55 protein-coding genes, 1 pseudogene and 2 other annotated features are annotated in these 54,976 nt (G+C 37.2%); of the genes and pseudogenes, 47 read left to right on the forward strand and 9 right to left on the reverse strand.

Annotated features, from left to right (window positions below; all coding sequences use genetic code 11):
- Together exsA and COL05_RS21520 are read left to right on the forward strand one after the other, a co-directional pair.
- Positions 1-561 (forward strand): annotated as a pseudogene (gene exsA, locus COL05_RS21515) (spore coat assembly protein ExsA); the annotation flags it as partial.
- Between the two features lie 180 nt (positions 562-741).
- Complete coding sequence (locus tag COL05_RS21520) at positions 742-1,389, forward strand: YhcN/YlaJ family sporulation lipoprotein (RefSeq protein WP_098670082.1); 648 nt, start codon at positions 742-744, stop codon at positions 1,387-1,389.
- A gap of 33 nt (positions 1,390-1,422) precedes the next feature.
- Here COL05_RS21520 and COL05_RS21525 read toward each other — a convergent pair whose 3' ends face one another.
- The gene (locus COL05_RS21525) at positions 1,423-1,857 is read right to left on the reverse strand and encodes a branched-chain amino acid ABC transporter substrate-binding protein (protein WP_142337611.1); all 435 of its coding nucleotides are present in this window, start codon (positions 1,855-1,857) and stop codon (positions 1,423-1,425) included.
- Positions 1,858-2,303: 446 nt separating this feature from the next.
- On the opposite strand from COL05_RS21525, the gene COL05_RS21530 reads away from it, so the two are divergent.
- The 3 genes from COL05_RS21530 to COL05_RS21540 all read left to right on the forward strand — a co-directional run bounded on the left by COL05_RS21530 (position 2,304) and on the right by COL05_RS21540 (position 4,272).
- Complete coding sequence (locus tag COL05_RS21530) at positions 2,304-2,624, forward strand: ArsR/SmtB family transcription factor (protein ID WP_098670084.1); 321 nt, start codon at positions 2,304-2,306, stop codon at positions 2,622-2,624.
- Positions 2,625-2,691: 67 nt separating this feature from the next.
- On the forward strand, positions 2,692-3,621 hold the full coding sequence (locus tag COL05_RS21535; RefSeq protein WP_061658964.1) for a DMT family transporter: 930 nt from the start codon (positions 2,692-2,694) through the stop codon (positions 3,619-3,621).
- A 120-nt stretch (positions 3,622-3,741) separates the two neighbouring features.
- The gene (locus COL05_RS21540) at positions 3,742-4,272 is read left to right on the forward strand and encodes a BofC C-terminal domain-containing protein (RefSeq protein ID WP_098670085.1); all 531 of its coding nucleotides are present in this window, start codon (positions 3,742-3,744) and stop codon (positions 4,270-4,272) included.
- A 10-nt stretch (positions 4,273-4,282) separates the two neighbouring features.
- Here the strand turns inward: COL05_RS21540 and COL05_RS21545 are convergent, their stop codons facing one another.
- Positions 4,283-5,227, reverse strand: a complete 945-nt coding sequence (locus tag COL05_RS21545) for an iron-hydroxamate ABC transporter substrate-binding protein (protein ID WP_098670086.1) — start codon at positions 5,225-5,227, stop codon at positions 4,283-4,285.
- A gap of 188 nt (positions 5,228-5,415) precedes the next feature.
- Here COL05_RS21545 and ruvA point away from each other — a divergent pair, with 188 nt between their 5' ends.
- From ruvA to yajC, 6 genes are read left to right on the forward strand one after another with little or no spacing between them, the layout of a single operon-like run.
- A complete protein-coding gene (gene ruvA / locus COL05_RS21550; protein ID WP_000464508.1) occupies positions 5,416-6,033 on the forward strand; it encodes a Holliday junction DNA helicase RuvA in 618 nt (205 codons plus the stop codon).
- A 5-nt stretch (positions 6,034-6,038) separates the two neighbouring features.
- The gene (ruvB, locus tag COL05_RS21555; protein WP_098670087.1) at positions 6,039-7,040 is read left to right on the forward strand and encodes a Holliday junction branch migration DNA helicase RuvB; all 1,002 of its coding nucleotides are present in this window, start codon (positions 6,039-6,041) and stop codon (positions 7,038-7,040) included.
- Entirely contained in the window at positions 7,037-7,237 is a 201-nt protein-coding gene (locus tag COL05_RS21560; protein ID WP_000138162.1) for a DUF2905 domain-containing protein, read from the forward strand. Before ruvB ends, COL05_RS21560 begins: the two co-directional genes overlap by 4 nt.
- A 19-nt stretch (positions 7,238-7,256) precedes the next feature.
- Positions 7,257-8,309 (forward strand): tRNA preQ1(34) S-adenosylmethionine ribosyltransferase-isomerase QueA, encoded by a 1,053-nt coding sequence (gene queA, locus COL05_RS21565; protein WP_098670088.1) that lies wholly within the window; start codon positions 7,257-7,259, stop codon positions 8,307-8,309.
- A 12-nt stretch (positions 8,310-8,321) separates the two neighbouring features.
- Entirely contained in the window at positions 8,322-9,461 is a 1,140-nt protein-coding gene (tgt, locus tag COL05_RS21570) for a tRNA guanosine(34) transglycosylase Tgt (protein ID WP_000125362.1), read from the forward strand.
- Positions 9,462-9,489: 28 nt separating this feature from the next.
- Entirely contained in the window at positions 9,490-9,750 is a 261-nt protein-coding gene (gene yajC / locus COL05_RS21575) for a preprotein translocase subunit YajC (protein ID WP_048531388.1), read from the forward strand.
- A 36-nt stretch (positions 9,751-9,786) separates the two neighbouring features.
- On the opposite strand, the gene COL05_RS21580 is transcribed toward yajC, so the two are convergent.
- Complete coding sequence (locus COL05_RS21580) at positions 9,787-10,170, reverse strand: TIGR04086 family membrane protein (protein WP_098670089.1); 384 nt, start codon at positions 10,168-10,170, stop codon at positions 9,787-9,789.
- Between the two features lie 103 nt (positions 10,171-10,273).
- Between COL05_RS21580 and COL05_RS21585 the strand changes: the two genes are divergently transcribed.
- Positions 10,274-10,921, forward strand: coding sequence for a DUF421 domain-containing protein (locus COL05_RS21585; RefSeq protein WP_098670090.1), 648 nt, complete (start codon positions 10,274-10,276; stop codon positions 10,919-10,921).
- Between the two features lie 29 nt (positions 10,922-10,950).
- On the opposite strand, the gene spoVB is transcribed toward COL05_RS21585, so the two are convergent.
- Positions 10,951-12,510 (reverse strand): stage V sporulation protein B, encoded by a 1,560-nt coding sequence (spoVB, locus tag COL05_RS21590; protein WP_098670091.1) that lies wholly within the window; start codon positions 12,508-12,510, stop codon positions 10,951-10,953.
- 171 nt (positions 12,511-12,681) lie between these two features.
- Between spoVB and COL05_RS21595 the strand changes: the two genes are divergently transcribed.
- The 11 genes from COL05_RS21595 (at position 12,682) to COL05_RS21645 (ending at position 27,551) form a co-directional block, all read left to right on the forward strand.
- Positions 12,682-12,966 carry a post-transcriptional regulator gene (locus COL05_RS21595; protein ID WP_000886978.1) on the forward strand — a complete coding sequence of 95 codons (285 nt, stop codon included), beginning with the start codon at positions 12,682-12,684 and terminating at the stop codon, positions 12,964-12,966.
- Positions 12,967-13,235: 269 nt separating this feature from the next.
- Positions 13,236-15,500, forward strand: coding sequence for a protein translocase subunit SecDF (gene secDF / locus COL05_RS21600; protein WP_098670092.1), 2,265 nt, complete (start codon positions 13,236-13,238; stop codon positions 15,498-15,500).
- A gap of 244 nt (positions 15,501-15,744) precedes the next feature.
- Positions 15,745-16,638, forward strand: coding sequence for a cation diffusion facilitator family transporter (locus COL05_RS21605; RefSeq protein WP_098670115.1), 894 nt, complete (start codon positions 15,745-15,747; stop codon positions 16,636-16,638).
- Between the two features lie 101 nt (positions 16,639-16,739).
- A complete protein-coding gene (recJ, locus tag COL05_RS21610; protein WP_098670093.1) occupies positions 16,740-19,079 on the forward strand; it encodes a single-stranded-DNA-specific exonuclease RecJ in 2,340 nt (779 codons plus the stop codon).
- Between the two features lie 47 nt (positions 19,080-19,126).
- Positions 19,127-19,639 (forward strand): adenine phosphoribosyltransferase, encoded by a 513-nt coding sequence (locus COL05_RS21615; protein WP_078383408.1) that lies wholly within the window; start codon positions 19,127-19,129, stop codon positions 19,637-19,639.
- Between the two features lie 210 nt (positions 19,640-19,849).
- The gene (gene relA / locus COL05_RS21620) at positions 19,850-22,033 is read left to right on the forward strand and encodes a GTP diphosphokinase (RefSeq protein WP_098670094.1); all 2,184 of its coding nucleotides are present in this window, start codon (positions 19,850-19,852) and stop codon (positions 22,031-22,033) included.
- 17 nt (positions 22,034-22,050) lie between these two features.
- Complete coding sequence (locus COL05_RS21625) at positions 22,051-22,491, forward strand: D-tyrosyl-tRNA(Tyr) deacylase (protein WP_098670095.1); 441 nt, start codon at positions 22,051-22,053, stop codon at positions 22,489-22,491.
- A gap of 201 nt (positions 22,492-22,692) precedes the next feature.
- The gene (locus COL05_RS31485) at positions 22,693-22,869 is read left to right on the forward strand and encodes a hypothetical protein (RefSeq protein ID WP_001242605.1); all 177 of its coding nucleotides are present in this window, start codon (positions 22,693-22,695) and stop codon (positions 22,867-22,869) included.
- A gap of 54 nt (positions 22,870-22,923) precedes the next feature.
- Positions 22,924-23,154 (forward strand) — a binding site (T-box leader).
- A 69-nt stretch (positions 23,155-23,223) separates the two neighbouring features.
- Entirely contained in the window at positions 23,224-24,495 is a 1,272-nt protein-coding gene (hisS, locus tag COL05_RS21635; RefSeq protein WP_033656406.1) for a histidine--tRNA ligase, read from the forward strand.
- A 12-nt stretch (positions 24,496-24,507) separates the two neighbouring features.
- The gene (gene aspS, locus COL05_RS21640; RefSeq protein WP_098670096.1) at positions 24,508-26,283 is read left to right on the forward strand and encodes an aspartate--tRNA ligase; all 1,776 of its coding nucleotides are present in this window, start codon (positions 24,508-24,510) and stop codon (positions 26,281-26,283) included.
- A 500-nt stretch (positions 26,284-26,783) separates the two neighbouring features.
- Positions 26,784-27,551, forward strand: a complete 768-nt coding sequence (locus COL05_RS21645; RefSeq protein WP_000903179.1) for a tRNA threonylcarbamoyladenosine dehydratase — start codon at positions 26,784-26,786, stop codon at positions 27,549-27,551.
- 444 nt (positions 27,552-27,995) lie between these two features.
- Here the strand turns inward: COL05_RS21645 and COL05_RS21655 are convergent, their stop codons facing one another.
- Positions 27,996-28,637 (reverse strand): RsfA family transcriptional regulator, encoded by a 642-nt coding sequence (locus COL05_RS21655; RefSeq protein WP_001973636.1) that lies wholly within the window; start codon positions 28,635-28,637, stop codon positions 27,996-27,998.
- Positions 28,638-28,674: 37 nt separating this feature from the next.
- Entirely contained in the window at positions 28,675-29,961 is a 1,287-nt protein-coding gene (locus COL05_RS21660; RefSeq protein WP_098670097.1) for a replication-associated recombination protein A, read from the reverse strand.
- A 292-nt stretch (positions 29,962-30,253) separates the two neighbouring features.
- Here COL05_RS21660 and cymR point away from each other — a divergent pair, with 292 nt between their 5' ends.
- The 7 genes from cymR to COL05_RS21695 all read left to right on the forward strand — a co-directional run bounded on the left by cymR (position 30,254) and on the right by COL05_RS21695 (position 36,649).
- Entirely contained in the window at positions 30,254-30,670 is a 417-nt protein-coding gene (gene cymR, locus COL05_RS21665) for a cysteine metabolism transcriptional regulator CymR (RefSeq protein ID WP_086790460.1), read from the forward strand.
- A 35-nt stretch (positions 30,671-30,705) separates the two neighbouring features.
- Complete coding sequence (locus COL05_RS21670; protein ID WP_098670098.1) at positions 30,706-31,851, forward strand: cysteine desulfurase family protein; 1,146 nt, start codon at positions 30,706-30,708, stop codon at positions 31,849-31,851.
- 16 nt (positions 31,852-31,867) lie between these two features.
- Complete coding sequence (gene mnmA, locus COL05_RS21675; RefSeq protein ID WP_098670099.1) at positions 31,868-32,983, forward strand: tRNA 2-thiouridine(34) synthase MnmA; 1,116 nt, start codon at positions 31,868-31,870, stop codon at positions 32,981-32,983.
- A gap of 110 nt (positions 32,984-33,093) precedes the next feature.
- The gene (locus tag COL05_RS21680; RefSeq protein ID WP_098670100.1) at positions 33,094-33,753 is read left to right on the forward strand and encodes a tetratricopeptide repeat protein; all 660 of its coding nucleotides are present in this window, start codon (positions 33,094-33,096) and stop codon (positions 33,751-33,753) included.
- Positions 33,754-33,849: 96 nt separating this feature from the next.
- On the forward strand, positions 33,850-36,186 hold the full coding sequence (gene recD2, locus COL05_RS21685) for an SF1B family DNA helicase RecD2 (protein WP_098670101.1): 2,337 nt from the start codon (positions 33,850-33,852) through the stop codon (positions 36,184-36,186).
- 127 nt (positions 36,187-36,313) lie between these two features.
- Entirely contained in the window at positions 36,314-36,502 is a 189-nt protein-coding gene (locus tag COL05_RS21690) for a hypothetical protein (protein ID WP_000469281.1), read from the forward strand.
- A gap of 18 nt (positions 36,503-36,520) precedes the next feature.
- The gene (locus tag COL05_RS21695) at positions 36,521-36,649 is read left to right on the forward strand and encodes a YrzQ family protein (RefSeq protein WP_098670102.1); all 129 of its coding nucleotides are present in this window, start codon (positions 36,521-36,523) and stop codon (positions 36,647-36,649) included.
- A 35-nt stretch (positions 36,650-36,684) separates the two neighbouring features.
- Here the strand turns inward: COL05_RS21695 and COL05_RS21700 are convergent, their stop codons facing one another.
- Positions 36,685-36,897 carry a hypothetical protein gene (locus COL05_RS21700; protein ID WP_000242552.1) on the reverse strand — a complete coding sequence of 71 codons (213 nt, stop codon included), beginning with the start codon at positions 36,895-36,897 and terminating at the stop codon, positions 36,685-36,687.
- 176 nt (positions 36,898-37,073) lie between these two features.
- Here COL05_RS21700 and COL05_RS21705 point away from each other — a divergent pair, with 176 nt between their 5' ends.
- Positions 37,074-38,141 carry an AI-2E family transporter gene (locus tag COL05_RS21705; protein WP_098670103.1) on the forward strand — a complete coding sequence of 356 codons (1,068 nt, stop codon included), beginning with the start codon at positions 37,074-37,076 and terminating at the stop codon, positions 38,139-38,141.
- A 38-nt stretch (positions 38,142-38,179) separates the two neighbouring features.
- On the opposite strand, the gene COL05_RS21710 is transcribed toward COL05_RS21705, so the two are convergent.
- Entirely contained in the window at positions 38,180-38,524 is a 345-nt protein-coding gene (locus tag COL05_RS21710; protein ID WP_098670104.1) for a PH domain-containing protein, read from the reverse strand.
- Positions 38,525-38,745: 221 nt separating this feature from the next.
- Positions 38,746-38,962, forward strand: a binding site (T-box leader).
- 40 nt (positions 38,963-39,002) lie between these two features.
- Here COL05_RS21710 and alaS point away from each other — a divergent pair.
- From alaS to COL05_RS21770, 12 genes are all read left to right on the forward strand, one after another.
- On the forward strand, positions 39,003-41,645 hold the full coding sequence (gene alaS / locus COL05_RS21715) for an alanine--tRNA ligase (RefSeq protein ID WP_098670105.1): 2,643 nt from the start codon (positions 39,003-39,005) through the stop codon (positions 41,643-41,645).
- Between the two features lie 76 nt (positions 41,646-41,721).
- Complete coding sequence (locus tag COL05_RS21720) at positions 41,722-41,988, forward strand: IreB family regulatory phosphoprotein (RefSeq protein WP_000348590.1); 267 nt, start codon at positions 41,722-41,724, stop codon at positions 41,986-41,988.
- A gap of 3 nt (positions 41,989-41,991) precedes the next feature.
- Positions 41,992-42,405: a Holliday junction resolvase RuvX gene (ruvX, locus tag COL05_RS21725; RefSeq protein WP_001221197.1), complete on the forward strand. Its 414-nt coding sequence runs from the start codon at positions 41,992-41,994 to the stop codon at positions 42,403-42,405.
- Between the two features lie 12 nt (positions 42,406-42,417).
- On the forward strand, positions 42,418-42,696 hold the full coding sequence (locus tag COL05_RS21730; protein WP_000392247.1) for a DUF1292 domain-containing protein: 279 nt from the start codon (positions 42,418-42,420) through the stop codon (positions 42,694-42,696).
- 216 nt (positions 42,697-42,912) lie between these two features.
- Positions 42,913-43,983 (forward strand): endolytic transglycosylase MltG, encoded by a 1,071-nt coding sequence (mltG, locus tag COL05_RS21735; protein WP_098670106.1) that lies wholly within the window; start codon positions 42,913-42,915, stop codon positions 43,981-43,983.
- A 202-nt stretch (positions 43,984-44,185) separates the two neighbouring features.
- Positions 44,186-44,827: an O-methyltransferase gene (locus COL05_RS21740; protein ID WP_000389094.1), complete on the forward strand. Its 642-nt coding sequence runs from the start codon at positions 44,186-44,188 to the stop codon at positions 44,825-44,827.
- A 7-nt stretch (positions 44,828-44,834) separates the two neighbouring features.
- On the forward strand, positions 44,835-45,764 hold the full coding sequence (locus COL05_RS21745; protein WP_098670107.1) for a peptidase U32 family protein: 930 nt from the start codon (positions 44,835-44,837) through the stop codon (positions 45,762-45,764).
- 18 nt (positions 45,765-45,782) lie between these two features.
- Positions 45,783-47,063 (forward strand): peptidase U32 family protein, encoded by a 1,281-nt coding sequence (locus tag COL05_RS21750; protein ID WP_000217970.1) that lies wholly within the window; start codon positions 45,783-45,785, stop codon positions 47,061-47,063.
- Positions 47,064-47,080: 17 nt separating this feature from the next.
- Positions 47,081-47,719: a uridine kinase gene (gene udk, locus COL05_RS21755; protein ID WP_000537078.1), complete on the forward strand. Its 639-nt coding sequence runs from the start codon at positions 47,081-47,083 to the stop codon at positions 47,717-47,719.
- Positions 47,720-47,997: 278 nt separating this feature from the next.
- A complete protein-coding gene (gene greA, locus COL05_RS21760; protein WP_000179963.1) occupies positions 47,998-48,474 on the forward strand; it encodes a transcription elongation factor GreA in 477 nt (158 codons plus the stop codon).
- A gap of 92 nt (positions 48,475-48,566) precedes the next feature.
- The gene (locus COL05_RS21765; RefSeq protein ID WP_098670108.1) at positions 48,567-50,321 is read left to right on the forward strand and encodes a peptidoglycan D,D-transpeptidase FtsI family protein; all 1,755 of its coding nucleotides are present in this window, start codon (positions 48,567-48,569) and stop codon (positions 50,319-50,321) included.
- A gap of 116 nt (positions 50,322-50,437) precedes the next feature.
- On the forward strand, positions 50,438-51,088 hold the full coding sequence (locus COL05_RS21770; protein WP_098670109.1) for a YrrS family protein: 651 nt from the start codon (positions 50,438-50,440) through the stop codon (positions 51,086-51,088).
- 32 nt (positions 51,089-51,120) lie between these two features.
- Here the strand turns inward: COL05_RS21770 and COL05_RS21775 are convergent, their stop codons facing one another.
- The gene (locus COL05_RS21775) at positions 51,121-51,336 is read right to left on the reverse strand and encodes a YrzA family protein (RefSeq protein WP_000010984.1); all 216 of its coding nucleotides are present in this window, start codon (positions 51,334-51,336) and stop codon (positions 51,121-51,123) included.
- A gap of 136 nt (positions 51,337-51,472) precedes the next feature.
- On the opposite strand from COL05_RS21775, the gene COL05_RS21780 reads away from it, so the two are divergent.
- From COL05_RS21780 to COL05_RS21795, 4 genes are all read left to right on the forward strand, one after another.
- On the forward strand, positions 51,473-52,111 hold the full coding sequence (locus COL05_RS21780; RefSeq protein ID WP_098670110.1) for a class I SAM-dependent DNA methyltransferase: 639 nt from the start codon (positions 51,473-51,475) through the stop codon (positions 52,109-52,111).
- 14 nt (positions 52,112-52,125) lie between these two features.
- Positions 52,126-52,821: a 5'-methylthioadenosine/S-adenosylhomocysteine nucleosidase gene (mtnN, locus tag COL05_RS21785; RefSeq protein WP_098670111.1), complete on the forward strand. Its 696-nt coding sequence runs from the start codon at positions 52,126-52,128 to the stop codon at positions 52,819-52,821.
- 82 nt (positions 52,822-52,903) lie between these two features.
- A complete protein-coding gene (locus COL05_RS21790; protein ID WP_098670112.1) occupies positions 52,904-53,827 on the forward strand; it encodes an O-acetylserine dependent cystathionine beta-synthase in 924 nt (307 codons plus the stop codon).
- Positions 53,828-53,830: 3 nt separating this feature from the next.
- Entirely contained in the window at positions 53,831-54,964 is a 1,134-nt protein-coding gene (locus tag COL05_RS21795; protein WP_098670113.1) for a bifunctional cystathionine gamma-lyase/homocysteine desulfhydrase, read from the forward strand.
- Positions 54,965-54,976 lie beyond the last annotated feature (12 nt).

Consider the following 54,976-nt stretch of genomic DNA (forward strand, 5'->3'; position numbering starts at 1 on the left):
AATATCATGCCAATCATGGATAACAATCAAATGCCAAACATGATGCCGATCATGGATAACAATCAAATACCAAACATGATGCCAATCATGGATAACAATCAAATGCCAAACATGATGCCAATCATGGATAACAATCAGATGCCAAACATGATGCCGAGCATGGATAATAATCAACCACCGAATATGATGCCATATCAAATGCCATACCAACAACCTATGATGCCACCGAATCCGTATTATCAACAACCAAACCCATATCAAATGCCGTATCAGCAAGGTGCACCATTTGGACCGCAGTACACGTCTATGCCAAATCCAAATATGATGCCAATGGATAATAATATGCCGCCGCTCGTGCAAGGAGAGGAAGATTGTGGGTGTGGAGGAGAGAGTAGGTTATATAGTCCACAACCTGGAGGGCCACAATACGCAAATCCTTTATATTATCAACCAACTCAATCGGCATATGCACCACAACCAGGAACGATGTATTACCAACCAGATCCACCAAATGTATTTGGGGAGCCAGTTTCAGAAGAAGAGGATGAAGAAGAAGTTTAAAAAAAGGTGGGGTTATTCCCATCTTTTTTGTATGTAGAGTCGTTCTGAAACAGGAAGATTTACACCTAATGTTAGAAAATTCCCAGTGAAATATTAACAGTGTAAAAACCTTCTCTGTTACTCATCATAAGAGGGAGCTTTTCAGAAGAGAAGCTCATTCTAACAGAGGGGGTTTTTGTATTGAATACGAAAGTAAAAGTGATTGCTGCTTCTTTGTTAGTTACCAGTGCACTAGCTGCATGTGGTACACCAAAAGATAACAATGCAATGGATGGACGTAACTACAATTACGAGCGTACATCTTATAATGATACACACCAATATCGTGATAATGTAACGCGTAACGATCGTTATACAGATTATGTAACATATAGAAATGGTCGTAACGGTACAGGATATAACAATTATTACCGCGATGTAAATTACAATGGTCAAATTGCTAATCCGCATCCAACACGTAATATTACAATGAACAATTCATACATTAACAATGATGGTAAAACAGCAGAAAGAATTACAAATCGTGTGAAACGTATGAATAACGTAGACCGTGTGTCTACAGTTGTATACGGAAATGATGTAGCGATTGCAGTAAAACCACGTAATCCAGTATCGAATGAAACAGCGCTTGCAAATGAAGTTCGTCAAGCTGTTGCAAATGAAGTTGGAAACAGAAACGTATATGTTTCTGTAAGAAATGACATGTTTACACGTGTCGATGCAATGAGTACACGACTGCGTAACGGTACAGTTACAAACGATTTCAACCGTGACATAACAAATATGTTCCGAGACATCCGTTACGGTTTAACTGGTACTATGCGATAGCGAAACAAAAGAGGAAGGGGGAGCCCTTCCTCTTTATTCATCTTCGTCTTGTAAACGACGTTTTTTAATGAAATAACTAACGGAATAAGAACCTAAAAAACATATGAAGAGAATACCACCTGTTAAAATAGCTTCAAATAGGGGGCTTTCTGGACTGAAAATAATATAAATAATAGCCATAACGATTCCTATAATAAGAGAACGTAAAACAATTTTGTAATAAGGAGTTAATTTTATTTCCTTTTCGCTTTCTTCTACATCAATTGAAACACTTAACTGTAAATAACTAAGTACGATACTCGTAAGAATAAATAATAGCCATAATGGAGATTTCGTAATTTGGTCCATTCCTTCAGTGAATCCGATATAGCCTAAAATTCCAATTATACCAAGTGATTGAAAAAGAAAGGCAATACGTATGTTTTTTAACGTTTGTAGAATGAGGCGTTCATCCTTTATTTTTTTCACAATATCCATCTCCTGTTTATTATAATTTCGCTGTTATATTGATTGTAACATATATGTTGCATTTATCAATTTATAATTTACATATAATTCATTTGGATGAAAGAGGAAATGAAATATTTTTATAAACATGTTGCACTTATACTTTATTAATGTTATATTAGCAAAGCGATGAGCTAATTTACGTAAGACGAGAGATATGCTTAAGTGCTAAACACGCGAATGTGGTCGCCTGGTCTCTCGCCGTAAACGCATCAAGACGCCTGCTTTGCAGGCGTCTTTCATTTTATATGAATCTAAAGGGAAGAATGGAGAAATCCAATCTTCCCTTTTTTTATCGGAATAAAAATCTGAAAATAAAGTTATTTACAATTGTGAATGAAAGAGTTACTATTTAATGGTAATATATTACATGTTTTTTATATATAAAAGGTTGGGATGAATAGGATATGGAGAAGTTTGAATGTAGAAATACAGAAGTTGTATTAGAAAAATTTCAGGTCGTAACACCTATATTTCAGGCATTAGGAGATGAGAATCGTCAGCAAATTATTATGCTGTTATTAGAAAACAAACAGATGAATGTAACGCAAATAACAGATAAAATGGGGATTTCTAGACCAGCTGTTTCGCATCATTTGAAAATTTTAAGGCAAGCAGAACTAATTGTAGCGGATCGACATGGGAAAGAAATTTTTTATTCTATAATAGCCGGAGAATTTTTAAAACAGGTGAAGGATTTACTTCAAGCAATAGAATCGAATTATTAATTTTTTTTAACTAACAAGTAAACAAGTTTAAACTTTTAAACCTGTTTACTTGAAAGGGGTAATAAAAATGAAAAAAATAAATCGTATGTATGTCATTATGTTACTTGTTCCTTTATTTTGGGGTGGGTCTTTTGCGACAGCAGAGCATGTTATTACTGAAATTCCACCGATTACTGCGGCAACAATTCGTTTTGGTTTAGCGGGTTGTATTTTAATAGGCATAGTGTTTATGAAATCTGAGTGGAATACAAGTTTGTTATTAAAGAATTGGAAGGGACTGTTATTCGTATCGTTAACAGGTATTTTTGGCTACAATGTTTTTTTCTTTATGGGACTTAACTATACTTCTACTCTGAATGGCTCGCTTATTATTGCTACAATGCCCGTTTTTGTAACATTGGGAGCAATATTGTTTTTTAAAGAGTCTTGGAGTATAAAAGTCGGAATAAGTTTAGCTTTGTCTCTTGTCGGTGTAATAGTTGTTATTACGGGTGGTTCAATGAATATACTTATGTCTTTGTCGTTTAATAAGGGAGATCTTTTATTTATAGCTGCTTTAACCTGTGGGGTGTTATATAGTTTAACAGGAAAAAAAGTTATGAGTGGTGTCTCTCCTTTGTTAACTACAATGAGTATGACGGTATTGGGTACTGTGTTTTTAGTAGGCCTTTCTTTATATGAAGATGGATGGAGAAAGGTTGCGACACTCTCTTTACAGGGATGGATAGAAATGCTGTATATGGTCGTATGCGGGACGTTAGTTGGATATATCGTGTTTAATAAAGGGGTAGAAGAACTAGGTGCAAGCAAAGCGAGTATGTATTTAAATTTAACTCCTATTGTGGCTACGGGTATATCAGTTGTATTGTATGGAGCAGCTGTTACGTGGCAACAAATAGTTGGGATGATAATCGTATTAATTGGGGTTTATATAGCGACGGTACAATCAAATAAAGATATAAAAAAGTTTTCGCGTAATCAATGCGTTTCGAAATAGGTAGAAATCATTGCACTCTATAAGTCTTAATGAGAGTAATCTATGAATTAGGGATAAAACCCCCATTTCCGGAAAAACTACTAATGAAAGTTTGATCTTGCCTAAAAGAGGTGAACGGAAATGAGATGGATACTGATTGCGATGCAAGCTTTCGTTATGATGTTTTGTTTCTTTTATGAAACGAATGTGAAGGCGGAAGGGCCAGTACCAAAAATAACAGAAAAAGAGCCGGAAGTTACAATTTTATTAGAGCGTATGTATGTTGATGGAGAAGTAAGTGAGGAAATCTTTACAGAAAAAGTAGCGGATTTAGAAAAGTTTTTACAGCAGTATAAAGAATGGCAGCTCGTTGATCGTGATGATGTACAAATTGTACTACAAAAGAAAGTTGATGATATTTCTCCGTTATTAAAGACGAGTGGTTATTTTGGCGTGTCAGAGGAAGGGATATTACAAATTTTTAAAGGTGTACCGAAAAGTGATAATGCGATTCATTCCTTCTTCCAAATTGATATGAAAAAGCTTGAGAGTTATGAGCGTGCGAAATTGAAGCGTGGCATTCGAATTAAATCAAAAGAAGGTTTTGTGAAGACGATTGAAAAAATGAAGCAGTACGCAGTACAAAGTAAGAAAAAAAGCAGCTCATGGTGAGCTGCTTTTTTTACTTGTTTTTATCTAAAATTTGTTTTGCGATTTCATCGATTAGCGTATCTTTTCCGATTGGATTGAAAGCTTTCGTATTGAAAATTTCGTTGGATACTTCATATACATGATTGTTTTTTACTGCTTTATTGTCTTTCCAAACAGAACTGTTTTTGTAGTCTTCGTAAACTTTATCAGCTTCGCCGCCGAAGTTTACAACGAACATTTGATCAGGTTGGAATGCAACAAGACCTTCTAGCGATACTTGTGCCATCGTTTGTTTTAAATCTGTACCTTTTGTTGCTGGAAGTTTTAAGTCGTTAAAGATGATGTCACCGTATCCGAAGCTACCGTATACGCGGAAGTTTTGTGGTGTAACTGCGACGAACATAAAGTTCTCATCTTTTGTTTTCTCTTTAATTTTTTTAGATAAAGAGTCTGCTTTTTTATCGTAGTCTGCAATCCATTTGTCTGCTTTCTTTTCTTCGTCGAATAGTTTACCTACTTCTTTAAACTTACCGCGCCAGTCTTCTAAGTTTGTTTCTAAAACAACTGTCGGTGCAACCTTTTCTAATTGGTCATAAATCTTCAATTGACGATTGTTTAAAATAATTAAGTCTGGTTTTAAAGCAGTAACAGCTTCTAAATCAACTTTAGGTGCCCAATACCAACCTACTGCTTTTACACCATCTAATTTCTCTGTTAAATGATTTTGGATTTTATCTTTATATGTATTTGCTGTACCAACAGGTTTGTGTCCAAGAAGTAATAATTCTTCTGTTGATCCAGATAAGTCAACAATTCTCTTTGGATTTACTGGAATTGTCGCTTTCCCTTTAGCGTGTTTTACAACTTTTGTTTTCGGTTGTTCTTTTGTTTTTGCTTCTTCTTTTTGAGAAGAACAGCCGACGATAGAAAGAACAACTAGCATAATCGTAAATAAAATAAATAGCTTTTGTTTCATCCTGATGTAACCCCTTTAATTAGTATTGATAATCATTATCGACTTCTGTATATTAAGGTGCTTTATGCTTTCTGTCAATGGAAAATAACAGAAGTTTCAAACAGAGAACATTTGTTGGGGTAGTCTCGCTTTTCTATCATTAAATATGTTAAAATGGAATACATGATTTAAGAGGGAGAGATCGTATTTTGTTTGAATATGTTACAGGTTACGTGGAGTATGTAGGGCCGGAATATGTCGTAATTGATCATAATGGAATTGGTTATCAAATTTTCACACCGAATCCGTATGTATTTCAAAGAAGTAAGCAAGAAATCCGTGTCTATACATATCATTATGTGAGAGAAGATATTATGGCACTTTACGGGTTTAAAACACGTGAAGAGCGTTTATTATTTACAAAGTTGTTAGGTGTGTCTGGTATTGGACCAAAAGGTGCTCTTGCGATATTAGCTTCTGGTCAAACCGGACAGGTCGTTCAAGCAATTGAACATGAAGACGAGAAGTTTTTAGTGAAGTTCCCGGGAGTCGGAAAGAAAACAGCGCGCCAAATGATTTTAGATTTAAAAGGAAAACTAGCAGACGTTGTACCAGATGCATTTGTTGATTTATTCTCAGACGAAGAACGTTTTGATGAGAAGAAAGGTTCGTCAGCTGAGCTTGATGAGGCGCTGGAAGCTCTGCGCGCACTTGGATACGCAGAACGAGAAGTTTCTCGCGTTGTACCAGAGCTATTAAAAGAATCATTAACGACGGATCAGTATATTAAAAAGGCACTTAGTCTTTTACTAAATGGTAAGAGGTGAGTATAATGGACGAACGTCTCCTTTCAGGGGAATCTGCATATGAAGATGCGGATTTAGAATATTCATTACGGCCACAGACGCTCCGTCAGTATATTGGCCAAGATAAAGCGAAACATAATTTAGAAGTGTTTATTGAAGCGGCGAAAATGCGCGAAGAAACGTTAGATCACGTGCTACTATATGGACCACCAGGACTTGGTAAAACGACGCTTGCTAATATTATTGCCAATGAAATGGGCGTAAATGTTAGAACAACTTCAGGTCCAGCAATTGAAAGGCCGGGAGATTTAGCAGCCGTATTAACAGCGCTTCAGCCAGGGGATGTATTATTTATTGATGAAATTCATCGTTTGCATAGATCAATTGAAGAAGTACTATATCCTGCGATGGAAGATTTTTGCCTTGATATTGTAATTGGAAAAGGACCGTCAGCAAGGTCTGTACGTTTAGATTTACCGCCATTTACATTAGTTGGAGCAACAACGCGTGCGGGGGCATTATCAGCGCCGCTTCGTGACCGTTTCGGTGTACTTTCAAGATTAGAATATTACACAGTAGATCAGCTTTCTGAGATTGTTGAACGTACAGCAGAAGTGTTTGAAGTTGAAATTGATTCGTTAGCTGCACTAGAAATTGCAAGACGTGCTCGTGGTACACCTCGTATTGCGAATCGTTTATTACGACGTGTACGAGATTTTGCACAAGTTCGTGGTAACGGAACAGTTACGATGGAAATTACTCAAATGGCGTTAGAACTACTGCAAGTAGATAAATTAGGTCTAGATCATATCGATCATAAATTATTGCTTGGTATTATTGAGAAATTCCGCGGTGGCCCAGTTGGGCTAGAAACGGTTTCCGCAACGATTGGGGAAGAAGCCCATACCATTGAAGATGTGTATGAGCCGTATTTATTACAAATAGGCTTTTTACAACGAACGCCAAGAGGCCGAATTGTAACGCCGCTTGCATATGAGCATTTCGGAATGGAGATGCCAAAAGTATGACGGAGATGCCAAAATTGCTTATTACAGCGGGTATCTTACTTATTGTTGTTGGATTAGCTTGGAAGTTCATTGGAAGACTTCCAGGCGATATTTTTGTGAAAAAAGGAAACGTTACCTTTTATTTTCCTATCATTACATGTATTGTGTTAAGTATTGTATTATCTTTTATTATGTATATAATAAATCGATTTAAATAAGAAATAGGTGGATATAGTTATGGATATTAATCTGTTTGATTTTCATTTACCAGAAGAACTTATTGCACAAGTCCCATTAGAAGAGCGTGAAACATCAAGATTAATGGTGTTAGACCGCGAAACAGGGGATATTGAGCATAAACATTTTACGGACATTCTTTCTTACTTACATGAGGGGGATTGCTTAGTTTTAAATGAAACGAAAGTAATGCCAGCTCGTTTGCACGGTGTGAAAGAAGATACAGGCGCGCATATTGAGGTGCTTCTACTAAAACAAGAAGAAGGCGATAAGTGGGAAACGCTTGTTAAGCCAGCGAAACGTGTAAAAGAAGGAACAGTTATCTCTTTTGGCGAAGGGAAATTAAAAGCAACTTGTACAGGAACTGCAGATCAAGGTGGACGTCAGCTTGAATTTTCATATGACGGCATCTTCTATGAAATTTTAGATGAACTTGGAGAAATGCCACTTCCTCCATATATTAAAGAGACGCTAGAAGATCGCGATCGCTATCAAACAGTATATGCGAAAGAAATTGGTTCAGCAGCAGCGCCGACGGCAGGACTTCACTTTACAGAAGAATTACTAGAGAAGTTAAAACAAAAAGGCGTCGAGTTAGCTTTCATTACACTTCACGTAGGGCTTGGAACATTTAGACCAGTTTCTGCCGATACGATTGAAGAACACCATATGCACGCAGAATATTACCATATGTCTGAAGAGACAGCAGCATTATTAAATCGTGTGAAAGAGAGTGGTGGACGTATTATTACGGTAGGTACGACTTCAACTCGTACGTTAGAAACAATTGCGACAGATCATGATGGCAAGCTTTGTGCTGCTTCTGGCTGGACAGATATTTTTATGTACCCAGGTTATGAATTTAAAGCAATTGATGGTTTAATTACAAACTTCCATTTACCGAAATCAACATTAATTATGCTTGTAAGTGCATTTGCAAACAGAGATAATGTACTGCATGCTTATAATGAAGCAGTAAAAGAAAAATATCGTTTCTTTAGCTTCGGTGATGCAATGTTCGTTGCATCTCACGCTAAAATGAGAAACAAATAAAAGGAGTAAATTATGACAGCAATTCGTTATGAATTTATTAAAACTTGTAAACAAACGGGTGCGCGTTTAGGACGTGTACATACGCCGCACGGTTCATTTGATACACCGACATTTATGCCAGTTGGTACACTTGCAACAGTTAAGACAATGTCACCAGAAGAATTAAAAGCAATGGATTCTGGCATTATTTTAAGTAATACGTATCATTTATGGCTACGCCCAGGTCACGAAATTATTCGTGAAGCAGGCGGTTTGCATAAATTTATGAACTGGGATCGTGCAATCTTAACGGACTCTGGTGGTTTCCAAGTATTCAGTTTAAGTGACTTCCGTCGTATTGAAGAGGAAGGCGTTCACTTCCGTAATCACTTAAATGGAGATAAACTATTCCTATCACCAGAAAAAGCGATGGAAATTCAAAATGCATTAGGATCAGATATTATGATGGCATTTGATGAATGTCCTCCATTCCCAGCAACTTTTGAATATATGAAGAAGTCTGTAGAGCGTACAAGCCGCTGGGCAGAGCGTTGTTTAAAAGCGCATGAACGTCCACAAGATCAAGGTTTATTCGGTATTGTACAAGGCGGAGAGTTCGAAGAGCTTCGTCGCCAAAGTGCAAAAGACCTTGTTTCAATGGACTTCCCTGGTTACGCTGTAGGTGGTTTATCTGTAGGTGAGCCGAAAGATATTATGAACCGTGTACTTGAATTTACAACACCACTTCTTCCAGATAATAAGCCACGTTACTTAATGGGAGTAGGTTCTCCTGACTCATTAATCGACGGTGCAATTCGCGGTATTGATATGTTTGACTGCGTACTTCCAACTCGTATCGCTCGAAATGGTACATGTATGACAAGTGAAGGCCGTTTAGTTGTAAAAAATGCGAAATTCGCAAGAGACTTCGGTCCGCTTGATCCAAATTGTGATTGCTATACATGTAAAAATTACTCTCGTGCGTACATTCGTCACTTAATGAAATGTGATGAAACGTTTGGAATTCGTTTAACGTCTTATCACAACCTTCATTTTCTGTTAAACTTAATGGAGCAGGTGAGACAAGCTATTCGTGAAGACCGTCTTGGCGATTTCCGCGAAGAGTTCTTTGAACAGTATGGCTTTAATAAACCGAATGCTAAAAACTTCTAATACATAATTTAAAAGGAGGAACAAAAAGATGAATCCAGGTATGATGAATATCGTTATGATTGTTGCGATGTTTGCGATTTTCTATTTCTTATTAATTCGCCCGCAACAAAAACGTCAAAAAGCAGTTGCTCAAATGCAAAGTGAGTTAGCAAAAGGTGATGCTATCGTAACAATCGGTGGTTTACACGGTACAATCGAATCAGTAGATGATACGAAAATCGTTATTAAATCTGGTGGTTCACACTTAACTTTTGATCGCAATGCGATTCGTGAAGTTGTGAAAAACTAATGAGGAAGGCCCTGCATGTAATGTGCAGGGCCTTTTTTAGGTGTTTTGTTTGGACATATTTACACCGAAAATACCACCGAGTGTACTCGCACCCATTAAGGCTAATTGGTAAAGTAACTGTGAGTTCGATAAAGTTTGAGAGAAGCCTAAATAGTTAACTAAAAAAACAAGTATAGTGAATGTAAGTCCTGTTGAGAAGCCTACTAGCCAACCTTTTCCTTGTGCTTTTTTGCCGGCAGTAAATCCGGATATAAGCATAGATAAAAGAGCTATTATAAAAATAGTAACAGCTAATGTGCCCTCATTCATATCTGTAAATTTTAATAAAAGAGCCATAATCATGCTAGTAACTGTTGCAAGAATTAATAGGGTAACGATACCGAAGCCGATTGCAGTTGATAATTTTTTTGTTCCATCCATTTATACATTCCCCCTTTTTAATACAAGCATATTTTCCTTTTGCCTAAGTTAGACTAGTTTCTTTTTTAAAGGGGAGCCTATATGTAAAAAAGGAGATGTAGAAATGGAATGGATATCGGTAATTGGCCGGACGATGCTTTTGTATATTATCATTTTAATTATCTTTCGCCTTATGGGTAAACGTGAGATAGGAGAATTAAGTGTATTAGATTTAGTCGTATTTATTATGCTCGGTGAAATGGCTGTAGTAGCAATTGAAAATACCGACAAATCACTTTGGCATCAATTAGTTCCGATGACCTTTCTTATGTGTATACAAATCATTTTGTCAGTCATTTCATTAAAGTTTCAGCGGTTTCGACATTTGATAGAAGGAGAACCAGCGATTATTATTAATGCTGGAAAAATTGATGAAAAAAAGATGAGAAACCAGCGATATAATATAGATGATTTAATGATGCAATTAAGGGAGCAGGGAGTCGGAGATATTAGGGATGTAGAATATGCTATTTTAGAACCATCTGGGAAGTTATCTGTTTTTCAAAAACAAAAAGGCGGGCAGGATGCATTGCAGTTTACTCTTCCGCTTATTATTGATGGAGAAATTCAATCTAGTCATTTACAAATGATTGAACATACAGATGAATGGCTTATTGGGAAATTAAAAAACTTAGGTTATAACGATACAACAAAAATTTTATATTGCAGCTTTCAAAATGGAGAATTTTTTGTTGATTCGAAAGAAAGCTAGAGGCTTACTATACGACATAGTAAGCCCGTTCACTTCAAAAATGAAAGCTTTCGAATGATAGGAAGGCGGCTTAACTCTTCTTTTCGAATGAGTTTGAAAATGAAGAGGAGCACAGTATAAACGAGTGTTGTTAAAGTGATTTCCCATAATGTTTGTATGCCAAGTGAATGAGAGAAAATCATATACTTATGAAGGTAAAAACCGAAAGAGCCTGCAATACCGATGGCAAGTCCGCCGAAAATGTAGTCTTTTGCATAAATGGTGAATGTAATTTTCTTTAAAACAGTAGCGTAATGGAGAAAAGTTACTGTTACTATATTTGCAGCGATAGCAAGGGCAACTCCCATCATTTGAAACTCTGGCCTTGAAGCTAGTACAAAAATAACGATTAATTTCACGATTGCGCCAATAAATGTATTCATCATGGCGGCTCGTGCTAAGTTTAAAGCTTGTAAAACAGAGGTAAGTGGACTTTGGAAATAATGAAATAAAAAGCAAGGTGCAAGGAGCTGGATGAATGCTGTTGCACTATCTGATCCATACATAAGAGTTAAAACAGGAGAAGCGAATACGTATAATATAACAACTGACCAGCCGCCAGTAATTAATGAGATACGCAGAGCTTGTTGCAAGCGGTGTTCCACTAATTTATGTTGTCTTTTGGCCATTGCTTCACTAATGGATGGAACGAGTGCTGTAGAAAGAGCATATGTAATAAAGGCTGGCAGTGAAAGAAGTGGGAAGGCATACCCGTTTAATATACCGTATTGCTGGGTTGCGACGGAAGCAGCAACGCCGGCAATCGCTAAGCTTTGCATAACGACGATAGGTTCAAAAAAATAGGAAACGGAACCAATTAAGCGACTTCCTGTAGTTGGAAGTGCAATATCCATAAGAGAATAAAATGTTCCCTTGCTTTCCTTTACAGTAGTGAAAAATCCAGAGCGTATAGATAAATGTTTTTCACGCTGGAATAAAGTGAGTAAAAATAATAACGATGCAACTTCACCGAGAACGGCTGATAACATAGCGCCGGCTGCAGCATATTCTACGCCGTAAGGTAAAAATAATTGAATACATATAGCGATAATTGTAATGCGGACAACTTGTTCTATAACTTGGGCGTAAGCGCTAGGCTTCATATTTTGTTTCCCTTGGAAATAACCGCGTAAAACAGAAGAAACAGCAATAACAGGAACGACAGGTAAAATGGCCATTAATGGATAGTATGTTCGTTCATCAGTTAATAATGTTTTTGCTAAAATAGGTGTGAGGAGCATAATTCCAATTGTTAAAATGATACTAATAACGGATGTAACAGCTAATGATACTGTTAATATTTTTTTAACTTTTTGTTTATCGTTCACAGCTTCCGCTTCTGCTACAAATTTTGCGATTGCGACAGGAAGACCAATTTGTGTTAATGTAATTGCTAGAATAAATGTAGGGACAGCCATCATATAAAGGCCAACGCCTTCTTCCCCTAAAATACGTGCCATTACAATACGGTTAATAAATCCTAGGATCTTGGTAATAAAGCCGGCTATCATTAAAATAAATGCGCCTTTTAAAAAGCTTTGTCTCGTCATGGTCTTCTCCTACCTTCTCAAAATCAATGGAATGATTTACAATAATTTATATGCACGTACGAGACAAGAATGACAAGCATTTAAGAGAGTGCTCTTGAAAGTAGTTATTGCTGTCCATTAGAGCGGGAATAAAAGCGACTTTTCGTGCGAAATAAGAAGGAGATGTTATATATGTTAGATAGAGAGGCTTTGGTAGAATCATACCGCGGACAGTTACAAGTCGTTTTAGAAAGTAAAGTAGAAGAGTTTCAAATGTTCGGCTACGACAGAGTGACAGATGATGACATTTGGAAGTTTCTTAAAGTGAAAAAGTGGAAGAAGATAGACAGCGATGTTAGATTGTATGAATTAGTTAATGACGTATTAACCGTAAGTGCTAATGAATATATGACATATTTAACTGTTGAAGCATATCAAGCGCCACTTTGGTCATTTGATGAATATGAAAATAAATAACCGACTGCAATTGGTTTGTTCTTCCTTTTGCAGTATAATGATAGGTATTGATAATCAGGAAATAATTATGTCTAAGATCATATATAAAGGAGGTAGTGAAGAGAGAAAACAAATAATGAAAGTGCAGGTATTGTGAAAACTTACCGGCATGGCTAGTGATGAGCTAGCAAAATTATAGAAAGGAAGTCTACTAACTAGACGTATGCACACGTGTAAAAGTGAATCGTAAGAGATTTATTTAAAGTGTTAGTAGCGGAAAGAGGGTACATATGGCAAAGCGTGGTACGAGAATTGCCGCCTTTTTCCTCATCGTTTTATTAATCGGTGGAGTAATTGGTGCGGCAGGAAAAGACATAGCAAAAGGAATTAGTCTAGGACTAGACCTTCGCGGTGGTTTTGAAATTCTGTATGAAGTAAAACCAGCCAAAAAAGGTGACAAAATCGATCGAGACGTACTTGTAAGTACAGTAGGTGCTCTTGAGAATCGTGTCAATGTTCTCGGTGTAAGTGAGCCGAACATTCAAATCGAAGGGCAGGACCGAATTCGTGTACAGCTTGCTGGTGTACAAGATCAGCAAAAAGCACGTGAAATGTTATCAACACAAGCGAAATTAACATTCCGTGATGTAGATGATAATCTTCTTATGGACGGAACGGATTTAAAAGGCGGCGGAGCGAAGCAAACATTTGATGAGCAAGGCCGTGCGAGCGTAGGTCTTACACTAAAGAGCGCTGAAAAATTCCGTGAAGTAACTGAAAAAATTTCAAAAATGCCACCACCAACAAATTTAATGGTAATTTGGCTTGATTTTGAAGAAGGAAAAGATTCGTACAAAGCAGAATCTGCAAAACCGAATCCGAGGTTCTTATCAGCAGCAACAGTAAACCAAGTATTTAACCAAGCTGAAGTATCTATCGTAGGTGGAAACTTCACAGTTGAAAGTGCGAAACAACTTTCATCTTTATTAAATGCAGGTGCACTTCCTGTTGATTTAAAAGAAATGTATTCAACATCTGTTGGAGCGAAGTTTGGTCAACAAGCGTTAGAGCAAACGATTTTCGCTAGTGCGATTGGTATCGCTCTTATTTTCTTATTTATGCTTGTATTCTACCGTTTACCAGGACTTGTAGCGGTTATTATGTTAGGTCTATACATTTTCGTTACGTTACTTGTCTTTAACTGGATGCATGCAGTTCTTACGCTGCCAGGTATTGCGGCGTTAGTGCTCGGAGTAGGTATCGCAGTTGATGCGAATATTATTACGTACGAGAGACTGAAAGAAGAGCTAAAAATTGGTAAGTCAATGATGTCAGCATTCCGTGCTGGTAACCATCGTTCATTAGCAACGATTTTAGATGCGAACATTACAACACTTGCAGCAGCTGGTGTGTTATTCGTTTACGGTAATAGTTCTGTAAAAGGGTTCGCAACAAGTTTAATCGTAAGTATTTTAGTCGGTTTCATTACGAACGTATTCGGTACTCGTTTCTTACTAAGTTTACTAGTAAAGAGCCGTTACTTCGATAAAAAACCAGGATACTTTGGTGTGAAACAAAAGGAAATTATTCCGTTAACAAAAGGTGTAGTACATCCACCGACAAGATTTGATCGTATTAACTTCGTAAATATCGGTCATAAATTCCTTATCTTCTCGATTGTAGTTGTAATTGCAGGTGCAATTATCTTGCCAATTTTCAAATTGAATCTTGGTATTGACTTTGCGAGTGGTACACGTATCGACTTACAATCAAAACAAGCAGTTACTGTATCTGATGTTTATAAAGATTTTAAAGAATTGAAAATTGATGTGAAGGAAGAAAATATTGTACCGACTGGAGAGGACAATAAAGGATTCGCAGTTCGTACATTAGGCGTTCTATCAAAAGATGAAATTGCGAAAACAAAAACATTCTTCCACGATAAATATGGTACAGATCCAAACGTAAGTACAGTTTCACCGACAATTGGGAAAGAAATTGCACGAAATGCATTTATCGCAGTATTAATCGCTTCTGCGGTTATCATTTTATACGTAAGTATTCGATTCCGATTTACGTACGCATTATCTGCAGTACTTGCATTATTACATGACGCATTCGTTATGGTTGTTATATTTAGTATTTTCCAATTAGAGGTAGACTTAACGTTTATCGCTGCGGTATTAACAATCATCGGTTATTCTATTAATGACTCGATCGTTACATTTGATAGAAACCGTGAATTATACAAACAGAAAAAACGAGTACGTGATATAAAAGACTTAGAAGAAATCGTAAATGCAAGTATTCGTCAAACGCTTGGTCGTTCGATTAATACTGTATTAACTGTGTTATTCCCAGTAATTGCACTGCTTATCTTCGGTAGTGAGTCACTACGTAACTTCTCGTTTGCGTTACTTGTTGGATTAGTTGTAGGTACGTATTCTTCTGTTTTCGTTGCTTCTCAAATTTGGTTAATGCTTGAAAACCGTCGTTTGAAAAAGGGCAAAAACAAGAAAAAGGTTGAGAAAGTAGAATCTGAACCGCAAGTATAAAAAAGATGATGTCTCTTTATGAGGCATCTCTTTTTTCGTTTGTGGATACAATAAGATAGCAACTTTCAAATGGTAAAGTGGAAGAAAGTGGGGATGTTATCGCTGTTTTTGTTACAATAAAGTGAAACTTTAATCAGTGGGGGTTTTTTTCATCCCCCACTGATTATTNNATTTTGAGGTGGGGGTCTTACTGCCCATTAAAGTGGGATAAAAAGATAGGTTAAGAAAAGAAGGGATTTTAATGATGGAAAAAGATGAACGTTTTAAACAGGCCGAGTTTGGTGCTATCGTCGGGATCGTTGGTAATATTATATTGGCGATTGTAAAGGCGGTAATTGGTTATATTGGGAACAGTAAAGCGTTATTAGCGGATGCTGTACATTCTGCGTCAGATGTAATTGGTTCACTAGCTGTACTGTTTGGATTGCGAGCAGCAAAGCAGCCGCCCGATGAAGATCATCCGTATGGTCATGGTAAAGCGGAATCGATTTCAGCGATTATTGTTGCAGTATTATTATTTATTGTGGGAATCGAGATAGCGATTTCGTCTATAAAAGCTTTTTCGCAGGAACTAGAACCACCGAAAGGAATTACGATTTTTGCTGTTGTTCTTTCGATTATCGTGAAGGAAGGGATGTTTCAATATAAATTCCGATTAGGGAAGAGGGTAAATAGTGATGCAATTATTGCAAATGCATATGAGCACCGTTCGGATGTATTTTCTTCAATTGCAGCTTTAATTGGTATTTGTGCAGCGATTCTCGGTGGTAAGTTCGGGTTAGATTGGCTTGTATATGCCGATCCAATTGCAGGATTATTCGTTTCACTTCTTGTTGCAAAAATGGCGTGGAGTATTGGGGCAGAAGCAATTCATGCAACGCTGGATCATGTTCTTCATGAAGAAGACGTTATTCCGCTTAGGGAAGCAGTGCTTCAAATAGATGGTGTCAAAAAGATTGGTTCTTTATATGCAAGGGAGCATGGACATTATGTTATTGTTGATATTAAAGTTTCAGTAGATCCGTACATTACTGTAGAAGAAGGGCACCGCATTGGAAAGCATGTGAAAGAAACGCTTATGAAACAAGATAACGTACAAAATGTGTTTGTACATATAAATCCGTATTCTCCAAATTAAACATTAGTAACATTTTAGTATACAGATATTGCATCGTAGTTTGCATGATATTGTCACCCCTTAATCTGTCTTGTATAATGAACAGGTTAAGGGGTGATTTCGTGTTACAACCGAAGACGCGTTGGAAAGAAAAAGAATACAATGGCGAACGAGTGAGTGAATTAGCAAGTAAATTACAATTATCACCACTTGTCGTTTCGTTATTCCTCGGCAGAGGATTAGATACAGAAGATAAGATTTTAGATTTTTTAAATACAGAAAATCAAGAATTTCATGATCCATTTTTATTAGAAGGAATGGATAGAACGGTAGAACGTGTAAATAAGGCGATTCAGAATGGAGAGCAAATATTAATATTTGGTGACTACGATGCGGACGGAGTAAGTAGTACGACTGTTTTATACCTTGCCTTGCAAGAATTAGGTGCAGACGTAGAATTTTATATTCCAAACCGTTTTACAGAAGGTTATGGACCAAACGAAGAAGCATTCCGTTGGGCGCATAGCGCAGGATTCTCACTAATTATTACTGTCGATACTGGTATCGCAGCGGTACATGAAGCGAAGGTAGCGAAGGAACTTGGAATAGATCTTATTATTACGGATCACCATGAGCCACCACCAGAATTGCCAGAAGCACTTGCGATTATTCATCCAAAATTAGATGGCGGTGTGTATCCGTTTCACTATTTAGCTGGTGTAGGTGTTGCGTTTAAGGTTGCACATGCACTATTAGGCCGTGTACCAGAACATTTATTAGAAATTGCAGTAATTGGTACAGTAGCTGATTTAGTATCACTTCACGGCGAAAATAGATTGCTAGTGAAGCGTGGTTTAAAACATATGCGCATGACGAAAAATATCGGACTAAAGGCGCTATTTAAAGTTGCTAACGTTTCGCAAAGTGAAATTACAGAAGAGAGTATTGGCTTCTCAATTGCACCTCGTATTAATGCTGTTGGACGTTTAGAAGATGCTACGCCAGCTGTACATCTTTTATTATCAGAGGATCCAGAAGAAGCGAAAGAGCTTGCTGAAGAAATTGATGAGTTGAACAAATTACGAAAAGATATTGTAAAGCAAATTACAGAAGAAGCTATCGCTGAAGTGGAAAATAAATTCCCGCCTGAAGAAAATAAAGTATTAGTGCTTGCAAAAGAAGGATGGAATCCGGGTGTCATTGGAATTGTCGCTTCTAAATTAGTTGAACGTTTTTATCGTCCGACGATTGTATTAAGCATTGATCCTGTGAAAGAAACGGCAAAAGGTTCAGCACGTAGTATTGCGGGATTTGATTTGTTTGCAAACTTGTCAGATTGTAGAGAGTTATTGCCACACTTCGGAGGGCATCCGATGGCAGCGGGAATGACGCTACATATGAATGATGTAGATGAATTACGCCGCCGCTTAAATGAACAAGCAGATACAATTTTAACGGAAGAAGATTTTATTCCAATTACATCAGTTGATGTCTTTTGTAAGGTGGAGGATGTAACACTTGCAGCAATTGAAGATATGCAAAAGTTAGCGCCATTTGGTGTTGGAAATCCAAAACCACGTATTGCGGTTAAGGATGCAGAACTAGAAAGTATTCGAGCAATCGGATCTGACGGTTCTCATTTGAAAATGGCTCTTCGTGATGGACAAGCAACACTGGATACAATCGGATTTGGTTTTGGTGCGTATGCGAAAGAAATTTCTCCACTTGCAAAAGTATCTGTAATAGGTGAAGCATCTATCAATGAATGGAATAATTTTAAGAAGCCGCAATTAATGGTACAAGATATTGCTGTAGAGGCATGGCAATTATTTGATTGGCGTAGTATGCGTAACGTAGAAGCGAATGTAGCAGAACTTCCGAAAGAAAAAGTAAAGATGGTGTATTTTTCTGAAGAGGTATTGAATAAATTTTCTTTAGAAGACTATAAAGAGCATATGATGCATGCATCAGAAGTAACGGAGTTAGATGACCAATACGTCGTGTTCCTTGATTTACCAAAAGGAACAGATGAATTACGGGAGCTATTTAAAGCTGGTTTCCCATCGCGAATTTATACACTATTTTACCAAGAGAATAATCATTTATTTAGTACTGTTCCAACGAGAGAACACTTTAAATGGTACTATTCGTTCTTGAGCCAAAAATCACCATTTTCTTTAAGACAATATGGTGCGCAACTATGTCAACATAAAGGTTGGTCAAAAGATACAGTAAATTTCATGACACAGGTGTTTTTTGAGTTAGAATTTGTTACAATAAAAGATGGCGTCATTTTTATGGCAGACAAAAAACAAAAGCGTGATTTAATTGAATCGAACACATATCGTGAGAAAATGAACCACTTACAATTAGAAAAAGAATTGGTTTATAGCACATATCAGCAACTATATACATGGTTTGAAACGATTCGTAATCATAAAGAAGTAGAACAGTTAGGGTAAAGGATTTGTATTTACAAACCTTTTAGATCTGAGGAGGATTCAGAAATATGGATTTCAAGCAACATATCGCAATTGTACCGGATTATCCAAAAGAAGGTATTGTGTTTAAAGACATTACACCGTTAATGAACGACGGTAAAGCATACAAAGCGGCAACAGATGCAATCGTTGAGTATGCAAAAGAGAGAGACATCGATCTTGTAGTAGGACCAGAAGCTCGTGGTTTCATTATCGGTTGCCCAGTTTCTTATGCGTTAGAAGTAGGATTTGCGCCAGTTCGTAAATTAGGAAAATTACCACGTGAAGTAATTACAGTTGACTACGGTAAAGAATATGGTAAAGATGTTTTAACAATCCATAAAGATGCAATTAAGCCAGGTCAACGCGTATTAATTACAGATGACTTATTAGCTACAGGTGGAACAATTGAAGCGACAATTAAGTTAGTTGAAGAGCTAGGCGGAATTGTAGCAGGAATTGCATTCTTAGTAGAACTTACTTACTTAGATGGTCGTAAAATGTTAGATGGTTACGATGTATTAGTATTAGAAAAATACTAATCACTATATAGTAAAACTACGGTGATAAAAAGTACCCGTGAATCTCTTGGAGAGGAGCGGGTACTTTTGTATAATTGAACAAAAAATTATGGTGAAATGTCAGTAAAATCTTTTCCTTTTCACAATTCACAATCATTGGGTTATAATGATAGAATATAATTTATTCTATTTAATTAAAGATAAAGTCAATTTTCAATAAAAGGTGATTCGATGGCAAATGAGCAGGTACTAACAGCTGAACAGGTACTCGAGAAAGCAAGTCAATATTTAGTAGATGAAGATATTGAGCTAGTAGCACGTGCCTATGAATATGCACGCGATGCGCATAGCGAACAATACAGAAAATCGGGTGAACCATACATTATTCATCCAATTCAAGTTGCAGGTATTTTAGTTGATTTACACATGGATCCAGCTACAGTATCGGCAGGTTTCTTACATGATGTAGTAGAAGATACAGAGGTTACATTAGAAGATATTGAACGGGAATTTAATAAAGAAATTGCTATGCTTGTTGATGGTGTGACAAAGCTCGGAAAGATTAAATATAAATCTCATGAGCAACAACAAGCAGAAAACCATCGCAAAATGTTTATTGCAATGGCTCAAGATATTCGAGTTATTTTAATTAAACTAGCTGACCGTCTTCATAACATGCGTACATTGAAACATTTGCCTCAAGAGAAGCAGCGTCGCATTGCGAATGAAACGTTAGAAATCTTTGCACCTTTAGCACATAGACTCGGAATTAGTACTATTAAATGGGAGCTAGAGGATACGTCACTTCGCTACTTAAATCCGCAACAATATTATCGTATTGTAAATTTAATGAAGCGTAAACGTGCAGAACGTGAAGAGTATTTAGACGAAGTAATGACTGGTATTCGTGAGAAATTAGACGAAGTTGCAATTCAACCTGAAATTTCTGGAAGACCAAAACATATTTACAGCATTTATCGTAAAATGGCACTGCAAAATAAACAGTTCAATGAAATTTACGATTTATTAGCTGTACGTGTCGTTGTAAATAGTATTAAAGATTGTTATGCGGTACTTGGAATTATTCATACGTGTTGGAAGCCGATGCCAGGGCGTTTTAAAGATTATATAGCAATGCCGAAAGCAAACCTATATCAATCTCTTCATACGACTGTAATTGGGCCAAAAGGTGATCCACTTGAAGTACAAATTCGTACGAAAGAAATGCATGAGATTGCAGAATTCGGAATCGCGGCACACTGGGCGTATAAAGAAGGAAAAACAGCAGAAACAACGGGTACATTAGAGAAGAAACTGACATGGTTCCGTCAAATATTAGAATGGCAAAATGAAGCTTCTAATGCAGAAGAGTTTATGGAGTCATTAAAAATTGATTTATTCTCTGACATGGTATTCGTCTTTACACCGAAAGGCGATGTAATGGAATTACCACTTGGATCTGTTCCGATTGACTTTGCATATCGTGTGCATTCAGAGATTGGGAATAAAACAATTGGTGCAAAAGTAAACGGGAAAATGGTGACGCTTGATTATAAATTAAAAACAGGTGACATCATTGAGATTTTAACATCGAAACATTCGTATGGACCAAGTCAAGACTGGGTGAAACTTGCTCAAACATCTCATGCGAAAAATAAAATACGTCAATTCTTTAAGAAGCAACGTAGAGATGAAAATATTGAAAAAGGCCGTGAACTTGTTGAGAAAGAAGTGCGTAGCCTAGAGTATGAGATGAAAGAAGTATTAGCTCCTGATAATTTAAAACGTGTTGCTGAAAAATTCAATTTTGCAAATGAAGAAGATATGTTTGCAGCAGTTGGATATAATGGCATCACTGCATCACAAATTGTTACACGACTGACGGACAAGTTCCGTAAGCAACGTGAAGAAGAAGAGATTGTTGAAGTTAAAGAAGTTCGTAAACCGATGAAAATTCGAAAATGGGATTCTGGCGTTAAAGTAAGTGGTGCGGATAATTTATTAATTCGTTTATCAAAATGCTGTAACCCAGTACCAGGCGATGATATCGTTGGGTATATTACGAAAGGCCGAGGCGTATCGATTCACCGCCGTGATTGTGTAAATGTTCATACAGAAGAAGCTATAGAACGTTTATTAGAAGTAGAGTGGGAAGGTAGCCCTGAAAAAGAAATTGAGTATAACGTTGATATTGAAATTTCAGGTTACGATCGCCGTGGTTTATTAAATGAAGTATTACAAGCTGTTACAGAGACGAAAACGTACATTTCGGCAGTTTCTGGTAGAAGTGACCGTAATAAGATGGCGACAATTAATATGTCAATCTCTATTCGTAACTTACAACACTTGAAAAAAGTAGTAGAACGCATTAAACGTGTTCCGGAAATTTATGCAGTACGACGCATGATGCATTAATAGGGAGTGTAGAAAAGATGAGAGTTGTTTTACAACGATCAAAAGAAGCGTCTGTCACAGTAGACGGTGAGATCGTAGGACAAATTCCGTTCGGTTTAACATTGCTAGTTGGCATTACGCATGAAGATACAGAAAAAGATGTAACTTACATTGCAGAAAAAATTGCGAACTTACGTATTTTTGAAGATGAGAGCGGAAAGATGAATCATTCTATACTTGATGTAGAAGGACAAGTTCTATCAATTTCGCAATTCACATTATACGGAGATTGCCGCAAGGGAAGACGTCCGAACTTTATGGATGCTGCTAAACCTGACTATGCAGAACGTTTATATGATTTCTTTAATGAAGAAGTTCGTAAGCAAGGATTGCATGTAGAGACAGGGAAGTTCGGAGCAATGATGGATGTTTCATTAATCAATGATGGTCCGGTGACCTTAATTGTGGATAGTAAATAATGTTACTTGAGAAGAGGGGATGATATCATCCTCTCTTTTTTATACATTTTTGTATGTTTTGTTCATTTATCTCGCTATTTGTGGGCAATAACCCCCGCGGATTTCTTTGGAATGAATAGCTTTTTCGCTTATGTATAACTCTTTAATCAATATGGAACAATAAAAAGTAAAACATCCATATTGAATGTGAGGGATATACGTATGCGTATGAATGAAAAAGGGCATTCTGTTACAAATGGTGCAAATCAACTGTTTAACGTGAATTTTCATGATTTTATTTCAAAAGAGCAAAACAATACTTCGATGGAGCTTGCTTCTGAGTTTGGGATTTCTCTTCAAGATGTAAAGCGTCTAAAGAAGCAGATTGAACGCTCTTAGAGCACTTGACAATCCTACTGAACAAACGTATAGTAATTTTATATTTACATATGAATATAACCGTTGATAGAGAAGAGTAAATGAGACACACATGGAAAGAGAAGAAATGTCTTAGGCTGAAAACATTTCTACATGATGACTGATTGAATGACACTCTAGAGGTTTCAACTTGAACGGCATATACGCTTAGTAGGGATGAACGCACATTTAAGCGTTATTAAAAAAGTGGAAGCATACGTGCTTCAATTAGGGTGGCACCACGGGTATAATACTCTCGTCCCTACTGTTCAAACAGTAGAGGCGGGAGTTTTTTTATTTTTATTAAGATTAAAACAATTTGAGGAGGAACTGAATATGTCTATTCAAATCCCACGCGGAACGCAAGATATTCTTCCAGGCACTGTTGAGTTATGGCAGTATATCGAAGGGCAAGCACGCGAAATTTGCCGTCGTTACAATTATAAAGAAATTCGTACACCAATTTTTGAGCACACTGAGCTATTTTTACGTGGTGTTGGTGATACGACAGATATCGTACAAAAAGAAATGTACTCATTCCAAGACCGTGGAGAGCGTAGTTTAACATTGCGTCCAGAAGGTACTGCACCTGTTGTACGTTCTTACGTTGAAAACAAAATGTTCGGTGATGCAACACAACCAACGAAATTATACTATATCGGTCAAATGTTCCGTTACGAAAGACCACAAGCAGGTCGCTATCGTCAATTCGTACAATTCGGTATTGAAGCAATCGGTAGTAACGATCCTGCAATTGATGCAGAAGTAATTGCACTTGCTGTTGAATTTTACCGCGGCATGGGCTTAAAAAATATTAAAGTTGTATTAAACAGTTTAGGTGACGCAGCAAGCCGTCAAGCACACCGCGATGCATTAATCGCACACTTTGAGCCACGTATCGGCGAATTCTGTTCTGACTGTCAATCTCGTTTAGAAAAGAACCCTCTTCGTATTTTAGATTGCAAGAAGGACCGTAACCATGAATTAATGGGAACAGCACCATCTATTACAGAATACTTAAACGAAGATTCAGCAGTATACTACGACAAAGTTCAAGAACTATTAACGATGATGGATGTTCCATTTGAAAAAGATCCGAACTTAGTACGTGGTTTAGACTACTACCAACACACTGTATTTGAAATTATGAGTGAGGCAGAAGGTTTCGGTGCTATCACTACATTAAGCGGTGGTGGACGTTACAATGGACTTGTACAAGAAATCGGTGGACCGGAAATGCCAGGTATCGGTTTTGCGATGAGTATTGAACGTTTAATTATGGCGCTAAAAGCGGAAAACATTGAATTACCAATTGAACATAGCATTGATTGTTACGTTGTAGCGCTTGGTGAAAAAGCAAAAGATCATGCTGCAAAAGTTGCGTTTGATCTTCGAAAAGCTGGATTATCAGTTGAAAAAGATTATTTAGACCGCAAAATGAAAGCACAATTTAAATCAGCAGATCGTCTAAAAGCGAAATTTGTAGCTGTATTAGGGGAAGATGAGCTAGATAAAGGCATCATTAACTTAAAAGATATGGCAACGGGCGAGCAAGAAGAAGTAGCATTAGATGTATTTGCTTCATACGTAGCAGAGAAATTAATATAGGGGGAACTTACAGTGGCTGAAAGAACACATGCATGTGGAAAAGTAACAGTAGAAGCAGTTGGACAGACAGTTCAATTAAAAGGTTGGGTACAAAAACGCCGTGATTTAGGTGGATTAATCTTTATCGACTTACGTGACCGTACAGGTATTGTACAAGTTGTATTTAATCCAGAAACATCAAAAGAAGCACTAGAAGTCGCAGAAACAATTCGTAGCGAATACGTATTACACATAGAAGGTACAGTTGTTGAGCGTGGTGAAGGTGCGATTAATGATAATATGGCAACTGGTCGTATTGAAGTACAAGCAACGAAAGTGAACGTATTAAATGCAGCGAAAACAACGCCAATCATTATTGCTGATGATACAGATGCATCAGAAGATGTGCGTTTAAAATATCGTTATTTAGACTTACGTCGTCCTGTAATGTTCAATACATTCAAAATGCGTCATGACGTAACAAAAACAATTCGTAATTTCTTAGATACAGAAGAGTTCTTAGAAGTAGAAACACCAATTTTAACGAAGAGCACGCCAGAAGGAGCTCGTGACTATTTAGTACCAAGTCGTGTACATGACGGTGAATTCTATGCGTTACCACAGTCTCCACAGCTATTTAAACAGCTTCTTATGGTCGGTGGATTTGAGCGTTACTATCAAGTAGCACGCTGTTTCCGTGACGAAGATTTACGTGCAGACCGTCAACCTGAATTCACGCAAATCGATATCGAAGCTTCATTCTTAACACAAGATGAAATATTAGATATGATGGAGCGCATGATGACGAAAGTTATGAAGGATGCAAAAGGTGTAGAAGTGAGTGCACCATTCCCTCGTATGAAATATGCTGATGCAATGGCTCGCTACGGTTCTGATAAGCCAGATACACGCTTTGAAATGGAACTAACAGATTTATCTGAGTTTGCAGCAGGTTGTGGCTTTAAAGTGTTTACAAGTGCTGTAGAAAGCGGCGGACAAGTAAAAGCAATTAATGCAAAAGGTGCTGCGAGCAAATACTCTCGTAAAGATATCGATGCATTAACTGAATTCGTGAAAGTATACGGTGCAAAAGGTTTAGCTTGGCTTAAAGTGGAAGAAGACGGCTTAAAAGGACCGATTGCGAAATTCTTCAGTGAAGAAGATGCAAATGTGTTAATGAGCACATTAGAAGCTACTGCTGGTGACTTATTACTATTCGTAGCAGATAAGAAGAGCGTTGTTGCGGATAGCTTAGGCGCACTTCGTTTACGTCTAGGTAAAGAGCTTGAGTTAATTGACGAAAGTAAATATAACTTCCTATGGGTAACGGATTGGCCACTTCTTGAGTACGATGAAGATGCAGATCGTTACTTCGCAGCTCACCACCCATTCACAATGCCATTCCGTGAAGACGTTGAGCTACTAGAAACAGCACCAGAAAAAGCACGTGCACAAGCATATGACCTTGTATTAAACGGTTACGAGCTTGGTGGTGGGTCACTTCGTATTTACGAGCGTGACGTACAAGAAAAAATGTTCAAAGCACTTGGATTCTCACAAGAAGAAGCACAAGAGCAATTCGGATTCTTATTAGAAGCATTCGAATACGGTACGCCACCACACGGCGGTATCGCATTAGGTTTAGACCGTCTTGTTATGTTACTTGCAGGACGTACGAACCTTCGCGACACAATTGCATTCCCGAAAACAGCAAGCGCAAGCTGCTTATTAACAGAAGCTCCAAGTCCAGTTGCTGAAGCACAGCTTGAAGAGTTAAACTTAAAATTAAGCTTAAAAGAAGAGAAGTAAGAAAAAAGTCTAGGTGGTTATACTATAGCCATCTAGACTTTTTTTGAGAGGAAGTTTAAAAAGTCCGGTTTAGATAACTGTCGCATCTCATCGTTACGTATGCTAGTCCGGTGCTCGAGTAGTACTCCTACACTGCGCTCCTCCTAGCATACGTGCCTCGATTTGCTCGGTTCTCTAAATCCTCCTTTTTAAACGTGTATTTAGGAAGTTTAAAAAATCCGGTTTAGATAACTGTCGCATCTCATCGTTACGTATGCTAGTCCGGTGCCCGAGTAGTACTCCTACACTGCGCTCCTCCTAGCATACGTGCCTCGATCTGCTCGGTTCTCTAAATCCTCCTTTTTAAACGTGTATTTAGGAAGAAATAAAAGTCGGTTTACATTATGTCTTCATTTTCGAAATATGTATTTTTAGGAATTCTATAACTTTTTCTATACAAATAGTCGGAAAAACGCTAGAATACATGGTAGACCATTTTTGTAATAGGAGTGTAGAGCTGAATGTTACATCAATTTTCACGTAATGAATTAGCCTTCGGTAAAGAAGGACTTGAAATATTAAAAAATAGTACAGTCGGTATTTTAGGAATTGGCGGCGTAGGTTCTTTTGCAGCTGAAGCGTTGGCGCGTTCTGGCGTTGGACGTCTTGTATTAGTTGATAAAGATGTTGTAGATATTACAAACGTAAACCGTCAAATTCACGCTTTAGTATCTACTGTAGGACGTTCAAAAGTAGAATTAATGAAAGAGCGTATCGCAGATATTAACCCAGAGTGTGAAGTAATTGGACTAGAAATGTTTTACACAGATGAAACATATGAAGAGTTCTTTAAATACGGTTTAGACTTCGTAGTGGATGCATCTGATACGATTACGTTCAAAATTCATTTAATTAAACAATGTTTACGTCGTAAAATTAAAATTATCTCAAGTATGGGTGCAGCAAACAAAATGGACCCAACCCGTTTCCGTATTGCAGATATCTCTAAAACACATACAGATCCAATTGCGAAAGTCATTCGTACGAAACTTCGTAAAGAGGGTATTAAAAAAGGTGTAAAAGTTGTCTTCTCTGATGAAAACCCAATCGTAATTCGTGAAGAAGTACGGAAAGAAATCGTACCAGACGAAAATGCAAAAATTCGTAAAGCGAAATTACCGCCTTCATCAAATGCATTTGTACCATCTGTGGCAGGCTTAATTATGGCAAGTCACGTTGTACGTGAACGCATTAAAAATGTAGAAGTGAAACGTGTAGGGCAAGAATAAAAGAAAAGCATATATCCATTTTGGATATATGCTTTTTTATATGTATTAAAGAAATAGGGATATTTGCATTACTACTAGTTCAAATGTAAGCAATGCTAGTAAGTAATGATCATATTTATCTGATGTATAGGCGGACGTCTTTTTTAAACTGTTAATAGTGAAAAGAGCTAAAGTTAGGACGAGAATACCGAGTGTTATTTTGAAGACTATTAAAGAAATAGTAACCAGTTCCCTTTAAAAATATATGTTTATAATACCATTTTAGTAAAAAATATCCAATATGTATCGATATTTTCCTTGTATAACAGGGAGGGATATTTCGTCAATTTTTGTCAGTAAATCGATATTCCTTGTCGAATCGTCGATATAATTTCATGTACCAATATACTCTTTAACGAATAAAAACAGGGATGCCACTCAGTCAAAAAAGTGACGTCCCTGTTTTTAATTCTCTGCAGAATAAATAATATCTAAATTTCCATTTTGATCTGTTTTGAAAATGGGAGCAATCTGTTCTTCTTGTTCTTCAACCGAAACGAGTTTTCGAGCACGGTCCATAATTCTAACAAGCATTGCATAATCTTCTTCGATTGCTTGTTGTTTTTTTGAGAGTACCGCTAATTTTGCTTCCAGTTCATGATTCGTTTTTTTCAAAGTCGTGAGCTGAGCTTGTAATACTTCATTTTCAGTTTGTAACTTTGTGAGCGAAGGGTTGGTATGCTCTAAGTTTTGCAAAAATGAGATGACATGTTGCATTGTAAGATCCTGCTTGTTTGGCATAATATCTTCTGAAAACTCGGCATCGATTACGAGTTGTTTCGTTTTCGTGAAATGCTCTTTTTCTATTTTAGCTTCAGAACGCTTTAATTCTTTACGTTGTTTTTTCGCAAGCTGCACAGCATCTTCGTAATTCGATCTTACTTCAGCATTCCATCTAAAGCCGCAAGCTGCTGAAGTGCGGTTCAATGCATCGCCGACTTCATCGAATGCTTTTATTTGTGTACTGCCGCTGCGAATATGTCGTAAAACAGTTTCTGCTAAAAGGAGATCGTCTTCTTTTGTCCATGCATCTTGACGTGTTTTCATAAGCGAAACCTCCATAATGGTGACGTTTTCGCTTATGTTACCCTTTATTTTTCGTTTTATTCGAACTTTGTAATCTTTCATATACAGTAGAAAGTGCTTGCTCAAATTTCCCTGTCGTTTTCGGCTTATAATATTGTTTGTTTTTTATTTTATCAGGTAAGTATTGTTGCTGTACCCAACCATTTGGATGGTCGTGTGGGTATAAGTATCCAATGCCTCTTCCAAGTGATTCTGCGCCTTTGTAATGACTATCTTTTAAATGACCTGGGATGTCGCCTGTTTGACCGTTCCGTAAATCGTATAATGCAGCATCAAGTGCTTTATAAGCTGAGTTTGATTTTGGTGATAGGCAAAGCTCGATAACAGCATTTGCAAGTGGTATGCGTGCCTCTGGGAATCCTACTCGTTCAGCTGATTCTATAGCTGCTAGCGTACGCGGTCCGGCTTGCGGGCTAGCAAGTCCGATATCTTCATATGCCATAATAAGAAGACGTCTACCAATGCTTTGCAAATCACCTGCTTCAATAAGGCGTGCTAAATAATGAAGTGCTGCATTTACATCACTTCCGCGCACCGATTTTTGAAATGCCGATAATACGTCATAATGAGCATCTCCACCTTTATCGTGAACGAAGCTCTTTTTTTGCAAGCATTCTTCTGCGATTTCTAGCGTGATTTCCGCAGCTTTATCATCCGTTGTAAAGCTAGATAATACAGCTAGTTCAAGTGCATTATAAGCGGAACGCATATCTCCGCCTGATGCATTTGCAAAGTGATGTAATGCTTCAGGCGTAACCGTTACATCATATTCTCCAAGACCTTTTTCTTTATCTTCAAGTGCTCGTTTTAAGCCGATTAAAAGATCATCTTCTGTTAAAGCGTGTAATTCGAAGATTTGACAACGACTTCGAATAGCAGAATTAATAGCATGGAACGGATTACTCGTCGTTGCCCCAATTAAGGTAAGAAGTCCGCTTTCTAAATGAGGTAATAGAAAATCCTGTTTTGCTTTATCTAGACGGTGTACTTCATCTAAAATTAAAACGAGGTGTCGATGCATCTTTGCTTCTTGTACGACAACTTCCATATCTTTTTTATTATGAGTAACAGCATTTAATAGGCGAAAAGGGGTTCCGGTACTGCCTGCAATTGCGCTCGCAATGGATGTTTTTCCAGTGCCTGGAGGGCCATATAAAATCATAGATTGAAAATGATTTGCTTGGACCATTCGCCATAAAATCTTTCCTTCACCAACTAAATGTTGTTGTCCGATAATTTCTTGAATATTTGTAGGGCGCATTCGATGTGCGAGTGGTTGTTTCATTTTTACCGTCTCCCTTAAAGTATAATCTCTTTCTATCGTATCATTTTTTTTAGTGGAATTTGAAATAGGATGCTGTTTTGTGGGAAAAATGAATGTGAATATTTTCATTTTTCTTTCAATTGTAATAATTTCCGAGTTTTTCAATGTGATTTTATGTTATCATTTTGATACACAAGTTGAAATTTCTTATAATACTATATTATGCTATAATTTCATAGGATTTTAAATTGTGTTCTTTTATAAATAAGATATAACCAATAGAAGTGAAAATTTGAAAAGAGGTGCAAAATAGATGAAGATTTCAACGAAAGGCCGTTACGGCTTAACAATTATGATCGATCTTGCAAAAAAGTTTGGTGAAGGTCCAATTTCCTTAAAATCAATTGCGCAGGCACATGATTTATCGGAACATTATTTAGAGCAATTAATTTCACCACTTCGTAACGCTCGTCTAGTAAAGAGTACGCGCGGGGCATATGGTGGATATGTATTATCAGATCAACCGGCTAACATTACAGCTGGTGATGTAATCCGTGTATTAGAGGGTCCGATTAGTGTTGTAGAAATGATAGAAGAAGAAGAACCAGCACAACGCCAATTATGGATGCGTGTTCGTGATGTGGTGCAAGAAGTGTTAGATAGTACAACGTTAGAAGATTTAGTACGTTATGAGGAAGAAAATCACGGGGGCTATATGTTTTACATTTAATTCCTTGTGAAACGATTTGGAAAGAAGGAGATTTAATGGAACGCATTTACTTAGATCATGCTGCGACATCTCCGACTCACCCAGAAGTGGTCGAAAAGATGATTCCATATATGACAGAAACATTCGGAAATCCGTCTAGTATTCACTTTTATGGACGTCAAACGCGCCATGCAGTAGATGAGGCAAGACGCGCGTGTGCACGTAGCATTCATGCGAATCCGAATGAAATTATATTTACGAGCGGTGGTACAGAAGCTGATAATTTAGCGCTTATCGGTGTAGCACGTGCGAACCGTCATAAAGGTAACCATATTATAACGACGCAAATTGAACATCATGCGATTTTGCATACGTGTGAATTGTTAGAGCGTGAAGGGTTTGAAGTGACATATTTACCTGTTGATGAAACAGGGCGCGTTCAAATTTCTGACATACAAAAGGCATTAACAGCAGAGACAATTCTCGTATCCGTTATGTTTGGGAATAATGAAGTTGGGACGATGCAACCAATTGCGGAAATAGGTAAGTTGTTAAAAGAGCATCAAGCTTATTTCCATACAGATGCGGTACAAGCTTACGGTTTAATAGAAATAGATGTAAAAGAGTTCGGCATTGATTTATTATCGATTTCAGCTCATAAAATTAACGGGCCAAAAGGTGTCGGGTTCTTATACGCTGGTGCAAACGTGAAATTTGAACCGTTATTAATAGGCGGGGAGCAAGAAAGAAAACGCCGTGCTGGTACGGAAAATGTACCGAGTATCGCCGGACTCCAGCATGCTATTTTGTTAGCTGAAAAAACTCGTGAGCAAAAAAATGCCCAATATGAAGAGTTTAAAGATATAATGGTATCTGTCTTCAAAAATGAAGACATTACTTTCGAGGTAAACGGAAACTTAGAATATCGCTTACCACATGTGCTTAATATTAGTTTTACAGGAATGAACATTGAACCGTTTCTTGTGAACTTAGACTTAGCTGGCATTGCAGTGTCAAGTGGTTCGGCTTGTACAGCTGGTTCGATTGATCCATCACATGTATTAGTAGCGATGTTCGGAAAAGACTCCGATCAAATACGTTCATCCGTACGCTTTAGTTTCGGACTTGGAAATACGAAAGAGCAAATTGAGAAAGCGGCGTACGAAACAGTGAAAATCGTGAAGCGATTAACACAAAATTAGCATGGGAGGTGACATGATGAACAAACTACCTCAAGAAACACGTGTTGTCATCGGGATGTCCGGTGGCGTCGATTCATCTGTAGCAGCTCTTTTATTAAAAGAGCAAGGTTATGATGTAATCGGAATTTTTATGAAAAACTGGGATGACACAGATGAGAATGGCGTCTGCACAGCAACAGAAGATTACAATGATGTAATCGAAGTGTGTAACCAAATTGGTATTCCGTATTATGCAGTAAACTTTGAAAAACAATACTGGGATAAAGTATTTACGTACTTCTTAGATGAATACCGAGCTGGTCGTACACCAAACCCAGATGTAATGTGTAATAAAGAAATTAAATTTAAAGCATTTTTAGAGCATGCCATTGCGCTTGGTGCTGATTATGTAGCAACAGGTCATTATGCACGCGTTGCCTATATGGACGGCGAATTTAAAATGCTTCGCGGCGTTGATGATAATAAAGACCAAACGTATTTCTTAAATCAATTAAGCCAAGAGCAATTATCAAAAACAATGTTCCCGCTTGGTGAACTGAAGAAACCACAAATTCGTGAAATGGCGAAAGAAGCTGGTTTAGCGACAGCGGCGAAGAAAGATAGTACTGGTATTTGCTTCATTGGTGAGCGTAACTTTAAAGATTTCTTAAGTAACTATTTACCAGCACAACCAGGTGTGATGCAAACATTATCTGGCGAAGTGAAAGGAAAGCATGACGGTTTAATGTACTATACAATTGGACAACGTCATGGCCTTGGTATTGGTGGTAACGGTGATCCATGGTTTGCTGTTGGGAAAAACTTAAAAGAAAACATTTTATATGTTGATCAAGGATTCCATAACGAACTTCTATATGGTGATGAAGTTATTGCTACGAATATCGGCTGGGTAAGTAATGAAGCGAAAGAAAAAGAATTTAAATGCACAGCGAAATTCCGATACCGTCAAGAAGACAATAAAGTAACGGTTCAAATCGTTGATGAAAATACAGTTCGTATTCTTTGTGACGAACCAATTCGTGCAATTACACCAGGACAAGCAGTTGTTTTCTATGATGGAGATGAGTGCTTAGGCGGTGCTACAATTGATGAAGTGTACCGTAGCGGTAAGAAATTGGATTATTTAGGATAAAACGAGAAGCCTCTGCCGATTCGCGGTTAGAGGTTTCTTTTACATAAAGCGAATTTTCGTTCGCTTGGAAAATACATTCTTTGTTATAATTTGTTGTAGAGGTGAAGGACATGTCAAACAAACTTGAAACAGGTATTCAATATATGCAAGAAGGAAACTGGGAAGAAGCTGCTAAAAATTTCACAGAAGCAATCGAAGAAAATCCGAAAGATGCGCTTGGATACATTAATTTTGCAAACTTATTAGATGTACTTGGTGACAGTGAGAGAGCGATTTTATTTTATAAACGTGCATTAGAGCTAGATGATAAATCTGCGGCTGCTTATTATGGATTAGGTAATGTATATTACGGTCAAGAGCAATTTGCAGAAGCTAAAGCTGTATTTGAACAAGCGATGCAGGCTGGCTTACAATCAGCTGATGTAACATTTATGCTAGGTATTACGCATGTGCAACTTGGAAATGATCGTCTTGCACTGCCGTTTTTACAAAGAGCAACAGAATTAGATGAAAATGATGTAGAAGCTATGTTCCAGTGTGGACTTTGCTTTGCGCGATTAGAACATATTCAAGAAGCGAAACCTTATTTTGAAAAGGTATTAGAAATGGATGAAGAGCATGCGGATGCGTATTATAATTTAGGCGTTGCGTACGTATTTGAAGAAAATAACGAGAAGGCTCTTGTTTTATTTAAGAAAGCAATTGAAATTCAACCAGATCACTTTTTAGCTGGTAATGGTGTTCGTTTATTAGAGCAAGAAGCTGAATAAGATGAAAATATAGTTAATGGGTAGTTATCCCTCATCTAAATAGGTGGGGGATGTACTGCCCATTAAATCGAAACGAAACCGGAAAGGAGAGGAAAGATGGGAAATCAACATGCAATGGATTTGTTTGAAGAAGAGAAAAAGTTTATAAAAGCGCAAGTTCTTCATACCATTTTCCACAACGAAGAAAACCTCTATTCCGTTGTCAGTATGAAAGTCATTGAAACGAATGAAACGTACGACGAAAAAAAAGTAATGATAAACGGTCATTTTCCCCGCATGCATGAAGATGAAGTGTTTACATTGACAGGACATTTTAAAGACCATCCGAAGTATGGGAAACAATATTTAGTTGAAACATTTAAGAAAGAATTGCCGCAAACAAAAGCTGGTATGGTGCAATATTTAGCGAGTGATTTATTTAAAGGGATAGGAAAGCGTACAGCTGAAAAAATTGTGGACCATCTTGGGGAACATGCTATTTCTAAAATTATGGATGATCCTGAGGCTTTAAATGGTGTTGTCAACAAGCAAAAAGCACAAGAAATTTATGAGACAATTGTTGAACATCAAGGGCTAGAGAAAGTAATGAGCTTTTTAAATGGTTACGGTTTTGGAACGAAGCTTTCTATTAAAATTTACCAGCAATATAAAGAGATGACATTAGAAGTAATTCGTAATAATCCATATCAACTTATTGAAGAAGTGGACGGAATTGGTTTTGGAAGAGCGGATGATATAGGACGTGCGTTAGGGATATCGGGTAATCATGATGATCGTGTACGTGCGGGATGTTTTTATACGTTAGAAAATGTATCATTGCAACTTGGCCATGTTTATATGGGAAAAGATCAACTTGTAAGAGAAACGATGTCACTTTTAAATAATCAAGAAGGAAGAGTGACAGAGGAAGACATTATAGGTTGCATTGAAATGATGCAAAGTGAAGGGAAAGTCATCATAGAAGAAGAACGGATATATTTAGCATCGTTATTCTACTCTGAAAAAGGTGTTGTAAAGTCTATTCGTAGGCTTATGAATCAAGAGGAAACACCTTCATTTCCTGAAGCAGAAGTGTTAAAGACGTTAGGTGAAATTGAAGAACAACTGAATGTGCAGTATGCACCGCTTCAGCAAGAAGCAATTCAAACGGCACTTCATAAACCGATGATGTTACTGACAGGTGGACCAGGGACAGGGAAAACAACAGTTATTAAAGGGATTGTTGAAATGTATGCGTCACTTCACGGGCTATCGTTAAATCTGAATGAATACAGTGATGATAATCCATTTCCGATATTATTAACGGCTCCAACAGGAAGAGCAGCGAAGCGAATGAGTGAATCAACAGGGCTACCAGCTTGTACAATTCACCGTTTACTTGGCTGGACGCCAGAAGGGTCTTTCCAGCGTAATGAAACGGATCCGGTACAAGGAAAATTGCTCATTATTGATGAATTTTCAATGGTTGACATTTGGCTTGCCAATCAGCTGTTTAAGTCATTGCCGACTAACATTCAAGTTATCGTTGTAGGCGATGAAGATCAGTTGCCATCTGTAGGACCTGGTCAAGTGTTGAAAGATTTATTGAATGCAGGTGCAGTTCCAACGGTAAAGCTTACTGAAATTTATCGTCAAGCGGAAGGCTCATCAGTTATTCAACTTGCCCATGCGATAAAAAATGGAACGCTTCCTCCAGATTTAGCGCAAAACCAAAAAGATCGTTCATTTATCGGTTGTACAGGAGCTCAAATTGTTGAGGTTGTTAAGAAGGTTTGTGAGAATGCTAAGACAAAAGGGTTTAGCGCAAGAGATGTACAAGTATTGGCTCCGATGTATCGTGGACCTGCCGGTATTAATGTATTAAACGAAGCGTTACAAGAAGTGTTTAATCCGAAAAGGGAAAAAAGTAAAGAAATTGCTTACGGTGATGTTGTATACCGACGAGGCGATAAAGTATTGCAGCTCGTTAATCAGCCGGAGAGCCAAGTGTTTAATGGTGATATCGGCGAAATTGTTTCGGTGTTTTATGCGAAAGAGAACGTTGAGCAACAGGATATGATTATCGTTTCATTTGATGGAATTGAAGTAACGTATACAAAGCCAGATTTAAATCAAATTACGCATGCCTATTGCTGTTCGATTCATAAATCGCAAGGTAGTGAGTTTCCGATTGTGATTATGCCGATAGTAAAAAGTTACAATCGTATGTTACGTCGTAATTTAATTTATACAGGTATTACAAGAAGCAAGAAGTTCCTTATTATTTGCGGAGAGGAAGCTGCTTTCCAGTCTGGTGTAAATCGCCTTGATGATGCAATGCGTCAAACGACTTTAGCTAGTCGATTGCAAGAAGCACAAGGAGAAGTACAGATGGTAACGGTAAATGGCGAAGAAATGGACGTGGAAAACATTTCACCGTATGATTTCATGTAACAAGGTGAAATTATATAGTGAAACTTTCAAACGTATAACGTTGAAAGGCTCCAGCAATGTATAAATGAATGCGGTTTGGACATAATGGCGAATAGAATCTGGGAGAATGTAAGGAGATGAAAGCCATATGTTCATTTGTCCAAATTGCAAAGGGAAAGACATTGGAAAAATAGGTGTCAACCAATTTTATTGCTGGAATTGTTATATCGAATTATCGGTTTCAAAAGGGAAAATCCATACGCATCAAGTAGAAGAAGATGGTTCATTAAGCTCTCTTGATGATTTATTTGATGAGAATGAAAGAACGATCGGATAACGAAAAGGGGGATTTACTTTGAATCTACGCAATTCATTAATCGCATTAGGTGTTGGAGCGGCAGCATATCAATATGCTCGCAAACAAGATATGTTCTCAAAACGCAATATGAAAAAAGCACGTAAGATGATTAAATCTTATTTATAAGCATAAAAAACTCCCTTCATCATAAGGGAGTTTTTTTATGCACTTGTATGCAAATATAAAAGTCCGATTTCAGAGAAGAGATAAGATAGGCCGTAACATCCAACACCAAGCATGCCGTAATGAAATAATTGCTTCGCTCTTTCTTTTCGTGAGGAACGAATAAAGAAACCTTTCCAAATACCAAACCCGATACAAATCCATTCAAGAATCATAAAAAGTGCTGATAATACGAGCATAAATAAAACCATTATGAGCCCTCCTGATTATATTGTTTCACGCTGCATTCTCAGGGGTGGTTGTCCTTGTTATGTTATGTATATGTACGTCTTTACAAAACAGTATGGTCTACATGAAAAGATTTTAAAACTTTCGCACATAACCTACCCTATTTATTTTCAAAATAAAGGTGGAGGAGGTTTTTCGTGTGAAGAATCTTAAAATAATTTGGATATATCGTTTAGGATTATTGTTACTTGTATTTCTTTGTTTGCTCGTCTTTCTAAAAATTAAGCCGCTATGGGCACCGATTATTTTTGTATGTAAAGTGGCCATTACACCGTTTCTTATTGCGTGTTTTATTGCGTATTTATTGCATCCTTTAATTGAAAAAATTCATAAGGAAGGGATGCCACGCACACTCGCTATTTTGCTCATTTACATCCTTTTCTTTGGCGGAATTGGTTATGGCATTTATAAAGGAACGCCAGTTGTAATTAAGCAATTACAAGAAATCAATGAACAATTCCCGCAGTTTACAAAAATGTATGATTCTTGGATGGATGGCGTTACGGAACAAACAGCGAATTTCCCGTCCTTTATTCATGAAAAGGTGAAACAAATTTTTGTCGGGGTAGAAACGAAGATACAAGCACTTTTAAATAAAGTGATGAGCACAGCTCGTGGTGTACTAGATTCGTTACTCATTATTTTCTTAATTCCGTTCATTGTATTTTACATATTAAAAGATTACGGTGAGTTTTATCATATCTTTTGGAAACTTGTCCCAAGTAAGTGGCGTAATACAGGGCAAATGCTGGCGAAAGAAATTGATAAATCACTTGGGAGTTATATTCGAGGACAATTATTTGTTTGCTTAGTATTAGGGGGCGTCTCTGCTCTTTCCTTTTGGTTTATCGGTATGAAATATCCATTGTTACTCGGGATTATTATTGGGGTGACAGATATAATACCGTACTTTGGTCCTATTTTAGGAGCGATCCCGACATTAATGATTGCGGCAACGGTATCAACGAGTTTACTTATTAAAGCGGGGATTACGATTGCTATTTTACAATTCGTTGAAAGTAACATTTTATCCCCTTATATCGTTGGTAAGTCGCTTCGCATGCATCCTGTTATTATTATGCTTGCATTATTAGTTGGGGGAGAAGTGGCAGGAATTGTAGGGTTATTAATATCAGTTCCTGTTTTAGCTGTCATTCGTACAGTAATCGTTCATGTAAGGCCTCTTTGGAAAAAAGAAGATGCGTAATAGGAAAGCCCTCTATTTATAAAAGTAGAGGGCTTTCCTTATTTAGAGAGTTGCTTGTTTATTTGTTGAACGAGAGAGCTTACATCATTTGTTTGAATATGTTTTATTCTTTTCCATTCATTATCATACATAAAGATAATTTGATTGTTGAAAAGACGCTTTTGTTCTTTTAGATTAGAAATTTTTACGAAAGAGTACTCTTCAAATAATGGGTTCTTACTTACATCTGGTCCATAGAAAAAGAGTCGTTTGTCCGTTAAAATTAACAATCCTGGCCTTGCAACGGAACGATAAATAAATATATCTAATGAACAGGCCGCATAAAATAATATTATTTCGTCAGTCGTTAACATATTTTTAGCTTTATTCAATAAGGTTGTCATTATGATCGCCCCTTTATTATTGATAATTTGATTATAACAAAAATAAAATATTCAGAAAAGTGCACGAGAGTAGTACAATTTAGTAATACATGCATAATATATGAAAAGCTGTTAAGAATGAATAGTAGAATAGCTATGCTTAATAAGCAATTGATATAATATAAATGATTATCTACATTGACAAACTTAAGAGAATTCTATTATATTTAGTCATATAATACATTAAATCAATGACGGAACAAGTATGTTACAGTCCATTTATAGAGAGAAGCTTCCATATGGCTGAAAGAAGCTTTAAATGAAGGGTAACAGAAAGCTAATCCTGAGAGCAGCTAATCACTGCCGTCTTGCCACGTTACGGCACCATGAGGTGATGAATTGATTGTTATAATCAATTCATAATTAGGGTGGTATCGCGAGTTAACTCTCGTCCCTTTTATAGGGGCGGGAGTTTTTTATATTTAAGGAGGAAAATACAATGAAACAACTAACAGGCGCACAAATTCGTCAAATGTTTTTAGACTTTTTCCAAGAAAAAGGGCATGCAGTAGAACCTAGTGCATCACTAGTTCCACATGAGGACCCATCTCTTTTATGGATTAACAGTGGTGTAGCAACATTAAAAAAATATTTTGATGGACGTGTAATCCCACAAAATCCACGTATTACAAATGCTCAAAAATCAATTCGTACAAACGATATTGAAAACGTAGGGAAAACAGCTCGTCACCATACATTCTTTGAAATGTTAGGAAACTTCTCAATCGGTGATTACTTTAAAGAAGAAGCAATTACTTGGGCTTGGGAATTCTTAACGAGCGACAAATGGATCGGATTCGATAAAGAATTACTATCAGTTACAATCCATCCAGAAGATGAAGAAGCATTCACAATTTGGAATGAGAAAATGGGCGTTCCAAAAGAGCGCATCATCCGTTTAGAAGAAAACTTCTGGGATATCGGTGAAGGACCAAGTGGACCGAATACAGAGATTTTCTATGACCGCGGAGAAGCTTACGGTAATGACTTTAGTGACCCAGAATTATATCCAGGCGGAGAAAACGAGCGTTACTTAGAAGTATGGAACCTTGTATTCTCTCAATTTAATCATAATCCAGACGGTTCATATACACCACTTCCTAAGAAAAACATCGATACAGGGATGGGTCTAGAGCGTATGACATCTATCGTTCAAGATGTGCCTACAAACTTTGACACAGACTTATTCATGCCAATGATTGGCGCAACAGAAACAATCTCTGGTGAGAAATATCGTAATGGTGACTTAGAAAAAGATATGGCGTTTAAAGTAATCGCTGACCATATCCGTACAGTAACATTCGCTGTTGGTGACGGCGCTCTTCCATCTAACGAAGGTCGTGGTTATGTATTACGTCGTTTATTACGCCGTGCTGTTCGTTACTCTAAGAAATTAAACATCAACCGTCCGTTCATGTTTGAATTAGTACCGGTTGTTGGAGAAGTAATGAAAGACTTCTATCCAGAAGTACTTGAAAAGAAAGATTTCATCGCAAAAGTTGTGAAGAATGAAGAAGAGCGTTTCCACGAAACACTTCATGATGGTGAAGCAATTTTAGCTGAAGTTATCGCAAAAGCAAAAGAAGAAAAAACAACTGTTATTTCTGGAGTAGATGCGTTCCGTTTATATGACACATACGGTTTCCCAATTGAATTAACAGAAGAATATGCAGAAGAAGCTGGTATGACAGTTGATCATGAAGGCTTTGAAAATGAAATGGAAAAACAACGTGAGCGCGCACGTGCTGCTCGTCAAGACGTTGATTCTATGCAAGTTCAAGGCGGTGTCCTTGGAGAAGTGAAAGTAGCGAGCGAATTCGTTGGTTACGGTACAGTTGCGACAGAAAGTAACGTTGTTGCACTTGTGAAAAACGGCGAATATACAGACAGCTTACAAGCTGGTGAAGAAGGACAATTAATGCTTGATGTAACACCATTCTATGCTGAGAGCGGTGGACAAATTGCAGACCGTGGTTACCTTCTTGCTGACGGTGTGAAAGTTCTTGTAAAAGACGTACAAAAAGCACCAAACGGCCAAAACTTGCACAAAGTTGTTGTTGAAGAAGGTACATTAACGAAAGATGCAGCTGTGAAAGCTATTATCGATACGAAAAACCGTGGTAGCGTTGTGAAAAACCATACAGCAACTCACTTACTACACCAAGCTTTAAAAGATGTACTTGGAACGCACGTTAACCAAGCAGGTTCTCTTGTAACTTCTGAACGTTTACGCTTTGACTTCTCTCACTTCGGTCAAGTACAAGCTGACGAATTAGAAAAAATTGAGCGTATGGTAAACGAGAAAATTTGGGAAAGTATTGATGTTGAGATTTCTCAAAAAGCAATCGAAGAAGCGAAAGAAATGGGTGCAATGGCATTATTCGGTGAAAAATACGGTGATGTTGTACGCGTTGTACAAGTTGGGGATTACAGCTTAGAGCTTTGCGGCGGTTGTCACGTGGATAACACAGCTTCTATCGGTATTTTCAAAATCGTTGCTGAGTCTGGTATCGGTGCAGGAACTCGTCGTATTGAGGCGGTAACTGGTAAGTCTGCATACGAATTAATGAACGATCAAGTAGGTTTATTAAAAGAAGCAGCAGGAAAAATGAAAACAAATCCGAAAGATATTTTAACAAGAGTAGATGGTTTATTTGCTGAAGTAAAACAACTTCAAAAAGAAAATGAATCTCTTGCAGCAAAATTAAGTAACATTGAAGCTGGAAACTTAACTGATTCAGTAATGACAGTTGATGGTGTGAACGTATTAGCGGCAAAAGTAAATGTTGCAGATATGAACAACTTACGTACAATGATGGATGACCTGAAAAATAAATTACAATCTGCAGTTGTCGTATTAGCGTCTGTAAATGATGATAAAGTAAACATTTTAGCTGGCGTAACGAAAGATTTAATTAGCCAAGGATACCATGCTGGTAAACTTGTGAAAGAAGTAGCTTCTCGTTGTGGCGGTGGCGGTGGTGGCCGTCCTGATATGGCACAAGCGGGCGGTAAAAACCCAGCGCAAGTTGAGGAAGCTTTAGCGTTTGTGCAAGAGTACGTTAAATCTGTTTCAAAATAAAGAGATAGTAGTGTACAATGGTAGGGAGAGGAGAAGTTCTTCTCCCTATACTTACTATATAAGTGAGGTGCTTGAAATGGACGGTTTTGATAAAACAATGAAGTTTAGCATTCAAGATGAAAAACAGAGTGTCCATGTAAATGATGTACTTTTAACTGTGTATGATGCACTTCAAGAAAAAGGCTATAATCCGATTAACCAAATCGTCGGTTACTTATTAAGTGGAGACCCAGCATACATACCTCGCCATAAAGATGCACGAAGCATCATTCGCAAGCTTGAGCGTGATGAATTAATTGAAGAGCTTGTGAAGTCTTACTTGAAACATCATCGTGAGGAGTAATTTATGCGGATATTAGGTTTAGATGTAGGTACAAAAACAGTCGGAGTTGCAATTAGCGACGAGATGGGCTGGACAGCGCAAGGACTTGAAACAATTAAGATTAACGAAGAACGAGGTCAATTTGGTTTTGACCGCATTTCTGAGTTAGTAAAACAGTACGATGTGGACAAGATAGTAGTAGGTTTACCTAAAAATATGAATGGTACAATTGGCCCGCGTGGTGAAGCATGCCAACAATTTGCAGAAAACCTACGAGAGCTGTTACAATTAGACGTTGTAATGTGGGACGAGCGTTTGTCAACAATGGCAGCGGAACGTCTGCTCATTTCAGCCGATGTAAGCCGTAAGAAGCGAAAGCAAGTAATTGATAAGATGGCTGCAGTCGTAATCTTACAAGGATTTTTAGATAGTAAATAAGAGGTGACCAAAATGGAAGAAAATCAAATTACAATTGTAGACGAAAAAGGTAACGAACATTTATGTGAAATTATTTTCACTTTTGACGCTGAAAAATTTGGCAAAAAATCATACGTAGTCTTCTCTCCAATCGGTGAAGTAGACGAAGATGGAGACCAAATTTATGATGCAATGGCTTATGAGCAAAATGAAGAAGAGGGCGGAACTTTACTTCCAATCGAATCTGAAGAAGAGTGGGAAATGGTACAAGAAATGTTCAACACTCTAGCTGATGAGCAAGAAGCTGAATAATAAGTACTGAAGAGGTGGACGATATATCGTCTACCTTTTTTATATGTAAAATGAAAGATTTTTTGTCGAAACTGCGCAATCCTTTGTAGTATAATGAGACGGATTGTAGAAAAATAAACTATCTGTCAAAAATGATAGGTACGTTTATTGTGATTTTTCATTGTGTTGTATAGAAAAATGTACATATGGCCTACAATTGAATAAGGAGGAAGAGTTTTGGTAGAGAATCAAGTGAAAAAGAAGCGTAGACGCATTTTTTTATTTTCGATTATTGCACTGCTTTTAGTTTGTGGTTCAGTCTATGCGTATATTTCATCCGCATTAGGACCAGTTGATAGCGGGAATAAAAAAGAGATTGAAGTAGAAATTCCAAAGGGATCATCTACTAGTAAAATTGGTGAGATTTTAGAAGAAAAAGGTGCTGTGAAAAACGGTACAGTTTTTAGTTTTTATACAAAGGCTAAATCTAAAAATTTACAAGCAGGTACATATTTATTAAATCCTTCAATGAGTGCGAAAGATGTTATTGAGCAAATGTCATCAGGTAACGTACATCGTCCAGCACTTTATAAAGTGACGATAAAAGAAGGTGCGCAAGTAACTGAAATTGCAGAAACGGTTGCAACCGAATTAAAGTGGAATAAAGATGATGTCGTACGTCAACTAAACGATAAAGCGTTTATTCAAAAAATGCAGCAAAAGTATCCGAAGTTGTTAACGGATAAAATCTTTGATAGCAATATTAAATATCCATTAGAAGGTTATTTATATCCTGCGACATACTCTTTCTATAAAAAAGATACGTCGTTAGAAGAAATTGTAATTTCTATGCTTGAGAAGACGAATGCAATCATCGTTCAAAACGAGGCAAAAATGAAAGCGAAAAACTGGGATGTTCATCAGCTTTTAACATTGTCTTCACTGATTGAAGAAGAGGCAACAGGCTTTACAGATCGTCAAAAGATCTCTAGTGTCTTTTATAATCGTTTAGCAAAGGGTATGCCTCTGCAAACGGATCCAACGGTATTATACGCACTTGGAAAGCATAAGCAACGTGTACTATACGAGGATTTAAAGATAAACTCACCGTACAATACGTATGTTGTAAAAGGATTGCCAGTTGGTCCGATTGCAAACTCTGGCAAACATTCAGTGGAAGCGGCGTTAGAGCCTGCTCAAACAGATTATTATTATTTCTTAGCTGCACCAACTGGTGAAGTGTACTATGCGAAAACATTGGAAGAGCATAATGCATTAAAGCAAAAATATATTACGAAAAAACAGTGAAATGGGGAGGGATAGCGAAAAAGGTCGCACATCCCTCTTTTTTGTGGTAAAATATATCGGGTTAAAAACTGGCAGAAGAATCGTTTTTAATATCAAAACGGGACGTACAAGCTAAGGGTAAAGCTGGCTTGTATTTTTATTGCATTCTATGTGTGAAAAGACGTCATAGAGGCACTTCTCCATGTAAATAAGGAGGACCATTATGGAGGATGCAGTTAACGAGTACCTATTATCATTTATTGATCCGAAAGATAAATTAATTCTTGAAATGGAAGACTATGCGAAAGAAAACCATGTGCCGATTATGGATCGACTTGGAATGGAATTTATGTTGCAATTTTTACGTTTAATTGGACCGAAAAGCATTTTAGAGCTTGGTACAGCAATTGGCTATTCTAGCATTCGTATGATGCAAGCTATTCCAAATTCTCGCATTGTGACAGTTGAGCGCAATCGCGAGCGATATGAAAAAGCACTTGAATATATAGAACGTTCACCAGTTAAAGAGCGTATTTCCGTTATTTACGGTGATGCGTTAGAAACAGGCGAGCAAGTAGAAGAACATGGAACATTTGACGTTATTTTTATTGATGCAGCAAAAGGACAATATCGTCGCTTTTTTGACTTATATGAACCGTTATTAAATCCTGGTGGCGTAATTATTTCAGATAATGTTATGTACCATGGCCTTGTAACGACTAAAGAGAAAATTGAAAACAGACGTACACGTGGTTTAATCCGTCGTATTAAGACGTACAATGAATGGCTTATGAACCATGAAGGATATGATACAACGATTTTCCCAATTGGTGATGGAGTAGCTGTTAGTAAAAAGAGAGGGTGACCAAGGTATGAAGAAACCTGAATTGTTAGTAACGCCAAAAGCAGTGGCGGATATCGAACCTCTTGCGAAAGCAGGAGCGGATGCGGTAATGATCGGTGAGCAAAAGTTTGGTTTACGTTTAGCAGGGGAATTTTCACGTGAAGATGTGAAACAGGCTGTGAAGATTGCACATGAAAATAGTGTAAAAGTATACGTAGCAATGAACGCGATGTTCCACAATGATAAAGTTGAAGACTTAACAGATTATGTTACATTTTTAAACGAAGTACATGTAGATGCAATTGTTTTCGGAGATCCAGCGGTATTAATGGCGGTTCGCGAAGTTGCACCAAATATGCAATTGCACTGGAATACAGAAACAACAGCAACAAACTGGTTTACTTGTAACTACTGGGGACAAAAAGGAGCAAAACGTGCTGTATTAGCTCGTGAGCTTAGCTTAGATGAAATTGTTGAATTAAAAGAAAATGCAGAAGTGGAACTTGAAGTACAAATTCACGGTATGACTTGTATGTTCCAATCGAAGCGTTCATTAGTAGGAAACTACTTTGAGTATCAAGGACGTCATCTTGACATTGAAAAGAAAAAATATGAAGAGAATATGTTCTTATATGACCCAGAGCGTAACAATAAATATCCAATTTATGAAGATGAAAATGGTACTCACATTATGAGTCCAAACGATATTTGTTTCATTGATGAGTTAGAAGAGCTAATTGATGCTGAAATCGATAGCTTAAAAGTTGATGGTGTACTAAAAAGCTCTGAATACATTATTGAGGTAACGAAGAAATATCGTAAAGCAATTGATTTATGTGTAGAAGATCGTGATGCGTATTATGACGTGAAAGACGATTTATATAAAGAGATAGAAGAAATGCAACCGGTAAATCGTCCGTTAGATACAGGATTCTTTTTTAAAGAGACGGTTTACTAAACGAGGAGGGTGTAGGAAATGACTGTACAAGAAATTTCACGAGTGATCGATGGCAAACGTGTTATTGTGAAGAAACCTGAACTGTTAATCCCTGCGGGTAACTTAGAAAAATTAAAAGTAGCTATCCATTACGGGGCAGATGCTGTATATTTAGGTGGACAAGAATTTGGTCTTCGTTCGAATGCAGGTAACTTTACACTGGAAGAAATGGCAGAAGGTGTGGAATTTGCAAAGAAATATGGAGCAAAAATATATGTAACAACAAATATCTTTGCACATAATGAAAATATGGACGGGCTAGAGGAATATTTAAAAGGGATTGAAAAAGCTGGCGTAACGGGAATTATCGTTGCTGATCCACTTATTATTGAGACTTGTAAACGTGTAGCGCCTTCTGTTGAGGTGCATTTAAGTACACAACAATCACTATCCAACTGGAAAGCAGCACAGTATTGGAAAGAAGAAGGTTTACATCGTCTTGTATTAGCTCGTGAAGCAAGCTATGAAGAGATGAAAGAAATTAAAGAAAAAGTGGATATTGAAATTGAGGCATTCGTCCATGGTGCAATGTGTATCGCATATTCAGGAAGATGTACGTTAAGTAACCATATGACAGCGCGTGACTCTAACCGTGGTGGTTGTTGTCAATCTTGTCGCTGGGACTATGATTTAGTTCAAACAGTATCACAACATAAAGATGCAAAAGAGCTTCCTTTATTCCAAGAAGAAGATGCTCATTTTGCAATGAGTCCAAAAGACTTAAATTTAATTTTATCAATTCCGAAAATGATTGAAATTGGAATTGATAGTTTAAAGGTTGAAGGACGTATGAAATCAATCCATTACGTAGCGACTGTAGCGACAGTATATCGTAAAGTAATTGATGCATATTGTGCGGATCCTGATAACTTTGAGTTTAAACAAGAATGGTTAGATGAGCTGGATAAATGTGCAAATCGTGATACAGCTCCTGCATTCTTTGAAGGGGTTCCAGGACATCAAGAGCAAATGTTTGGAAATCATAGTAAGAAAACAACGTATGATTTTGCTGGTTTAGTGTTAGATTATAATGAAGAAACGGGCATCGTAACGATTGAGCAACGTAATCATTTCAAACCAGGACATGAAGTGGAGTTCTTTGGGCCAGAAATAGAAAACTTTACACAAACGGTGGAGAAAATTTGGGATGAGGATGGAAACGAATTAGATGCAGCGAGACATCCGTTGCAAATCGTGAAATTCAAAGTGGATCAACGAGTGTATGTGAATAATATGATGCGCAAAAGCATACTTCAATAAGAAAGAGTGGTAGTCGAATGGGGACGAATAAGCCTGTTGTAATTGGAATTGCTGGTGGTTCGGGATCAGGTAAAACGAGTGTAACGAAAGCGATTTTTGACCATTTTAAAGGTCATTCTATTTTAATCTTGGAGCAAGATTATTATTACAAAGATCAAAGCCATTTACCAATGGAAGAGCGTTTAAAAACAAATTATGATCATCCGCTTGCGTTTGATAATGATCTGTTAATTGAACATTTGCAGCAGTTGCTTGCATATGAGCAAATTGATAAGCCTGTATATGACTATACATTGCATACGCGTTCAGAAGAAATTATTCCAGTTGAGCCGAAAGATGTAATCATTTTAGAAGGAATTCTTATTTTAGAAGATCCACGTCTTTGTGAGTTAATGGACATTAAGTTATTCGTTGATACAGATGCAGATCTTCGTATTCTGCGCCGCATGCAGCGTGATATTAAAGAACGCGGTCGTACGATGGATTCAGTTATTGATCAATACGTAAATGTTGTACGTCCAATGCACAATCAATTTATTGAGCCTTCTAAGAAATTTGCGGATATTATTATCCCTGAAGGTGGACAAAACCACGTTGCAATTGATATTATGGTTACAAAAATTGCAACAATTCTTGAACAAAAAGTAAATTTGTAATAGCATAGTAAAAGATATACGGTAGGAAGGGATTTTTTCCCTTCCTATCGAATACAATGAAACATGCAACCTCATCTATATATAGGTGAGGGCATATTTATATCAACTTTCCATACATATCTTCTTTATATAAAGAAGAATTGGGAATACGGGGTTGTATGTGACAACTCCGCTAGTACAGGCGTGCTAGAAACCTCCGCTCTACATATAAGCGGGGGAGTTTTCATATGGAACTCCTCTTTTTTTCGGGGGATTGGTATATAAAAGGAGTGGAAAATATGGCAACAGAAAAAACATACCCTATGACGCAAGAGGGTAAGCAAAAGCTAGAGAACGAACTTGAGGATTTAAAAACGGTAAAACGTAAAGAGGTTGTAGAGCGCATTAAGATTGCACGTAGCTTCGGAGATCTTTCTGAGAACTCTGAGTACGATGCTGCAAAAGATGAGCAAGCATTCGTAGAAGGACGTATTACACAATTAGAAAACATGATTCGTAACGCAGTTATCATCACAGATAACGGTGAAGAATCTACAGTTGTTACATTAGGTAAAACAGTAACATTTAAAGAATTACCAGATGGAGATGAAGAAGCTTACACAATCGTAGGTAGCGCAGAAGCAGACCCGTTTGAAGGAAGAATTTCTAACGATTCTCCAATCGCAAAGAGCTTATTAGGCAAGCAAATTGGTGAGAAGGTAGCAATCCAAACTCCAGGTGGAGAAATGCAAGTAGAGATTATCTCTGTAAAATAATTAAAAATCACTCGTGTAAAAGCGAGTGATTTTTTTATTTGTATAAAAGATGAAACACTCCGTCCAAACTATAGTAGACGAGGTGTTTTTGTATGAAAATAAACCGGAGAATTATAATTGTTCTAATTTGTTTTATAAGTGTCATGTTTATCTTATTTTGTCGTTTAATTCAAATACAAATTATAGATACGGAGTCATTTACGGATCGTAAGATTAATTTAATTGAAAAAAGTGTTACACAACGGACGCAATCCATTACGGTAGATGATGGACGAGGTCATTTTATAGATCGAAACGGTAAGGAAATAGGCGAGGAAAAGTACCCTGTTTTAATTGTTTTTCCATTTCTACAAATAAAAAATGACATGTTAGAGAAAATTGCGCATATCATTGGTGTGTCGAGACAAGAGATTGAAAGTCAAATGAAAGATAAGAAAAGCGCATTTATCATACAAAGGGGAGATAGACCATTTCGATTGGCACGCGAGCAGATGGAGAAGGTAAATCAATTAAATGTATTAGGTATGGTAGCAGCTGAAGTTCGTTTACGGCAAACTGGCAGGGTGAATCATTTAATTGGCAATGTGGGTGAGAATGAACGAGAATTTCAAAAACGATACGGAGAAGTAAGAAAAATTTCAAAGCAAACGCCAATTGGCATTTCAGGATTGCAACAATCATTTGATGAGTTTCTTTTGACCGATGGAGAGACGAAAGTATTGTATCAGGTGGATCGGCAAGGAGAACCGATTTTTGGAAAACAAGCGAAATACACGGCACCTGGAAATCCGTTTTACCCAGTGAAGATTCAAACTACTTTACATAACGAGTTACAGCGAAAAGCAGAAGAAGTAGTTGAAGCAAGCGAAATAAAGAAGGGGGGATTAGTGTTACTTGATGTAAAGAAAAATGAAATTTTAGCGATGGTCAGCAAACCATCTGTACAGATGAAAGATGAAAGGCTATATAAAACTACACTTGAAAATCAAATGTTAACACCACATTTTCCTGGTTCTGTTTTTAAAACAATAGTTGCAGCCGCAATGATTGATCAAAATGAAAATATTTTTAATCGCAGATTTAATTGTAATAAAGATTTATATGGTGAAGACCACCCACAAGTTATGATGGGGACACTTAGTTTTAAAGAGAGCTTTGCTAGAAGCTGTAACAGGACATTTTCAGAGTTAGGTAACGAGTTAATACAAAAGGATAAGATGGTGTTAGAAACTTACGTAGCAGCTTTAGGAGCCGCTGATAAGGTTGGATGGAGAGGTTCTGTATTTCATACAACTCACTTTGAGCAAATGCCAGAGGAGAAGAGTGTTACGATTTGGGGGAATGAAGGGAATAAGAATAATAAAAAAGCGGTAGCACAAACAGCAAGTGGACAGAAAGATGTACGCATGTCACCTCTAGCGATTGCCAATATGATGGCGACAATTGCTAGGGATGGAGAAAAAATGGAAGTAAAAGCTGTTGAAAAGATAATGTATAAAAATGGAACAGACTTTTATACATTTGAAAACCATGCATTAGGTGGAAAGCAGCTTCCGTATGAAACAGTGAAAGCATTACAACAGTTATTAAGGAGCGTTGTAACAACGGAGAAAGGAACAGGAGCCGCATTCAGGTCGTTACCACTAAGTGTCGCTGGAAAATCTGGGACAGCACAAACAGGGAAAGGGACGAAAGAGAATCGTTGGTTTGCAGGTTATTTTCCATATGAAAATCCAAGATACGCTTTAGTTGTCGTGGATATAGAAACGAATAGCAATGTAAATAAAGTTACACCTATTTTCAAAGCTATCGTAGAATCAATCTATCGATTAGAGAAGGAAAAGTAATCTTGCAATTTATAGTGAAATCTATTCATTTCATGAAAATATTATTGTAAATGTTCAACCTTTCTAGATTTAATGTTACAATAGCAAGTATGAAAAACTGCATGGAGGTTTGAAGAATGGCAGGAGGATCTAGATTCCAACAGAAACAACAAAAACGTCGTCAAAACGGTGTTTTAAATATTGCAATCGCAATTGTATTAATATTAGTAGCTATTGTATCCTATCAATTGTTTGTTCCTGAAAGAAAAGAAGAAGCGTCTCCTAGTGACAAAAAAGTATCTCAGCAAACAACGAAAGAGAATAAATCTGAGAAAGCTAAAGGAAAAGAAGAGACGAAGAAGAACGAGCAAGAGATGGCAGAGGCTAAGAAGAAAGAAGAAGAAGAGAAGCTAAAGGCTGAAGAAGAACAGAAAAAAGCTGAGGAAGAAGCGAAAGCTAACGAGAAAGTACCAGCTGAAAAAACACAGCCAAAGGCAACTGACGCTTATACGAAATCTTCTTGGAAGCCAGTAGGTACAGAGCAAGGTGCAACACCTGCGATGACGTTTAAAAAAGGTACAGCAGATTGGAATGAGATGAACCAAGCAATTTCAGCTGCAATTGACGTTCCAGTAGAGCAATTAGTTATTCATCGAATCGGAAATAACGGTAAAAATAAAGCTTACGGTAACGTACAAGATAAACAATCAGGTAAAAGATATTATGTAAATATTGATTGGGTAGAGAATGAGGGCTGGAAACCAGTACTTGTTCAAACTCTAAACTAAAAAAAGAGAAGCTCCTAAGGAGCTTCTCTTTTTTAGCGTAATTTTTTTAATTTAAAATGAACAACCGCGCTATAATACGGTCTTTTGCTTTCAGGATCCATAACCATTTGATGTGAGATGTGATGAACTTCAAGCATAAGTGCTTTATTATTATCAATTTGTTCACTAATTTTTCGTTCTAAAGAAGCTAAGTCTCCCGCTTCAAAAAACTCTACTTTATCTTCTAACATTTCAAAGGTAAATGACATGAAGACGGCCCCTCTCCTATGTAATCAACTATAGTGTAACAAAGAAAAGAAGGAAATACCATGTACATTTCAATTGACATTTTTAGAAAGAGGGAATATCATACTGATAAAACCGATAAGAAAAAGGGGAATTTTTATGGGTACAGAATTTAATGGTTTATTTGATGAGTGGGCTCATACGTACGATTCATTTGTACAAGGCGAAGATATACAATATAAAGAAGTTTTCGCCCATTATGAGGATATTCTAGAGGATGTAGTTAACAAGTCATTTGGTAATGTATTAGAATTTGGTGTTGGTACTGGTAATTTAACAAATAAATTATTACTTGCTGGCCGCACAGTTTACGGTATAGAGCCATCACGTGAAATGCGCATGATTGCAAAAGAGAAATTGCCGCAAGAGTTTTCCATTACAGAAGGTGATTTTCTTTCATTTGAAGTCCCAAATTCAATTGATACCATAGTAAGCACCTATGCATTTCATCATTTAACAGATGATGAAAAAAATGTAGCAATTGCGAAGTATAGTCAATTGCTAAACAAAGGTGGTAAAATAGTGTTTGCTGATACGATATTTGCAGATCAAGATGCATATGATAAAACTGTTGAAACAGCAAAACAAAGAGGTTTTCATCAGTTAGCAAATGATTTGCAAACGGAATACTATACACGTATTCCAGTCATGCAGTCTATTTTTGAAAACAATGGCTTCCATGTAACGTTTACGAGATTAAATCATTTCGTTTGGGTAATGGAGGCAACTAAGCAATAGAAAGAGGGATTAGATTGAGAATTGCTGTAATTGGAGCAATGGAAGAAGAAGTACGTATTTTACGTGACAAATTAGAACAAGCAGAGACAGAAACGGTTGCGGGTTGTGAATTTACGAAAGGACAATTAGCAGGACATGAAGTAATCTTGTTAAAGTCTGGTATTGGTAAAGTAAATGCAGCGATGTCAACGACAATTTTATTAGAAAGATATAAGCCTGAAAAAGTAATTAATACTGGTTCAGCTGGTGGATTCCATCATTCTCTAAATGTTGGAGATGTCGTTATTTCAACAGAAGTTCGTCATCATGACGTAGATGTAACAGCATTTAACTATGAGTATGGTCAAGTACCAGGAATGCCGCCTGGATTCAAGGCTGATGCAGCATTGGTTGCATTGGCTGAGAAATGTATGCAGGCAGAAGAAAATATTCAAGTTGTAAAAGGTATGATTGCAACAGGCGATTCATTTATGAGTGATCCGAACCGCGTTGCAGCAATTCGTGATAAATTTGAAAATCTTTATGCAGTAGAAATGGAAGCAGCAGCTGTTGCGCAAGTATGCCACCAATATGAGGTCCCATTTGTTATTATTCGTGCACTTTCTGATATTGCTGGTAAAGAATCAAATGTTTCATTTGATCAATTTTTAGATCAAGCAGCTCTTCATTCTACAAACTTTATCGTAAAAGTACTAGAAGAGTTAAAGTAATGTAACAAAAAGGCAACTGTCTCATATAAAGAAAATACATACAGTTGCCTTTTCTTTATTGGCAAATAAGGGGGAGAACACGATGAATATATATCGTGGAGTTCATGAGTTAATTGGTCATACACCAATTGTAGAAATTACTCGTTTTTCACTTCCAGAAGGGGTCCGTTTATTTGCAAAGCTTGAATTTTATAACCCAGGCGGAAGTGTTAAGGATCGGCTAGGAAGAGAATTAATCGAAGATGCGCTAGAAAAAGGGCTTGTAACCCAGGGTGGAACAATTATTGAACCGACTGCTGGAAATACTGGTATTGGACTGGCACTTGCAGCGTTACAACATGATTTACACGTTATCGTTTGTGTACCAGAGAAATTTAGCATTGAAAAACAAGAATTAATGAAAGCACTAGGCGCAACGGTCGTGCATACGCCGACTGAGCAAGGAATGACCGGTGCAATTGCAAAAGCAAAAGAGTTAGTAAATGAAATACCGAATTCATACTCTCCAAGTCAGTTTGCGAATGAAGCAAACCCACGTGCATATTTCAAAACATTAGGTCCTGAACTTTGGTCGGCACTTAACGGAGAGATTAACATATTTGTTGCAGGAGCAGGAACTGGTGGTACATTCATGGGGACTGCATCTTATTTGAAAGAAAAAAATATAGATATAAAAACGGTTATTGTCGAACCAGAAGGATCCATTTTAAATGGTGGTAAAGCTGGGCCGCATGAAACAGAAGGGATTGGCCTTGAATTTATCCCGCCATTTTTGAAAACATCTTATTTTGATGACATTCATACAATTTCTGATCGAAATGCTTTTTTACGAGTGAAGGAATTAGCGCAAAAAGAAGGACTGCTCGTTGGGAGCTCTTCCGGGGCGGCATTTCATGCAAGTTTACTTGAAGCAGAGAAAGCGGCACCAGGTACAAATATTGTCACGATTTTTCCTGATAGTAGTGAGCGCTATTTAAGTAAAGACATATACAAAGGATGGGAATAAAAAATGAGAGCAAAGACAAAGTTAATTCATGGTATTCGCATAGGAGAACCTTCAACTGGATCTGTAAATGTACCGATTTATCAAACAAGTACGTACAAACAAGAAGCAGTTGGTAAGCATCAAGGATATGAATATTCACGTACAGGCAACCCAACACGTGCAGCTTTAGAAGAAATGATTGCTGTATTAGAAAACGGTCATGCTGGTTTTGCATTTGGTTCAGGAATGGCTGCTATTACAGCTACAATTATGTTGTTCTCAAAAGGTGATCATGTTATTTTAACAGATGATGTGTATGGTGGAACGTACCGCGTTATCACAAAAGTATTAAACCGCTTCGGTATTGAGCATACATTTGTAGATACAACAAAATTAGAGGAAGTTGAAGAAGCAATCCGTCCAAATACGAAAGCGATTTATGTGGAAACACCAACGAACCCGTTACTGAAAATTACTGATATAAAGAAAATATCTACTCTTGCTAAAGAGAAAGATTTATTAACAATTATTGATAACACATTCATGACGCCATATTGGCAGTCGCCGATTTCTTTAGGAGCAGATATTGTACTTCATAGTGCAACGAAGTATTTAGGAGGTCATAGTGACGTAGTTGCAGGTTTAGTAGTTGTAAATAGCCCGCAATTAGCAGAAGACCTTCACTTTGTACAAAATTCAACGGGAGGCATTCTTGGCCCACAAGATAGCTTCTTGCTACTTCGTGGTTTAAAAACATTAGGAATTCGAATGGAAGAGCATGAAACGAATTCACGCGCTATTGCGGAGTTTTTAAATAACCATCCAAAAGTAAATAAAGTATATTACCCAGGCCTTGAGTCACATCAAAACCATGAACTTGCAACAGAACAAGCAAATGGATTTGGTGCTATTATCTCATTTGATGTAGATAGCGAAGAAACATTAAATAAAGTACTTGAGAAATTACAATACTTTACACTTGCTGAAAGTTTAGGAGCAGTAGAAAGTTTAATTTCTATCCCATCTCAAATGACACATGCATCAATCCCAGCAGATCGTCGCAAAGAATTAGGAATTACAGATACATTAATTCGAATTTCTGTCGGTATTGAAGACGGGGAAGATTTAATTGAAGATTTAGCACAAGCGTTATCATAATAAAAATGCACT

Source organism: Bacillus sp. AFS059628 (assembly GCF_002571225.1).
Classification (GTDB): Bacteria; Bacillota; Bacilli; order Bacillales; family Bacillaceae_G; genus Bacillus_A.

Coding starts and splice junctions, on each gene's coding strand:
- COL05_RS21530 (WP_098670084.1), top strand. CDS start 2,304: ATGGAGAAGTTTGAATGTAGAAATACAGAAGTTGTATTAGAAAAATTT.
- COL05_RS21535 (WP_061658964.1), top strand. CDS start 2,692: ATGAAAAAAATAAATCGTATGTATGTCATTATGTTACTTGTTCCTTTA.
- COL05_RS21540 (WP_098670085.1), top strand. CDS start 3,742: ATGAGATGGATACTGATTGCGATGCAAGCTTTCGTTATGATGTTTTGT.
- COL05_RS21545 (WP_098670086.1), bottom strand. CDS start 5,227: ATGAAACAAAAGCTATTTATTTTATTTACGATTATGCTAGTTGTTCTT.
- ruvB (WP_098670087.1), top strand. CDS start 6,039: ATGGACGAACGTCTCCTTTCAGGGGAATCTGCATATGAAGATGCGGAT.
- COL05_RS21560 (WP_000138162.1), top strand. CDS start 7,037: ATGACGGAGATGCCAAAATTGCTTATTACAGCGGGTATCTTACTTATT.
- queA (WP_098670088.1), top strand. CDS start 7,257: ATGGATATTAATCTGTTTGATTTTCATTTACCAGAAGAACTTATTGCA.
- tgt (WP_000125362.1), top strand. CDS start 8,322: ATGACAGCAATTCGTTATGAATTTATTAAAACTTGTAAACAAACGGGT.
- yajC (WP_048531388.1), top strand. CDS start 9,490: ATGAATCCAGGTATGATGAATATCGTTATGATTGTTGCGATGTTTGCG.
- COL05_RS21580 (WP_098670089.1), bottom strand. CDS start 10,170: ATGGATGGAACAAAAAAATTATCAACTGCAATCGGCTTCGGTATCGTT.
- COL05_RS21585 (WP_098670090.1), top strand. CDS start 10,274: ATGGAATGGATATCGGTAATTGGCCGGACGATGCTTTTGTATATTATC.
- spoVB (WP_098670091.1), bottom strand. CDS start 12,510: ATGACGAGACAAAGCTTTTTAAAAGGCGCATTTATTTTAATGATAGCC.
- COL05_RS21595 (WP_000886978.1), top strand. CDS start 12,682: ATGTTAGATAGAGAGGCTTTGGTAGAATCATACCGCGGACAGTTACAA.
- secDF (WP_098670092.1), top strand. CDS start 13,236: ATGGCAAAGCGTGGTACGAGAATTGCCGCCTTTTTCCTCATCGTTTTA.
- COL05_RS21605 (WP_098670115.1), top strand. CDS start 15,745: ATGGAAAAAGATGAACGTTTTAAACAGGCCGAGTTTGGTGCTATCGTC.
- COL05_RS21615 (WP_078383408.1), top strand. CDS start 19,127: ATGGATTTCAAGCAACATATCGCAATTGTACCGGATTATCCAAAAGAA.
- relA (WP_098670094.1), top strand. CDS start 19,850: ATGGCAAATGAGCAGGTACTAACAGCTGAACAGGTACTCGAGAAAGCA.
- COL05_RS21625 (WP_098670095.1), top strand. CDS start 22,051: ATGAGAGTTGTTTTACAACGATCAAAAGAAGCGTCTGTCACAGTAGAC.
- COL05_RS31485 (WP_001242605.1), top strand. CDS start 22,693: ATGCGTATGAATGAAAAAGGGCATTCTGTTACAAATGGTGCAAATCAA.
- hisS (WP_033656406.1), top strand. CDS start 23,224: ATGTCTATTCAAATCCCACGCGGAACGCAAGATATTCTTCCAGGCACT.
- COL05_RS21645 (WP_000903179.1), top strand. CDS start 26,784: ATGTTACATCAATTTTCACGTAATGAATTAGCCTTCGGTAAAGAAGGA.
- COL05_RS21655 (WP_001973636.1), bottom strand. CDS start 28,637: ATGAAAACACGTCAAGATGCATGGACAAAAGAAGACGATCTCCTTTTA.
- COL05_RS21660 (WP_098670097.1), bottom strand. CDS start 29,961: ATGAAACAACCACTCGCACATCGAATGCGCCCTACAAATATTCAAGAA.
- cymR (WP_086790460.1), top strand. CDS start 30,254: ATGAAGATTTCAACGAAAGGCCGTTACGGCTTAACAATTATGATCGAT.
- COL05_RS21670 (WP_098670098.1), top strand. CDS start 30,706: ATGGAACGCATTTACTTAGATCATGCTGCGACATCTCCGACTCACCCA.
- mnmA (WP_098670099.1), top strand. CDS start 31,868: ATGAACAAACTACCTCAAGAAACACGTGTTGTCATCGGGATGTCCGGT.
- COL05_RS21680 (WP_098670100.1), top strand. CDS start 33,094: ATGTCAAACAAACTTGAAACAGGTATTCAATATATGCAAGAAGGAAAC.
- recD2 (WP_098670101.1), top strand. CDS start 33,850: ATGGGAAATCAACATGCAATGGATTTGTTTGAAGAAGAGAAAAAGTTT.
- COL05_RS21690 (WP_000469281.1), top strand. CDS start 36,314: ATGTTCATTTGTCCAAATTGCAAAGGGAAAGACATTGGAAAAATAGGT.
- COL05_RS21700 (WP_000242552.1), bottom strand. CDS start 36,897: ATGGTTTTATTTATGCTCGTATTATCAGCACTTTTTATGATTCTTGAA.
- COL05_RS21710 (WP_098670104.1), bottom strand. CDS start 38,524: ATGACAACCTTATTGAATAAAGCTAAAAATATGTTAACGACTGACGAA.
- alaS (WP_098670105.1), top strand. CDS start 39,003: ATGAAACAACTAACAGGCGCACAAATTCGTCAAATGTTTTTAGACTTT.
- COL05_RS21720 (WP_000348590.1), top strand. CDS start 41,722: ATGGACGGTTTTGATAAAACAATGAAGTTTAGCATTCAAGATGAAAAA.
- ruvX (WP_001221197.1), top strand. CDS start 41,992: ATGCGGATATTAGGTTTAGATGTAGGTACAAAAACAGTCGGAGTTGCA.
- COL05_RS21730 (WP_000392247.1), top strand. CDS start 42,418: ATGGAAGAAAATCAAATTACAATTGTAGACGAAAAAGGTAACGAACAT.
- COL05_RS21740 (WP_000389094.1), top strand. CDS start 44,186: ATGGAGGATGCAGTTAACGAGTACCTATTATCATTTATTGATCCGAAA.
- COL05_RS21745 (WP_098670107.1), top strand. CDS start 44,835: ATGAAGAAACCTGAATTGTTAGTAACGCCAAAAGCAGTGGCGGATATC.
- COL05_RS21750 (WP_000217970.1), top strand. CDS start 45,783: ATGACTGTACAAGAAATTTCACGAGTGATCGATGGCAAACGTGTTATT.
- udk (WP_000537078.1), top strand. CDS start 47,081: ATGGGGACGAATAAGCCTGTTGTAATTGGAATTGCTGGTGGTTCGGGA.
- greA (WP_000179963.1), top strand. CDS start 47,998: ATGGCAACAGAAAAAACATACCCTATGACGCAAGAGGGTAAGCAAAAG.
- COL05_RS21765 (WP_098670108.1), top strand. CDS start 48,567: ATGAAAATAAACCGGAGAATTATAATTGTTCTAATTTGTTTTATAAGT.
- COL05_RS21770 (WP_098670109.1), top strand. CDS start 50,438: ATGGCAGGAGGATCTAGATTCCAACAGAAACAACAAAAACGTCGTCAA.
- COL05_RS21775 (WP_000010984.1), bottom strand. CDS start 51,336: ATGTCATTTACCTTTGAAATGTTAGAAGATAAAGTAGAGTTTTTTGAA.
- COL05_RS21780 (WP_098670110.1), top strand. CDS start 51,473: ATGGGTACAGAATTTAATGGTTTATTTGATGAGTGGGCTCATACGTAC.
- COL05_RS21790 (WP_098670112.1), top strand. CDS start 52,904: ATGAATATATATCGTGGAGTTCATGAGTTAATTGGTCATACACCAATT.
- COL05_RS21795 (WP_098670113.1), top strand. CDS start 53,831: ATGAGAGCAAAGACAAAGTTAATTCATGGTATTCGCATAGGAGAACCT.